This window comes from Pseudomonas sp. YQ_5 (assembly GCF_043103305.1).
Classification (GTDB): Bacteria; Pseudomonadota; Gammaproteobacteria; order Pseudomonadales; family Pseudomonadaceae; genus Aquipseudomonas; species Aquipseudomonas putida_Y.
The window spans coordinates 1-55,889 of sequence record NZ_JBICJS010000092.1 but is presented as its reverse complement, the minus strand read 5'-3'; the positions used below and the strand labels follow the sequence as shown (position 1 = coordinate 55,889).

General features: G+C 61.8%; 53 protein-coding genes and 1 tRNA gene (1 of these 54 running past the window's edge). 33 read left to right on the top strand and 21 right to left on the bottom strand.

All coding sequences use genetic code 11. From position 1 onward, the window contains the following. The 3 genes from ACF8EA_RS20125 to ACF8EA_RS20115 all read left to right on the top strand — a co-directional run. On the top strand, positions 1-1,218 hold the 3' portion of the coding sequence (locus tag ACF8EA_RS20125; RefSeq protein WP_392523069.1) for an efflux transporter outer membrane subunit. It extends 198 nt beyond the left edge of the window; the window shows 1,218 of its 1,416 coding nt (coding positions 199-1,416); its start codon lies beyond the left edge, outside the window; the stop codon is at positions 1,216-1,218. Positions 1,219-1,319: 101 nt separating this feature from the next. Next, positions 1,320-2,207 carry an RHS repeat-associated core domain-containing protein gene (locus ACF8EA_RS20120; protein WP_392523067.1) on the top strand — a complete coding sequence of 296 codons (888 nt, stop codon included), beginning with the start codon at positions 1,320-1,322 and terminating at the stop codon, positions 2,205-2,207. Positions 2,208-2,625: 418 nt separating this feature from the next. After that, positions 2,626-4,569, top strand: coding sequence for an FTR1 family protein (locus ACF8EA_RS20115; protein WP_392523065.1), 1,944 nt, complete (start codon positions 2,626-2,628; stop codon positions 4,567-4,569). Positions 4,570-4,631: 62 nt separating this feature from the next. Here ACF8EA_RS20115 and ACF8EA_RS20110 read toward each other — a convergent pair whose 3' ends face one another. Together ACF8EA_RS20110 and ACF8EA_RS20105 are read right to left on the bottom strand one after the other, a co-directional pair. Further along, the gene (locus ACF8EA_RS20110; protein WP_021782549.1) at positions 4,632-4,877 is read right to left on the bottom strand and encodes a TIGR02647 family protein; all 246 of its coding nucleotides are present in this window, start codon (positions 4,875-4,877) and stop codon (positions 4,632-4,634) included. 69 nt (positions 4,878-4,946) lie between these two features. Continuing rightward, positions 4,947-5,249: a hypothetical protein gene (locus ACF8EA_RS20105; protein ID WP_021782550.1), complete on the bottom strand. Its 303-nt coding sequence runs from the start codon at positions 5,247-5,249 to the stop codon at positions 4,947-4,949. Between the two features lie 148 nt (positions 5,250-5,397). Here ACF8EA_RS20105 and ACF8EA_RS20100 point away from each other — a divergent pair, with 148 nt between their 5' ends. Beyond that, positions 5,398-6,060, top strand: a complete 663-nt coding sequence (locus ACF8EA_RS20100) for a glutathione S-transferase (protein WP_392523063.1) — start codon at positions 5,398-5,400, stop codon at positions 6,058-6,060. Between the two features lie 124 nt (positions 6,061-6,184). On the opposite strand, the gene argH is transcribed toward ACF8EA_RS20100, so the two are convergent. After that, a complete protein-coding gene (gene argH / locus ACF8EA_RS20095; RefSeq protein WP_021782552.1) occupies positions 6,185-7,579 on the bottom strand; it encodes an argininosuccinate lyase in 1,395 nt (464 codons plus the stop codon). Positions 7,580-7,876: 297 nt separating this feature from the next. Here argH and ACF8EA_RS20090 point away from each other — a divergent pair, with 297 nt between their 5' ends. The 7 genes from ACF8EA_RS20090 (at position 7,877) to ACF8EA_RS20060 (ending at position 14,256) form a co-directional block, all read left to right on the top strand. Then, complete coding sequence (locus ACF8EA_RS20090; protein ID WP_021782553.1) at positions 7,877-8,620, top strand: LytTR family DNA-binding domain-containing protein; 744 nt, start codon at positions 7,877-7,879, stop codon at positions 8,618-8,620. 118 nt (positions 8,621-8,738) lie between these two features. Continuing rightward, positions 8,739-9,680: a hydroxymethylbilane synthase gene (gene hemC, locus ACF8EA_RS20085; protein ID WP_021782554.1), complete on the top strand. Its 942-nt coding sequence runs from the start codon at positions 8,739-8,741 to the stop codon at positions 9,678-9,680. Then, on the top strand, positions 9,677-10,444 hold the full coding sequence (locus ACF8EA_RS20080) for a uroporphyrinogen-III synthase (RefSeq protein WP_021782555.1): 768 nt from the start codon (positions 9,677-9,679) through the stop codon (positions 10,442-10,444). The genes hemC and ACF8EA_RS20080 overlap by 4 nt, the downstream gene beginning before the upstream one ends. A gap of 45 nt (positions 10,445-10,489) precedes the next feature. After that, on the top strand, positions 10,490-11,590 hold the full coding sequence (locus tag ACF8EA_RS20075) for a uroporphyrinogen-III C-methyltransferase (RefSeq protein ID WP_392523061.1): 1,101 nt from the start codon (positions 10,490-10,492) through the stop codon (positions 11,588-11,590). After that, the gene (locus tag ACF8EA_RS20070; RefSeq protein WP_021782557.1) at positions 11,587-12,825 is read left to right on the top strand and encodes a heme biosynthesis protein HemY; all 1,239 of its coding nucleotides are present in this window, start codon (positions 11,587-11,589) and stop codon (positions 12,823-12,825) included. Before ACF8EA_RS20075 ends, ACF8EA_RS20070 begins: the two co-directional genes overlap by 4 nt. A 222-nt stretch (positions 12,826-13,047) precedes the next feature. Next, positions 13,048-13,554, top strand: coding sequence for a disulfide bond formation protein B (locus tag ACF8EA_RS20065; protein WP_021782558.1), 507 nt, complete (start codon positions 13,048-13,050; stop codon positions 13,552-13,554). Positions 13,555-13,785: 231 nt separating this feature from the next. Continuing rightward, the gene (locus tag ACF8EA_RS20060; protein WP_021782559.1) at positions 13,786-14,256 is read left to right on the top strand and encodes an Rsd/AlgQ family anti-sigma factor; all 471 of its coding nucleotides are present in this window, start codon (positions 13,786-13,788) and stop codon (positions 14,254-14,256) included. 8 nt (positions 14,257-14,264) lie between these two features. Here the strand turns inward: ACF8EA_RS20060 and ACF8EA_RS20055 are convergent, their stop codons facing one another. Beyond that, positions 14,265-14,903, bottom strand: a complete 639-nt coding sequence (locus ACF8EA_RS20055; protein WP_392523059.1) for an FKBP-type peptidyl-prolyl cis-trans isomerase — start codon at positions 14,901-14,903, stop codon at positions 14,265-14,267. Positions 14,904-15,081: 178 nt separating this feature from the next. Between ACF8EA_RS20055 and ACF8EA_RS20050 the strand changes: the two genes are divergently transcribed. Further along, on the top strand, positions 15,082-16,095 hold the full coding sequence (locus ACF8EA_RS20050; protein WP_392523057.1) for an AlgP family protein: 1,014 nt from the start codon (positions 15,082-15,084) through the stop codon (positions 16,093-16,095). Here ACF8EA_RS20050 and ACF8EA_RS20045 read toward each other — a convergent pair. Next, entirely contained in the window at positions 16,074-16,553 is a 480-nt protein-coding gene (locus tag ACF8EA_RS20045; RefSeq protein ID WP_103470275.1) for a TIGR02444 family protein, read from the bottom strand. The two genes, ACF8EA_RS20050 and ACF8EA_RS20045, sit on opposite strands and share 22 nt — an antisense overlap. 50 nt (positions 16,554-16,603) lie before the next feature. On the opposite strand from ACF8EA_RS20045, the gene ACF8EA_RS20040 reads away from it, so the two are divergent. The 3 genes from ACF8EA_RS20040 (at position 16,604) to ACF8EA_RS20030 (ending at position 19,932) form a co-directional block, all read left to right on the top strand. Continuing rightward, positions 16,604-18,514, top strand: coding sequence for an ATP-binding cassette domain-containing protein (locus ACF8EA_RS20040; RefSeq protein WP_392523055.1), 1,911 nt, complete (start codon positions 16,604-16,606; stop codon positions 18,512-18,514). After that, a complete protein-coding gene (locus ACF8EA_RS20035) occupies positions 18,514-19,101 on the top strand; it encodes a mechanosensitive ion channel family protein (RefSeq protein WP_103443290.1) in 588 nt (195 codons plus the stop codon). The genes ACF8EA_RS20040 and ACF8EA_RS20035 overlap by 1 nt, the downstream gene beginning before the upstream one ends. A gap of 198 nt (positions 19,102-19,299) precedes the next feature. Then, positions 19,300-19,932, top strand: coding sequence for a LysE family transporter (locus tag ACF8EA_RS20030; RefSeq protein WP_103443291.1), 633 nt, complete (start codon positions 19,300-19,302; stop codon positions 19,930-19,932). A 48-nt stretch (positions 19,933-19,980) separates the two neighbouring features. On the opposite strand, the gene ACF8EA_RS20025 is transcribed toward ACF8EA_RS20030, so the two are convergent. Both ACF8EA_RS20025 and ACF8EA_RS20020 read right to left on the bottom strand, forming a co-directional pair. Continuing rightward, entirely contained in the window at positions 19,981-20,733 is a 753-nt protein-coding gene (locus tag ACF8EA_RS20025) for a slipin family protein (protein ID WP_021782566.1), read from the bottom strand. Between the two features lie 2 nt (positions 20,734-20,735). After that, positions 20,736-22,082, bottom strand: a complete 1,347-nt coding sequence (locus ACF8EA_RS20020) for a nodulation protein NfeD (RefSeq protein ID WP_392523053.1) — start codon at positions 22,080-22,082, stop codon at positions 20,736-20,738. Positions 22,083-22,181: 99 nt separating this feature from the next. Here ACF8EA_RS20020 and ACF8EA_RS20015 point away from each other — a divergent pair, with 99 nt between their 5' ends. The 3 genes from ACF8EA_RS20015 to ACF8EA_RS20005 all read left to right on the top strand — a co-directional run bounded on the left by ACF8EA_RS20015 (position 22,182) and on the right by ACF8EA_RS20005 (position 23,652). Then, on the top strand, positions 22,182-22,640 hold the full coding sequence (locus ACF8EA_RS20015) for an aminoacyl-tRNA deacylase (RefSeq protein WP_252461685.1): 459 nt from the start codon (positions 22,182-22,184) through the stop codon (positions 22,638-22,640). 61 nt (positions 22,641-22,701) lie between these two features. Further along, a complete protein-coding gene (locus ACF8EA_RS20010) occupies positions 22,702-22,944 on the top strand; it encodes a DUF2789 domain-containing protein (RefSeq protein ID WP_392523052.1) in 243 nt (80 codons plus the stop codon). A gap of 69 nt (positions 22,945-23,013) precedes the next feature. Further along, on the top strand, positions 23,014-23,652 hold the full coding sequence (locus tag ACF8EA_RS20005) for a hypothetical protein (protein WP_021782570.1): 639 nt from the start codon (positions 23,014-23,016) through the stop codon (positions 23,650-23,652). A 6-nt stretch (positions 23,653-23,658) separates the two neighbouring features. Here ACF8EA_RS20005 and ACF8EA_RS20000 read toward each other — a convergent pair whose 3' ends face one another. The 3 genes from ACF8EA_RS20000 to ACF8EA_RS19990 form a co-directional block, all read right to left on the bottom strand. Further along, on the bottom strand, positions 23,659-24,096 hold the full coding sequence (locus ACF8EA_RS20000) for a CBS domain-containing protein (protein ID WP_392523051.1): 438 nt from the start codon (positions 24,094-24,096) through the stop codon (positions 23,659-23,661). A 169-nt stretch (positions 24,097-24,265) separates the two neighbouring features. After that, positions 24,266-25,996 carry a dipeptidase gene (locus ACF8EA_RS19995; RefSeq protein ID WP_392523050.1) on the bottom strand — a complete coding sequence of 577 codons (1,731 nt, stop codon included), beginning with the start codon at positions 25,994-25,996 and terminating at the stop codon, positions 24,266-24,268. Between the two features lie 162 nt (positions 25,997-26,158). Then, a tRNA-Arg gene (locus ACF8EA_RS19990) sits at positions 26,159-26,235 on the bottom strand. Positions 26,236-26,259: 24 nt separating this feature from the next. Here ACF8EA_RS19990 and ACF8EA_RS19985 point away from each other — a divergent pair. The 4 genes from ACF8EA_RS19985 (at position 26,260) to ACF8EA_RS19970 (ending at position 31,003) form a co-directional block, all read left to right on the top strand. Then, a complete protein-coding gene (locus ACF8EA_RS19985; RefSeq protein ID WP_392523049.1) occupies positions 26,260-26,535 on the top strand; it encodes an aryl-sulfate sulfotransferase in 276 nt (91 codons plus the stop codon). 167 nt (positions 26,536-26,702) lie between these two features. Continuing rightward, a complete protein-coding gene (gene gabD, locus ACF8EA_RS19980; protein WP_176685274.1) occupies positions 26,703-28,145 on the top strand; it encodes an NADP-dependent succinate-semialdehyde dehydrogenase in 1,443 nt (480 codons plus the stop codon). Between the two features lie 182 nt (positions 28,146-28,327). Further along, positions 28,328-29,605 (top strand): 4-aminobutyrate--2-oxoglutarate transaminase, encoded by a 1,278-nt coding sequence (gene gabT, locus ACF8EA_RS19975; RefSeq protein ID WP_003255866.1) that lies wholly within the window; start codon positions 28,328-28,330, stop codon positions 29,603-29,605. Positions 29,606-29,743: 138 nt separating this feature from the next. Next, positions 29,744-31,003: an HDOD domain-containing protein gene (locus ACF8EA_RS19970; RefSeq protein WP_392523048.1), complete on the top strand. Its 1,260-nt coding sequence runs from the start codon at positions 29,744-29,746 to the stop codon at positions 31,001-31,003. A 102-nt stretch (positions 31,004-31,105) separates the two neighbouring features. Here ACF8EA_RS19970 and ACF8EA_RS19965 read toward each other — a convergent pair whose 3' ends face one another. Further along, complete coding sequence (locus tag ACF8EA_RS19965) at positions 31,106-32,134, bottom strand: GGDEF domain-containing protein (protein WP_392523047.1); 1,029 nt, start codon at positions 32,132-32,134, stop codon at positions 31,106-31,108. A 99-nt stretch (positions 32,135-32,233) separates the two neighbouring features. Beyond that, the gene (gene desA, locus ACF8EA_RS19960) at positions 32,234-33,418 is read right to left on the bottom strand and encodes a delta-9 fatty acid desaturase DesA (protein WP_010951599.1); all 1,185 of its coding nucleotides are present in this window, start codon (positions 33,416-33,418) and stop codon (positions 32,234-32,236) included. A gap of 146 nt (positions 33,419-33,564) precedes the next feature. On the opposite strand from desA, the gene dibA reads away from it, so the two are divergent. Then, positions 33,565-35,460 (top strand): phosphodiesterase DibA, encoded by a 1,896-nt coding sequence (gene dibA / locus ACF8EA_RS19955; RefSeq protein ID WP_021782576.1) that lies wholly within the window; start codon positions 33,565-33,567, stop codon positions 35,458-35,460. Positions 35,461-35,742: 282 nt separating this feature from the next. On the opposite strand, the gene ACF8EA_RS19950 is transcribed toward dibA, so the two are convergent. The 9 genes from ACF8EA_RS19950 to tcyJ form a co-directional block, all read right to left on the bottom strand. Then, positions 35,743-36,393, bottom strand: coding sequence for a methionine ABC transporter permease (locus ACF8EA_RS19950; RefSeq protein ID WP_392523046.1), 651 nt, complete (start codon positions 36,391-36,393; stop codon positions 35,743-35,745). Next, positions 36,383-37,492 carry a methionine ABC transporter ATP-binding protein gene (locus tag ACF8EA_RS19945; protein WP_392523045.1) on the bottom strand — a complete coding sequence of 370 codons (1,110 nt, stop codon included), beginning with the start codon at positions 37,490-37,492 and terminating at the stop codon, positions 36,383-36,385. Before ACF8EA_RS19945 ends, ACF8EA_RS19950 begins: the two co-directional genes overlap by 11 nt. A gap of 1 nt (position 37,493) precedes the next feature. Further along, positions 37,494-38,294 carry a MetQ/NlpA family ABC transporter substrate-binding protein gene (locus tag ACF8EA_RS19940; protein ID WP_103443297.1) on the bottom strand — a complete coding sequence of 267 codons (801 nt, stop codon included), beginning with the start codon at positions 38,292-38,294 and terminating at the stop codon, positions 37,494-37,496. After that, entirely contained in the window at positions 38,287-39,672 is a 1,386-nt protein-coding gene (locus ACF8EA_RS19935; protein ID WP_392523043.1) for an LLM class flavin-dependent oxidoreductase, read from the bottom strand. The genes ACF8EA_RS19940 and ACF8EA_RS19935 overlap by 8 nt, the downstream gene beginning before the upstream one ends. Then, entirely contained in the window at positions 39,672-40,853 is a 1,182-nt protein-coding gene (locus ACF8EA_RS19930) for an SfnB family sulfur acquisition oxidoreductase (protein ID WP_021782581.1), read from the bottom strand. The genes ACF8EA_RS19935 and ACF8EA_RS19930 overlap by 1 nt, the downstream gene beginning before the upstream one ends. A gap of 141 nt (positions 40,854-40,994) precedes the next feature. Then, positions 40,995-42,236, bottom strand: coding sequence for an SfnB family sulfur acquisition oxidoreductase (locus tag ACF8EA_RS19925; RefSeq protein WP_392523042.1), 1,242 nt, complete (start codon positions 42,234-42,236; stop codon positions 40,995-40,997). Between the two features lie 317 nt (positions 42,237-42,553). Further along, positions 42,554-43,312, bottom strand: a complete 759-nt coding sequence (gene tcyN / locus ACF8EA_RS19920) for an L-cystine ABC transporter ATP-binding protein TcyN (protein ID WP_021782583.1) — start codon at positions 43,310-43,312, stop codon at positions 42,554-42,556. A gap of 2 nt (positions 43,313-43,314) precedes the next feature. Then, positions 43,315-43,983 carry a cystine ABC transporter permease gene (gene tcyL, locus ACF8EA_RS19915; RefSeq protein WP_176685264.1) on the bottom strand — a complete coding sequence of 223 codons (669 nt, stop codon included), beginning with the start codon at positions 43,981-43,983 and terminating at the stop codon, positions 43,315-43,317. Continuing rightward, positions 43,980-44,774 (bottom strand): cystine ABC transporter substrate-binding protein, encoded by a 795-nt coding sequence (gene tcyJ / locus ACF8EA_RS19910; protein ID WP_176685263.1) that lies wholly within the window; start codon positions 44,772-44,774, stop codon positions 43,980-43,982. The genes tcyL and tcyJ overlap by 4 nt, the downstream gene beginning before the upstream one ends. Positions 44,775-45,081: 307 nt before the next feature. On the opposite strand from tcyJ, the gene epsC reads away from it, so the two are divergent. The 10 genes from epsC (at position 45,082) to ACF8EA_RS19860 (ending at position 55,844) form a co-directional block, all read left to right on the top strand. Next, a complete protein-coding gene (epsC, locus tag ACF8EA_RS19905) occupies positions 45,082-46,014 on the top strand; it encodes a serine O-acetyltransferase EpsC (RefSeq protein ID WP_021782585.1) in 933 nt (310 codons plus the stop codon). A 312-nt stretch (positions 46,015-46,326) separates the two neighbouring features. Continuing rightward, complete coding sequence (gene betT / locus ACF8EA_RS19900) at positions 46,327-48,288, top strand: choline transporter BetT (protein ID WP_172402802.1); 1,962 nt, start codon at positions 46,327-46,329, stop codon at positions 48,286-48,288. Between the two features lie 484 nt (positions 48,289-48,772). Beyond that, positions 48,773-50,110: an OprD family porin gene (locus ACF8EA_RS19895; RefSeq protein WP_104960592.1), complete on the top strand. Its 1,338-nt coding sequence runs from the start codon at positions 48,773-48,775 to the stop codon at positions 50,108-50,110. Between the two features lie 165 nt (positions 50,111-50,275). Continuing rightward, positions 50,276-50,914: a peroxiredoxin gene (locus ACF8EA_RS19890; RefSeq protein WP_275966499.1), complete on the top strand. Its 639-nt coding sequence runs from the start codon at positions 50,276-50,278 to the stop codon at positions 50,912-50,914. Between the two features lie 219 nt (positions 50,915-51,133). After that, entirely contained in the window at positions 51,134-51,727 is a 594-nt protein-coding gene (ssuE, locus tag ACF8EA_RS19885; protein WP_392523040.1) for an NADPH-dependent FMN reductase, read from the top strand. An 83-nt stretch (positions 51,728-51,810) separates the two neighbouring features. After that, entirely contained in the window at positions 51,811-52,776 is a 966-nt protein-coding gene (locus ACF8EA_RS19880) for a sulfonate ABC transporter substrate-binding protein (RefSeq protein WP_084850418.1), read from the top strand. Between the two features lie 59 nt (positions 52,777-52,835). Beyond that, a complete protein-coding gene (gene ssuD / locus ACF8EA_RS19875; protein WP_392523037.1) occupies positions 52,836-53,984 on the top strand; it encodes an FMNH2-dependent alkanesulfonate monooxygenase in 1,149 nt (382 codons plus the stop codon). 10 nt (positions 53,985-53,994) lie between these two features. Then, positions 53,995-54,792, top strand: a complete 798-nt coding sequence (ssuC, locus tag ACF8EA_RS19870) for an aliphatic sulfonate ABC transporter permease SsuC (RefSeq protein ID WP_392523036.1) — start codon at positions 53,995-53,997, stop codon at positions 54,790-54,792. Beyond that, a complete protein-coding gene (ssuB, locus tag ACF8EA_RS19865; protein WP_392523034.1) occupies positions 54,789-55,601 on the top strand; it encodes an aliphatic sulfonates ABC transporter ATP-binding protein in 813 nt (270 codons plus the stop codon). The genes ssuC and ssuB overlap by 4 nt, the downstream gene beginning before the upstream one ends. Before the next feature lie 27 nt (positions 55,602-55,628). Then, positions 55,629-55,844, top strand: a complete 216-nt coding sequence (locus tag ACF8EA_RS19860; RefSeq protein WP_003255829.1) for a molybdopterin-binding protein — start codon at positions 55,629-55,631, stop codon at positions 55,842-55,844. Positions 55,845-55,889 lie beyond the last annotated feature (45 nt).

Sequence of the window (55,889 nt, the reverse complement as noted above, 5' to 3'; positions counted from 1 at the left end):
GAGCTGGTGCGTCAGGCGCTGAGTGCCAACACCGAACTGCGCGTGGCGGCGGCCAACATCGCCAAAGCTCGCGCCCAGGTGGAGGTGGCTGAATCGCAAGGCGGCTTCAACGGTGGCGTCAAACTCGGCGCTCAGCGGTTGCAAGAGTCGGGCGAAGCCTTCCTGCAGCCTGAGAAGGTGCCGGTAGCCAACATCGGTGAGGCCATCATCAGTGCCTCGTACCAGTTCGACCTGTGGGGCACCTTCAAGCGTGGTACCGAGGCTGCCAAGGCAAATGCCGACGCAGTGCAGGCCGCTGCCGACACTGCCCGCATCACGCTTGTGGCGGACGTGGTCAAGGCTTATACCCAGGTGTGCTCGGCCAACGAGGAATACCACATTGCCCGTGAGTCCCTCGATTTGCAGGAGCAAAGCGTGAAACTCAACCAGCGCCTGCGCGATGCTGGGCGTGGCGATGAAACCCAGGTCACCCGCTCGCAGACCCAGTTCAAATCCTTGCGTGCCGAACTGCCACGCTTCAAGGCCGAACGCGAGACGGGCATGTACACCCTGGCCGCGCTGCTGGCCAAGCCGGTCGACCAGTTGCCTGCCGGTACCGCCGATTGCGCCGAGCTGCCGCACCTGAACCAGCTGGTCCCGGTGGGCGATGGCGCGGCCCTGCTCAAGCGCCGCCCCGACGTGCGCCAGGCCGAACGCCAGCTGGCTGCCGCCACCGCCTATATTGGCGTAGCCACTGGCGCTTTGTACCCGGACATCAGCATTGGCGCCCAGGTTGGCACCATCGGTATCCTGGAGAACCTTGGCGAGCCTTCGACCAACCGCTGGGGTTTTGGCCCGCAGATCAGCTGGACCATCCCCACCAACGGCACCCGTGCCCGCATTCGCATGGCCGAGGCCTCGACCCAGGCGGCCCTGGCGAACTTCGATGGGGTTGTGCTGAACGCCATCCGCGAGACCCAGACCCGCCTGGCGCAATACAGCGCCTTGCTCGATCGGCGCGATGCGCTGGCCGAGGCGGAGAAGTCGGCGAAAGAAGCGGCGGATCAGACGCACCGGTATTACCAGGCGGGGCGTGAGTCGTTCCTGGCGGATTTGCAGGCCACGCGGACCTATACCGATATGCGTGCTCAGTTGGCGGCGGCGAACAGCCAAGTGGCAATGGGGCAGATTGGGGTGTTTCTGGCGTTGGGTGGTGGGTGGAAGGAGACGGACAGGTAATCACTGGGACTTAATTAATACTATCAATATTGCTAGTGGCGGATACCCCTGTGTTTGAGCAAGATGTGGAGTCTGAACTTATGTAGATGGAGGATACAGGGGTGAAAAGCCATGTGAATTACTCGCCTTATGGGTATCCGGGGCCAGGTGCTTTGAACTGTGTGCTTGGGTTCAATGGAGAGTATCGAAGTGATCTCTCAGGCTTCTACGTTCTCGGTAGAGGCGCCCGTTCATTTTCCTCCACCCTCATGCGCTTTTTGAGCCCGGATCCATATAGTCCATTTTCACTAGGTGGTTTGAATATCTATGCTTACTGTGCCGGCGATCCGGTTAATCGAGTCGACCGAAGCGGCTATTTTTTTTCAGCCGCCATGACACAAAAAATTCATCGTTGGCGGATTAGCGCGCAGCTCACTGTAACGTATCGTTATGCGCCTACCTCTAAGCAGTTCATTGATAGCCAGGCAGCCGGAATTGCGAAAAATTATGGTGGTTCCTTAATATCTACGTCATTTAAACAGAATCGTTTAAGAGTCATCGATAATGTGCAGAGGCTCGGCGTTCAGCATCCCAGAGAGCTAGGCGACATTGTTCGAAATATGGTGATTTTGCCTCAAGAACAGATGTCCAGTGCCGCAAAGGACCTTGGACGAATTTTCAAGTCAAAACCTCGAAATTTCAGCGGTACGGCAGCGGGTTATCGAGGAATTCATGTCCGTTATAGTCCCCGTGGAGGAGTTCATGGCGAGACGCAGTTTCATACCAAGCAGCAAGCTTTCGCGATACTTCCTGAGAATGTAGCGCGTCCCGTGATAGGCGCAGACCTATACGATGCTTGGTCCTCCAAAGCTCAAGCTCAGGGATTTCATCCGGGGCAGGCCCACGAGCTTTATGAGATCTTCAGGGTGAGCGGTGACTCAAATAATATTAGGGAAATTTCCTTGGCGAACAGTAGGGCATATTGGTCATTTATTGAGTCCTTAAATTAGGAAGTGTGTGAGCACAGTCATCATCTCCGATCTGTTCTGCCAGCAGCCAAGTATGCTGCTCGGCTGTACTGGTTATCTGCCCGTCGAATCTGAAATGGGAGATGGCCAAAATTGCTGATAGTGCCGCGCGGATACTAAGCGAGATGGTCAAGGCGCTGATCGATGATATGGAGCAAGTGGTGAACAAGGTGCGTCAATAGCCTTTAAGAACCTGAGCCCGTTGTGCGGCCCATCGCTGGTAAGCCAGCTCCCACATGATCAGAACAGGTTTTGAGGGCGCTGCAATACCTGTGGGAGCAGCTTGCCTGCGATCCAAAGGCAAAGCGCTCGGCCAACCCTCCCGCTTCACCTAATTTGCAGCAAGATTTTTCATGAAATCCGCCCTGCGGCCTTGAGCGAAGCAAAATGTAAGTGAACAATGTTCTCTTTCGCATTCCCTCCGAGACTGGCCATGAATTCCCGTTTCCGTCTACTTGCCTGGCTACCGGCTGTGTTGCTTGGCCCGGTGCTGGCGCTGTGCAGTAACCTGGCGCTGGCAGAAGCCCCCGCCGAGGCCACCAAGGCCTTGCATTTGCTCGATTACATCGGTGCCGACTACCCGCCGACCGTACAAGACGGCAAGGTGATCGACGATGGCGAGTATCGCGAACAACAGGAGTTCAGCGCGGTATTGGCCGATCTGCTCAAAGGCCTGCCGGCAAATGCTGAGCAAAATGGTCTGGAGCAAGGTGTTCAAGCGCTACGCCAAGCCATCGACCAACGCCAGGAGGGCGCCGCAGTCGCCAAACAGGCCCGGCAGCTGGGTGCGCGACTGGCTGTGGCCTACGAGGTCAGCCAGGCACCGGTGATTACCCCGGACCCAGCCCGCGGTGCTGCGCTGTACGCGCAAAACTGCTCGATTTGCCACGGCGAAACCGGCGCCGGCGATGGCCCGGCTGGCGTGGGCCTGGAGCCTGCACCCGCCAACCTGCGCGATGTTTCGCGCCTGGACCAGTTGAGCCTGTTCGACCTCTACAACACCCTGGCCCTGGGTATCGACGGCACCGAAATGCCGTCGTTTGCCGACCAACTGGACGACCGCCAGCGCTGGGACGTGGCCGCGTACATCGCCAGCTTCACCGCCAAGCCGGAAGCGGGCAAGGGTGACAAGACCTGGAACCTCGCCGACCTGTCTCGCCAGACGCCGGCCGAAGTCGCCGCCAACGAAGGCACTGCGGCCGTCGAGGCATTCCGTGCCCAGCGTGCCCAACCGCCGCAAGTAAAGCGCGGCCCGGCGCAATTGCTCGAATACACGGCCAGCACACTGGACAAGAGCCTGGCGGCCTACCGCGCAGGCGACCACGATCAGGCCTACGACCTGTCGGTGGCGGCCTACCTGGAAGGTTTCGAGCTGGTGGAAAGTTCGCTGGACAACATCGACACCCAGGCGCGCAAGGACACCGAAAAAACGTTGATGGCCTACCGCCAGTCCTTGCAGGACGGCTTGCCCGTGGCCCAGGCCGAACAGCGTCTGGCCGACGCCAAAACCAAGCTCGAGCAGGCGGCCAAGCTGCTGGGCAGCGATGGCCTGAGCTGGACGCTGAGCTATATCTCCGGTTTGCTGATCCTGCTGCGTGAAGGCCTCGAGGCGATTCTGGTGCTGGCGGCGATCCTGGCCTTCCTGCGCAATACCGGGCAGCAGTCGGCAGTGCGCAGCGTAAACATCGGCTGGGGCCTGGCGCTGGTTGCCGGCTTCGCCACCTGGGCGCTGGCGGCCTATGTGATCGATGTGGGGGGCGCTCAGCGCGAGCTGCTGGAAGGCTGCACGGCGCTGTTCGCCGCGGTAATGGTGCTGTGGCTTGGCGTGTGGATGCATGATCGCCGCCACGCTGCCGCCTGGAAGGACTACATCAAGAGCAGCCTGGTCAGCGGCGGCGGGCGCTTCGGTTTTGCTGTGCTGGCCTTTTTCTCGGTATACCGCGAATTGTTCGAAGTAATCCTGTTCTACGAGACCCTGTGGCTGCAGGCAGGCCCTGCCGGGCATCAAGCGGTGCTGGCGGGTGGTGCGACGGCACTGATGCTGCTGGTGGGCCTTGCCTGGGTGATTTTGCGGGGTTCGGCCAAGCTGCCGCTTTCGCTGTTCTTCAGCATCAACGCCGCGCTGCTGTGCGCGCTGTCGGTAGTATTCGCCGGGCATGGCGTGAAGGCGCTGCAAGAGGCCGGCGTGCTGGGCACACGGCCGGTGGCGTTCTTCGAGTTCGATTGGCTGGGGATTCATGCCGATGCCTACTCGCTGTCGGCGCAGGCGGTGGCGTTGCTGGCCATCGTGCTCCTCTACGGCCGCTCGTGGCTGGCGGAAAGGCGCAGTGCTGCGGCCAACTGAGTGGAGCGTGCGCGGTCCCACAGGGACCGCGCAAGGCCTCAGATCTTGCGCAAGCCTGATGCTCAGGCCGGCTGTGGCGCCTTGAGAATGTTCTGCAGCAGTTGGACACTTTCAACGGCGTCATGACCCAGACTGGTCAGGTAGCCGCCATCCGGTTGATCGGTCAGCCCCTTCTCATGCAGGCGTTGTGCCGCCGCGATCAGGGCGGGGGATGCGGTGCTGGTTATCTTGATGCCTTCCTGGCTGCTGTCGTGTTTGAACAGCGCGAGTACTTCCAGTTCGTCGATCAGATCGGGGGTAAAAGGCATGGCAGCTCCTGACTTCCAGACAAGGATGGCGGCACCGTCAGCGGTGCCTGATCTTCGAGTGTAGCCGGGTTATTCGTCGTCGCCTTGATCCATCTCAGGCGGCAGCTCCGGCAGTGCCCGCAGAGCGTTCTCATACCACTCGCCGTTGAACGCACGGTCCTCTACCAGCATGTTGTCGATTTCGAAGGCCAGCACATGGGCCATCAGGTTCAGAATGTCTTCACGCTCATAGCCGACCAGCGTCAGCTTGTTGAAAGTGGCCTTGGCCGCAGGCGGCTCGCCGCTCTCGATCTGGTTTTCGATGGCTTGGGTCAGCGTGGCCTCGGCGAAGGCTTCGTCGTCGTCATTGCCGATGTCGGTGGGCTCGCTCATGGCGGTACTCCTAGGATGGGATGCAACAGTGTGCCATGCCTATGGCGGCAATGCCCGAGCATTGACGCGGTGCATGACGCTGGTCAGCGGCAGGCGTTCAGTCTATAAAAGCCAGGCCAACCCCTTACGGCCTGGAGGCTGTTACCTCATGCTCAAGCTTCATGGATTCTCGGTCAGCAACTACTACAACATGGTCAAGTTGGCCCTACTTGAAAAAGGTCTGCCCTTCGAGGAAGTCACCTTCTATGGCGGCCAGGCGCCACAGGCGTTGGAAGTGAGCCCGCGGGGCAAGGTTCCGGTGCTGCAGACCGAGCAGGGCTTCCTCAGCGAAACCAGTGTGATCCTCGACTACATCGAACAGACCCAAAGCGGCAAGGCACTGCTGCCGGTCGACCCGTTCGAGCAGGCCAAGGTGCGTGAACTGCTCAAGGAAATCGAGCTGTACATCGAGCTGCCGGCGCGTACCTGCTACGCCGAGTCGTTCTTTGGCATGTCGGTCGAACCACTGATCAAAGAGAAAGCGCGTGCTGACCTGCTGGCCGGGTTTGCCACGCTCAAGCGCAACGGGCGCTTTGCACCCTATGTGGCGGGCGAGCAACTGACGCTGGCAGACCTGATGTTCTGCTTCTCGGTCGACCTGGCCAACGCGGTGGGCAAGAAGGTGCTGAGCATCGACTTCCTGGCGGACTTCCCGCAGGCCAAGGCATTGCTGCAGTTGATGGGCGAGAACCCGCACATGGCGCGGATCTTGGCGGACAAGGAAGCGTCGATGCCGGCCTTCATGGAGATGATCCGCAGCGGTAAACGCTGAGTCTGGTGTTGTGCCCTTCGCGGGCATGCCCGCTCCCACAGGTCTGCACCGCTATTGAAACTTGTGCAATATCTGTGGGAGCGGGCGTGCCCGCGAACGAGGGCGAAGCCCTCGCCTTGGGGGGTTAGCGAGACGCCAACAGGGCCTTGCCACGAACAACGGCAGCGCGCACCTGCGCCGGCGCCGTACCACCAATGTGGTTACGGGCATTCACCGAACCTTCCAGAGTCAGCACGGCAAACACGTCCTGTTCGATCTGGTCGCTGAACTGGCGCAGTTCGTCCAGGCTCATCTCGGCCAGGTCCTTGCCAGTGTCCACACCATACTTCACCGCGTGGCCGACGATCTCGTGGCAGTCACGGAATGGCAGGCCACGGCGAACCAGGTAGTCGGCCAGGTCGGTAGCGGTGGAGAAGCCGCGCAGGGCCGCTTCACGCATGATGGCGTGCTTGGGCTTGATTGCCGGGATCATGTCAGCAAAGGCTCGCAGCGAGTCGCGCAGGGTGTCGGCGGCGTCGAACAGCGGTTCCTTGTCTTCCTGGTTGTCCTTGTTGTAGGCCAGCGGTTGGCCTTTCATCAGGGTCAGCAGGCCGGTCAGGGCGCCGAACACGCGGCCGCTCTTGCCGCGTACCAGCTCTGGCACGTCCGGGTTCTTTTTCTGCGGCATGATCGAGCTGCCGGTGCAGAAGCGGTCCGGAAGGTCGATGAACTGGAACTGCGCGCTGGTCCACAGCACCAGCTCTTCGGAGAAGCGCGAAAGGTGCATCATCGCCACGCTGGCTGCGGCGCAGAATTCGATGGCGAAATCACGGTCCGACACGCCATCCAGCGAGTTGCCGGCCACGGCTTCAAAGCCCAGCAGCTTGCAGGTCAGTTCACGGTCGATCGGGTAGGTGGTGCCGGCCAGTGCGGCGCTGCCCAGTGGCATGCGGTTGGTGCGCTTGCGGCAGTCGACCAGGCGCTCATAGTCGCGGCTGAGCATTTCGAACCACGCCAGCAGGTGGTGACCAAAGGTGACCGGCTGCGCCGTCTGCAGGTGGGTGAAACCAGGCATGATGGTTTCGGCTTCACGCTCTGCCTGCTCCAGCAGGCCCTGCTGCAGGCGGGTGATTTCGCCCAGGATCAGGTCGATTTCGTCGCGCAGCCAAAGGCGGATGTCGGTGGCCACCTGGTCGTTGCGGCTACGGCCGGTGTGCAGCTTCTTGCCGGTGATACCGATGCGGTCGGTCAGGCGTGCTTCGATGTTCATGTGCACGTCTTCGAGGTCGACACGCCAGTCGAAGTTGCCGGCTTCAATCTCGCCCTGGATGGTTTTCAGGCCATCGATGATGGTGTCGCGCTCGTCATCACTGAGCACGCCGACCTGCGCCAGCATGGTGGCATGGGCAATCGAACCCATGATGTCGTGACGGTACAGGCGCTTGTCGAAATCTACCGAGGCGGTGAAGCGGGCGACGAAGGCGTCGACGGGCTCACTGAAGCGGCCGCCCCAGGACTGATTGGTCTTGTCGGTGCTCATGGATTCACTCATTGCAGGCGTGAACGAAAAAGTGGCGTCGATGATAGCAGGGTTGGGCTGGCTGCCGCAGGGCGCCGGTCGAGAGAAATGCCCGGAAAATCGCAGAGAAGGATTTCAAGGAATGAACGGCAGTGTTCCACGGACCGTCTACAGTTGGACAAAGGACTGGCAGTGAATCTGCCGGGCCGAGTGAATCTTTGGCCATCGCACCGGTCTAGAGCGTGACCGCAGTGTCGCTCGAACCACACCTGTCTACGCTATACCTGTGCGAGACTCATTCAGGAATCCAGCGCAATTATGAATGTCCTGATCGTTGATGACGAACCCCAAGGCCGTGAACGCCTCAGCCGGCTGCTCGGCGAACTGGAGGGGTACACCGTGCTGGAGCCCAGCGCCACCAACGGCGATGAAGCCTTGGCGCTGATTGAAAGCCTCAAGCCCGATGTGGTCCTGCTGGACATCGGCATGCCAGGCCTGGATGGCCTGCAGGTCGCCGCTCGCCTGTGCGAACGGGAGGCGCCGCCCGCGGTGGTGTTTTGCTCCGGGGATGATGAATACGGTGCAGAGGCATTCAAGGACAGTACCCTCAGCCATGTGACCAAGCCCTTCCAGGCGCAGGCCTTGCGCGATGCCTTGCGCAAGGCCGAAAAACCCAACCGTGCCCAATTGGCGGCGCTTACCCGGCCAGCCAATGAAGGCGGCGGCCCTCGCAGCCATATAAGCGCCCGCACGCGTAAAGGCATCGAACTGATCCCTTTACCCCAGGTGATCTATTTCATTGCCGATCACAAGTATGTGACCTTGCGTCACGAAGCCGGGGAGGTGCTGCTTGACGAGCCACTCAAAGCCCTGGAGGACGAATTTGGCGAACGCTTCGTGCGCATCCACCGCAATGCGTTGGTCGCCCGTGAGCGCATAGAACGCTTGCAGCGCACCCCGCTGGGGCACTTTCAGCTGTATCTGAAAGGCCTGGACGGCGATGCCTTGACAGTCAGCCGTCGCCATGTGGCCGGTGTGCGCAAGATGATGCAGACCCTCTGAGGCCCTCGGGTCCGGGCCGCTCCTGCTCCTGGCTGCGTATGACCTGTTGATCCGTATCTGCAAGCGATACCGGCGATGCTGTTATCATCGGCGGTATTTCTCTGGATCGGGGCGTTTCATGTCCACTCGCGAAATCCGCATTGCCACCCGTAAAAGTGCTTTGGCCCTGTGGCAGGCCGAATACGTCAAGGCCCGCCTCGAGCAGGCCCACACCGGTCTGAAGGTGACCCTCGTACCCATGGTCAGCCGTGGTGACAAGTTGCTCGACGCGCCGCTGGCAAAAATCGGCGGGAAGGGCCTGTTCGTCAAGGAACTGGAAACCGCGCTGTTGGACAACGAAGCCGACATCGCCGTGCACTCGATGAAAGACGTGCCCATGGACTTCCCCGAGGGCCTGGGCCTGTACTGCATCTGCGAGCGTGAAGACCCGCGTGATGCCTTTGTTTCCAATACCTTTGACAGCCTTGAAGCGCTGCCCGCCGGCAGTATCGTCGGGACCTCAAGCCTACGCCGTCAGGCCCAGTTACTGGCGCGCCGCCCGGACCTGCAAATCCGTTTTCTGCGCGGCAACGTCAATACCCGCCTGGCGAAGCTGGATGCCGGCGAGTACGACGCCATCATCCTCGCCGCAGCGGGCCTGATCCGTCTGGGCTTCGAAGACCGCATCACCTCCACCATCAGCGTCGATGACAGCCTGCCGGCAGGTGGTCAGGGCGCGGTGGGCATCGAGTGCCGCAGTGCCGACGTTGAGATCCATGCACTGCTGGCGCCACTGCACCATGTCGACACCGCTGACCGGGTGATGGCCGAGCGCGCGCTGAACAAACGCCTGAATGGTGGCTGCCAAGTGCCGATCGCCTGCTACGCGGTACTTGAAGGTGACCAGTTGTGGCTACGTGGCCTGGTCGGCCAGCCTAGCGGCGGGACCTTGCTGGTGGCCGATGCCCGTGCCCCGCGTGCTGCTGCCGAGACCTTGGGCGTACAGGTGGCCGAAGACCTGCTGGGGCAGGGCGCCGAGGCCATTCTCAAGGAAGTCTACGGCGAGGCCGGTCACCCGTGAGCCAATGGCGCCTGTTGCTGACCCGGCCTGCCGAGGACTGTGCGGCGCTGGCGCAAAGCCTGGCGGCAGCGGGCGTGGGTAGCAGTTGCCTGCCTCTGCTGGAAATTGAACCTATTACCGTGCAGGCCCCACAGCGACTGTCGCTGGAGGGCTTGCATGACTTCCAGGCGATCCTTGTGGTCAGCAAGCCGGCCGCCCGGCTGTTGCTAGAGCATCTGGCCCAGGCCAGCATCCAGCCTCCGCAGCGAGGCTGGTTCACCGTGGGTGAGGCAACCGCTGGGGTGCTGCAGGGTGCAGGGCTGGAGGTAAGCTTTCCGCCGCGTGGCGATGACAGCGAAGCCTTGCTGGCACTGCCGGCCCTGCGCCAGGCACTTACCGAGCCGGCACCGCGTGTCTTGATCGTTCGCGGCGTCGGAGGTCGCGAACTGCTGGCAGAGCGTCTTGCAGAGCAAGGTGCTAGTGTCGAATATCTGGAACTGTATCGTCGCTGCCTGCCGGCCTACCCGGCGGGTACGCTGATGCGCCGCATTGAAGCGGAACGCCTCAATGGCCTGGTGGTCAGCAGTGGGCAGGGTTTTGAACATTTGCAGCAGATGGCCGGTGCCGATTGGCTGCGGCTGGCCCAGTTGCCGCTGTTCGTGCCCAGCCCGCGGGTTGCCGAGCAGGCCAAGGCCGCCGGGGCCCAACAGGTTGTGGATTGCCGTGGCGCCAGTGCCACGGCCTTGCTGGCAGCCGTGCAGCGTAGCGCTGCACCTGCCTCTTAAGGCGCTAAGCTGAATGCGGTGCGCCCCCATGCAAAGGATGGATACGTGAGCGAGACTGTCTTGTCCAATAACGATCAACCGTCGGCACAGGCGCCTGCGGAACCCGTTACCACCCCACCTGCCAAGCGCTCCGGCAGTGGCCTGGCAGCGCTGGCCTTGCTGCTTGGTGCGGCCGGGGTGGCGGTAGGTGGCTGGGGTGTCTGGCAGGTGCGGCAACTGCAGGGCAGTGAGTTCAACCAGGGCCAGCACATCGAGGCGCTGAACCAGCGCGCCGAGGCGCTGCAGCAACGTGAGCAGCAGATCAGTGCGCAACTGGCCAGTCTGCCAGCTGCCAGCGAGCTGGAAGACCGCCGGCGTTTGGTAGCCCAGCTACAGGGCGACCAGCAACGTCTCAGTCAGCGCCTGGAAACCGTGCTGGGAGAAAGCCGCAAAGAGTGGCGCCTGGCCGAAGCCGAGCACCTCCTGCGCCTGGCTACCCTGCGCCTTTCGGCGTTGCAGGACATCACCAGTGCCAAAGCCTTGGTCGAAGGCGCCGACGAGATCCTGCGCGAGCAGAGCGACCCGGGTGCCTTCGCTGCCCGCGAGCAACTGGCACGCAGCCTGGCCATGCTCAACAGCACTGAGCAACCCGACCGAACCGGCCTGTTCTTGAAACTGGCTGCACAGCGTGAGTTGGTACAGCAGCTGAGCGCCCAGTCACCCGAGTTCGACAGCAACGCCGATGCGCTTGGTGCCCTGACCGCCGACGGTGATGGTGCCAGCAGGCTGTCGCAGTGGTGGGCAGAAATATCCAAGTACTTCCAGATCGACTTCAACGCCGATGAAAACGTGCGTCCGTTGCTGGCCGGGCAGCAACTGAACCAGCTGCGCCTGGCCTTGAGCCTCACTATCGAGCAGGCCCAGTGGGCGGCGCTCAATGGCGATGCCAAGGTTTACACGCAGGCGCTGGACGACGCCCGCAGCGTACTGCTGGCCAACTTCAACGCAGACAACCCGCAAAGCAAGGCCATGCTCGACAGCCTCAATGCCTTGGCCGATCAGCCGGTGTCGGTGGTTACCCCTGACCTCAGTGAAAGCCTGGCGGCTGTGCAGGCCTATATTCAGCGCCGTCACCTGCCGGCCGAGGCTGAAGGGGGCAAGCCATGAAGCGTGTCTACCTGTTGGCCGTGCTTGCAATCGTGGTTGCTGCGGCACTGGGCATCGCGGTCGCCAAGCACAGCGGCTATGTACTGATTTCCTATGGTGGCTTCCGTTATCAGTCGGGGCTGTGGGCAGCCTTGGCGGGTATTTTGGCGGTCGTCCTGCTGCTGTGGTTGCTGCGCTATCTGGTCGGCCTGGTGCTGACCTCCAGTGGTGTGGTCAACCCTTGGTCACGGCGCAACCGCAGCCGACGTATCCGCCTGGCGATCGAACAGGGCCAGCTCGATCTCGCCGAAGGCCGCTGGGCCAGTGCCCAGCGACACTTGCACCGTGCCGCCGAGGCTGAGCGCCAGCCGTTGTTGTACTACCTTGGTGCCGCGCGCGCGGCCAACGAGCAGGGCCGCACCGAAGACAGCGACAACCTGCTGGAGCGTGCCCTGGAGCGCCAGCCACAAGCGGAGCTGGCCATTGCCCTGACCCATGCCCAATTGCAGATGGACCGCGGTGAAAGCGATGGAGCCCTGGAAACCCTGCTGGCCATGCAGGAACGTCACCCGCACAACAGCCAGGTGCTGCGCTTGCTGCAACGCCTGCACCTGGAGCGCGGCGACTGGTCTGCACTGATCCGCCTGCTGCCCGACCTGCGCAAGGGCAAGGTGCTGCCGGCTGCCGAGCTGGCGGCTCTGGAACAACGTGCCTGGGGCCAGAACCTGAGCCTGGCCGCCACCCGTGGCGAAGACACGCAAAGTGCACGTCAATCCTTGGAGCGCGCTTGGCAGCAACTGACCGCAGCCCAGCGCCAAGAGCCACAACTGGTGCTGGCGTACGCCGAGCAATTGCGCCAGGTAGGTGCCCAGAACGAGGCTGAACAAGTGCTGCGCACTGCCCTCAAGCGCGACTACGAAAGCCATCTGGCCCGCCTTTATGGCCTGGTGCGTGGGGATGACCCGGCACGTCAGTTGCAAACCGCTGAAGGTTGGCTCAAGGCTCACCCGCAAGACGCAAGCCTGCTGCTGACCCTGGGTCGTCTGAGCCTGCAGAACCGCCTGTGGGGTAAGGCGCGTGACTACCTGGAAAGCAGCCTGCGCATGGAGCGCAACCCCGAGGCCTGTGCTGAACTGGCCCGCCTGCTTGCGGGGCTGGGCGAGACCGAGCGCAGCAACCAACTATTCCAGGAGGGCCTTGGCCTTCTGGACGAGCGCCTGCTGGCGCTGCCTTTGCCAGAAGGCGTACGCGCCTGACCCACCCCAAGGCCCGCGCCAAGGTGCGGGCTTTGGGGGCAGGTAATTTATCTTTTCCTGTCAGTTAGATCTGAAGTCCGTTTCTTCCGTCGTCTCCTACCTCATATCTGGAAATTTCCTACGCGATTCAGCGACTTGTCGTTGTTGTCGTGCCTTGAAACAAAGCGTGTCTTTCCTCTACCGTTTCAAGCCACTACTTTTTCCCCGGGACCTTCACCGCCCATGCTGCCGGCCCGTTTGCGCACCTTTTTTCTTCCTGCCTGCCTGGTTGCACTGGCGGTACTGGTTGCGTCTTTTCGTCTGGAAAACACAGTGGGGCTGAGGCCGTGCCCACTGTGCCTCAGCCAACGGTTGCTGCTTGGCGTTTACGCGCTGCTGTGTTTCGCAGCCGTGCTGCAGGCGCCGGGCACGCAGGGCATCCTTCGTTACGCTCGGCTGGCGCTGGGCTGCTCGCTGGCCGGCGCATTGCTGGCCGCACGGCATGTCTGGTTGCAGGGTGTTGAGGTGGGCAATGATGTATGCCCGGTGCCGATAGGGCGAGTGTTCGAGCAATCCTGGGGTGAGGCGGCACGGCAACTGTTGCTGGGTGGCCCGGATTGCCGTTCGCTTGCCTGGAGCTTTCTCGATCTGACACTGCCGGAATGGAGCCTGTTGGCGTTCCTGCTGCTGGCGGCTCTGCCCTTGAGTTGCCTGCTGGCGTATCGTTTCCGCACCCTGGCTAGAACATGACCTGGCGCAAGGTTAAGCCATTAGCGCGACCAATGGCGATGTAACAGGTTATTAAACACTTGTATGAACTTTGTGTGCTGCGTACCTTGAAGGGCAGCACGCGCGGGAATAATCTCCCAGCACGCATACCGGAAAAACAACTGCTCGATGCCGTCCTGCTGATGTCACCTTTGTGCTGCGCGGTCGTGGTGCGAGGTGCAGCGGCATCTACCCAGAAGGGAAGAGATCGCCATGCTCGATAGTTGTCAGAACGCCCAGGAACGCTGGGGTGGGGTTCACAAGCTGATCGACCGTTGGCTGGAGGAGCGCCAGGAACTGGTGCAGGCTTTTCGCGCCCTGCGCGATGTGAAGCCAGCCTTCGCCGACAAGGACACCAACGGGGACTTTTGCTCACTTCTGGTCGACTACGTTTCGGCGTGGCACTTCGAAGTCTGCGAGCAACTGGTCAGCGAGGCCAAGGCGTTCGGAGACGAGAAGGCGCTGAAGCTGGCCGAAGAGATCAACCCTCGGATCAACGACAGTACTCAGATTGCACTGGCCTTCAATGACCATTGCGCCAAGGGGGAGTGCAAGGACACCGAACGCTTTGCCGAGAAGCTGGCCAAATTGGGCGGGTTGTTGCATGAGCGCTTCGAGCTTGAGGACTGCCTGATCGAAGTGCTGCACAACGCACACAAAGAAGAGGGTGCAGTGCAGGCCTGAGGTTGGCGTCAGTCGCCAACCGCCAGCAGTTCGATCTCGAATACCAAGGGGGTGTAGGGTGCAATCAAATCTCCCGCCCCCTCGGCGCCATAGGCTTGCGCTGAAGGAATTACCAGGCGCCATTTGGCGCCAACGTGCATTTTCGGCAAGGCGACCTGCCAGCCTTCGATAACCGAATCCAGGTTGAACCATTGTGGTGTCTGGTTTTGGTCGAATACCGAGCCATCCGGCAGTCTGCCCACATAGCGTACCTGCACTTTGCCGCCTGCTTTCGGCTGAGCCCCCGTGCCCGCCTGCAGTTCACTGTACAGCACACCTTCCGTTAGTTCGTGTACCCCGTAACGCCCACGCTCATTAGCCATGAAACGTGTTTCGGCAGCCTGCAGCTTTTGCGTGGCGGCGTCACTTTCCTGGGTTTCATGCTGCTGGAGCACCGCCTGCATGCGTGCCTTGTCGAGCTTGAGGGGTTGCCCCTGATAGGACTGCTTCAGGCCTTCGACCAGCGCATCCAGTTGCAAGCCCGGCATCTCCTGGCGCAGGCGTTCACCCAGGCTGGCACCCAGGCTGTAGGCCAAATCGTGGTCTTCGCTCTCGGCCAAGGCGAGGGGTGCCATCAGGCATAAACCTAAAACAAGATATCGAGGCAACGCCTGACTCCCAAATACCAGCAATGATTAATTCAGCAACTACACTTTCACGCAGCTGCAAGATAACAACTTTGCCCAGGCATGCAACGCGGCGTAAATATTACGGTCAACATGCCCTAGCGGCGGTAGCAGCAGAAGCATAGTATGAGCCGCAATCTCGTCAGCCAGGAGGTAAACCATGTCGGCCAAAAAGAAGCCAGTAAGTACGCCGTTACACCTGCTCCAGCAACTTTCGGGCAGCTTGCTCGAGCACTTGGAAGAGGCCTGCTCGCAAGCGCTGGCTGATGCGGAAAAACTGCTGGCGAAGTTGGAAAAGCAGCGTGGCAAGGCACAGGAAAAACTGCACAACGGTCGCCTGAAACTGCAAGACGCGGCCAAGGCAGGTAAAGCCAAGGCGCAGACCAAGGCGCAAAAAGCCATCGGTGAACTTGAGGAACTGCTCGATTCTCTCAAGGAACGTCAAACCCAGACCCGCTCTTACATTCAGCAACTCAAACGCGATGCTCAGGACAGCCTCAAGCTGGCCCAGGGTGTAGGCAAGGTACGCGAAGCTGCAGCCAAGGCACTTGATCAGCGTGCAGCGAAACCCACCAAGTCGGCTGCCGCCAAGCCTGCGGCCAAACCAGCTGCGAGGTCGACCGCTGCCGCCAAGCCTGCGGCCAAACCAGCTGCGAGGTCGGCCGCTGCCGCCAAGCCTGCGGCCAAACCAGCTGCGAGGTCGACCGCTGCTGCGAAGCCTGCGGCCAAACCGGCTGCCAAGGCGACTGCTGCCGCGAAGCCTGCGGCTAAACCGGCTGCCAAGGCGACCGCTGCCGCGAAGCCTGCGGCCAAACCGGCTGCCAAGGCGACCGCTGCCGCCAAGCCTGCGGCCAAACCGGCTGCCAAGGCGCCCGCTGCCGCGAAGCCTGCGGCCAAACCGGCTGCCAAGGCGCCCGCTGCCGCGAAGCCTGCGGCTAAACCAGCAGCCAAGGCGCCCGCAGCAGCCAAACCTGCGGCCAAGCCAGCTGCCAAAGCCCCTGCTGCCAAGCCAGCCACAAAACCAGCTGCCGCCAAGGCACCTGCACGCACGGCCGCTAAGCCTGCCGAGGCCAAACCCGCTACACCGGCCGCCGCAACCAACTCGGTGAGCCCGGCTGCAGCAGCACCGTCGGCACCTGTGAGCACGCCTGCTCAGGCACCTTCGGCGTCCTGAAGCGCAGCCGCTGCGACGCGCAACTGAACTAGCGCGTCGTGATGCAGAGCCTGGTCCGGTGCCAGCCGGGCCAACCAGTCGTCCGCGGGCTCATGGGAGCCCACGGGCCACTGTTGCGAGCGTTCCTGCAAGCGCTCAAGCAAGGCTTTTTCAGCCCGCAACTCCAACCCTTTCACCTGTTCACGTAATGCCGCCAGTTGTGTATCACCCGATGCTGTGGCTCGCCATTGCTGGCGCAGGCTGCGTAGCGGGGTAACCACGTCACGCTGCCAGGGCTCGGCGAGTTCTTGCAGTGCTTGTGCGCGTTCGCCCAGCACGGTTACTCCGCGTGCTTGTAGCCAGGTTGCGCACAGCAGCAGGCAGACATCACCGCCCAGTGCCTGCAGTTCAAGGCAGGCGGCTTCCACGCCGGGCCTGGCATACAGGGTCAGGGCGTAATTCCAAAGGTCGGTGTGCATGGTTCCACTCGCGCTATGGGCCGAGGAAGCTGGTAGACTCCGCGACCATCATGATCAGACTATCCAACCTCACTTTACAGCGTGGTCCGCAGCGCTTGCTAGAAGGCGCCGAGATGACCCTGCACGCCGGTCACAAGGCCGGCCTGATCGGCGCCAACGGCGCCGGAAAATCCAGCCTGTTCGCCTTGCTGCGCGGTGAGCTGTCACCCGATGCCGGTGACTGCCAACTGCCCGGCGACTGGCGCATCGCCCACATGCGCCAAGAGGTCGACACCCTCGACCGCCTGGCTGTGGACTATGTGCTTGACGGCGACGTGCGCCTGCGCAAGGTCCAGGCCGAACTGGCCGCGGCCGAGCAGGCCCACGACGGCACCGCCCTGGCGCGCCTGCACAGTGAGCTGGAAAGCGCCGACGGCTATACCGCCGACGCCCGTGCGCGCAAATTGCTGGCTGGGCTGGGCTTCACCAACGAGCAGATGGACCGCCGTGTCGGCGATTTCTCTGGTGGCTGGCGGATGCGCCTGAACCTAGCCCAGGCCCTGATGTGCCCGTCCGACCTGTTGCTGCTCGACGAGCCTACCAACCACCTCGACCTCGACGCGATCCTGTGGCTGGAAGACTGGCTCAAGGGCTACCCCGGCACGTTGTTGCTGATCTCCCACGACCGTGACTTCCTTGATGCCGTGGTCGACCATGTGCTGCACGTCGAGCAGCGCAAGCTCAACTTGTACAAAGGCGGCTATACCGCCTTTGAGCGCACCCGTGCCGAGCGCCTGGCGCAGCAGCAGCAGGCCTACGAGAAGCAGCAGGCGCAGCGCGCGCACATGGAAAAGTACATTGCCCGCTTCAAGGCTCAGGCTACCAAGGCCCGTCAGGCGCAAAGCCGGATCAAGGCCCTTGAGCGCATGGAAGAGCTGTCGGCGGCGCATGTCGATTCGCCGTTCGACTTTGTCTTCCGTGAATCGCAGAAAATTTCCAGCCCGTTGCTGAGCCTTTCCGAAGGTCGCCTGGGTTATGGCGACAAGGCCATCCTCGACAAGGTCAAACTGCAGCTCACCCCAGGCGCTCGTATTGGTTTGCTTGGGCCCAACGGCGCCGGCAAGTCGACCCTGATCAAGAACCTTGCAGGTGAGCTGGAGCCGTTGTCGGGCCGTCTGGTTCGTGGCGAGAACCTGGCTGTAGGCTACTTTGCCCAGCATCAGCTGGACTCGCTGGACGACAAGGCCAGCCCGCTGCTGCACCTGCAGCGCATCGCCCCTACCGAGCGTGAGCAGACGCTGCGCGACTTCCTCGGCGGCTTCGACTTCCACGGTGCCCGCTGCGACGAGCCAGTGGTTAACTTCTCCGGTGGCGAAAAGGCTCGCCTGGCACTTGCGCTGATTGCCTGGGAGCGGCCAAACCTGCTGCTGCTTGACGAACCGACCAACCACCTGGACCTGGAAATGCGTCTGGCACTGACCATGGCCTTGCAGGAGTTTGCCGGTGCAGTGGTGGTGGTGTCCCACGACCGTCATTTGCTCAAGAGCACCACGGACGACTTCCTGCTGGTGGCCGACGGCAAGGTCGACACCTTCGACGGTGACCTGGAGGACTACAGCCGCTGGCTGGTCGAGTACCGCCAGCGCAGTGCGCCGGCCAGTACTGCACCGGCCAACCCGGACAAGACCGACAAGAAAGCCCAGCGCCAGGCTGCCGCAGCCTTGCGTCAGCAGTTGGCACCGCACAAGAAGGCTGCCGACAAGCTGGAAACCGAGCTCAACCAGGTGCACGCGCAGTTGGCCGAGATCGAGACCGCGCTGGGTGATGGTGGCCTTTACGAGGCGGCGCGCAAGGACGAGTTGCGCGACCTGCTGGCGCGCCAGACCAAGCTCAAGCAACGCGAAGGCGAGCTGGAAGAGGCCTGGATGGAAGCGCTGGAAACCCTTGAAAGCATGCAGGCCGAACTCGAGGCGCTGTCCTGATGGAGGAACTGCGTTCGCTGCTGCCAGGGCAATGGATGGATACCTTCTGGCTAGGCTTGCAGATACTCTTGATCCTGGTCGCGGCGTTCATCCTGCAGCGTATCGTCGCCCGTGGGCTTGGCCGACTCGGCCAGCGTTACCCGTTGCCGCCGGAGTTGCTGGTGCCCGTTCGCGGTGGCCTGCGCTGGCTGATCATGGGCAGCGCGCTGCTGTTCGTGCTGGAGCGCCTGGGTGTTTCGGCGACTGTGTTGTGGACAGCACTTTCCGGCTTCGTAGCGGTAGCGGCGGTGGCCTTCTTCGCCATGTGGAGCGTGTTGTCCAACCTGTTGTGCGCGGTGTTGATATTCACGGTTGGGCCGTTTCGCATCGGCGATGTGGTCGAGCTGGTCGACACCCTCGACAAGCCCGGTGTGAAAGGCCGGGTGATCGCCATCAACCTGCTGTTCACCACGCTGCTGGAAATGCCCGAGGCGGGTGGGGCGCTTGTGCAGGTGCCTAATAGCCAGTTCTTCCAGAAGTCAGTACGACGCTGGCGCGGGGCCGAGGTACAGGCCCTGCACAAAGAAACAGCTGCCGAAGCTGACTGAACCTGTACTGGCCCCTTCGCGGGCGCGCCCGCTCCCACAGGTATCCCACAGCGTCTGAAAATGCACTGTAGGCGTGGGAGCGGGCGTGCCCGCGAAGAGGTCAGGTCAGGCACCACAAATCCATCAGAAATCACTGGTTATTTTTTCGCCAAAACCTTAGCTTAACGTTTTGCAACAAATGTTCGAGCGAGGTGTGTGATGTCGATGGAAGTATGGTTGGGCTTCTTTGCTGCCTGCTGGGTGATCAGCCTTTCACCTGGTGCCGGGGCGATTGCCTCGATGTCCAGCGGCCTGCAATACGGCTTCTGGCGTGGTTACTGGAACGCCTTGGGCCTGCAGCTGGGCCTGATCATGCAGATCGCCATCATCGCCGCCGGCGTCGGTGCCATCCTGGCCGCCTCGGCCACGGCGTTCCAGGTCATCAAGTGGTTTGGCGTCGCCTACCTGGTGTACCTGGCCTACAAGCAATGGCGTGCACTGCCGATGGACATGAGCGATGAATCAGGCGTGCGCCCGATCGGCAAGCCGCTGAGCCTGGTTTTCCGTGGTTTCCTGGTCAACATCAGCAACCCCAAGGCGCTGGTGTTCATGCTGGCGGTGCTGCCGCAGTTCCTCAACCCGCATGCGCCGCTGCTGCCGCAATATGTGGCGATCACCGTGACCATGGTCACTGTCGACCTGCTGGTGATGGCGGGGTACACCGGGTTGGCTTCGCATGTGTTGCGCATGTTGCGCACACCCAAACAGCAGAAGCGTTTGAACCGGACCTTTGCCGGGTTGTTCATTGGTGCAGCCACCTTCCTCGCGACCTTGCGCCGCGCGCCGGTCTGACAGACCGAATACAGGCCATTCGCGGGCAAGCCCGCGATTGGTCCATCACTATTTCTCCTTGCCAGCCAGCCCCTTCAGCAAATCTATCGGCAGCGGGAAGACGATGGTCGAGCTCTTGTCCCCGGCAATCGCCCCCAGTGTCTGCATATAGCGCAACTGCATCGCCCCCGGCTCTTTGCTCAGCATTTGCGCGGCTTGCATCAGTTTCTCCGACGCTTGCAGTTCACCTTCGGCATGAATCACCTTGGCCCGACGTTCGCGCTCGGCCTCGGCCTGGCGGGCGATGGCGCGTATCATCGACTCGTTCAGGTCAACGTGCTTGATCTCGACGTTGGCCACCTTGATGCCCCAGGCATCCGTCTGCGCGTCCAGCACCTGGCGGATGTCCAGGTTCAATTGCTCGCGCTCTGCCAGCAGCTCATCCAGTTCGTGCTTGCCCAGCACCGCACGCAGGGTAGTCTGGGCCAGCTGGCTGGTCGCCACCAGAAAATCCTCGACCTGAATGATCGCTTTCTGCGGGTCGAGCACGCGAAAGTACAACACTGCGTTGACCTTGACCGAAACGTTGTCGCGGGTGATCACATCCTGCGGCGGCACATCCAGTACCACTGTACGCAGGTCGACCCGTACCATTTGCTGAATCACCGGGATCAACAGGATCAGCCCCGGCCCTTTGACCTGCCAGAAGCGCCCCAGTTGAAACACCACGCCGCGCTCGTATTCGCGCAGGATGCGAAACGCCGACAGCACCAGCATGGCCAGCACGATCAGCACAGCGCCGAAACCGAATTGCATGAACATGCTCATTCTCCTTGCGTCGCAGGGGCGGCGGCGCTCACTTCCAGCATCACGCCATGGCGCGCGGTCACCCGTACGTTCTGGCCAGTTTGCAGCGGTGTTGCGCACCGCGCTTGCCATGGCTCGCCCTGAGCCAGCACGACGCCACAGAATGGGTCACTTGCCATCACCTGGGTGACGGTGACCAGGCTGCCGACCAGGCCGGCGTCGCCACTGACCAGTGCCCGTTGGCGGGCCTTGAGAGCCATGCCCAGCACGCCACCGATCAGTAATGCCGAGAGCAGCGCCAGGGTGCCGATCAAGGCCAGAGGGATGCCGAAACCGGGAGCGTCGGTGTCGATCAGGATCAACGCGCCGACCACAAAGGCAACGATGCCGCCGAAGCCGACCACGCCGAAACTGGGCAAGAAGGCTTCGGCGATCATGAAGGTAATGCCAAGCAGGATCAGCGCCACCCCGGCGAAACTCACCGGCAATAGCTGCAGCGCATACAGCGCCAGCAGCAGGCAGATACCACCGACCACACCACCCACCGCAGAACCGGGGTTCATGAATTCGAACAACAGGCCGTAAACGCCGATCATGATCAGGATCAGCGCTACGCTGGGGTTGGTGATGACCGCCAGAACCCTAGTGCGCCAGTCCGGCAGGTGCTCGACCACGCTGGCGCCTGCGGTTTGCAACTGGCGTGGCTGGCCGGCCACCTGGAGCGTTTTGCCGTCGAGCTTGCGCAGCAGGTCAGGCAGGTCATCGGCTACCTGATCGATCACGTTCAGCCGCAAGGCCTCGCTGGCGGACAGGCTGACCGCCTCGCGCACGGCCTTCTCCGCCCAGTCGGCGTTGCGGCCGCGCATTTGCGCCAGGCCACGGATGTAAGCGGCGGCGTCGTTGACCTGTTTGCGTGCGAGGGCTTCATCGTCGCCGCCTTTGGCCTTGTCCTCATCGGGCGTGCCAGGCGGGCCGCCGATCCGCACCGGTGTGGCAGCACCCAGATTGGTCCCGGGCGCCATCGCCGCAATATGGCTGGCGTAGAGAATATAGGTGCCGGCGCTGGCGGCGCGGGCTCCGCTGGGGGCAACGTAGCTGGCGACCGGTACAGGGCTGGCGAGAATTGCCTTGATCATCTGGCGCATGGCGCTGTCCAGCCCGCCCGGGGTATCCATGCGGATAACCACCAGTTGCGCGCCTTGTGCCTGGGCCTGGCCGAGGCTGCGTACCAGGTAGTCGGCGCTGGCCGGGCCGATGGCGTCGTCGATGCCCAGCACCCACACCGCGCCGGGCGCGGCCTGGCCACTTGGCGTGATGCCAAGCAACAACAGCAGCAACAGCCAGCGCCAGCAGTGGGCGATCACCTGTCGTCACCTCATTTGCGCGTATTTACACAAGTTTAGCCCCGACCACTCGTACCCGGCCTAAAATTGAAAATTGGGGGGCGAAACCGGAGGTGCATCATGCGTATGGCAAAGACCCTGCAGGCCAGCCTGGACAAGGCCAACTGCGACTACGACATCATTCCCCACCCACATTCGGCCACCAGCCTGGAGTCAGCCCGTATGGCCGGCGTGCCCGCAGAGCGGGTCGCCAAGGCGGTGATGGTCGATGATCGTCACGGCAACTACATCATGGCCGTGCTACCGGCCAACCGGCATCTGGACATGGACAAGGTGCGTATGTCCGGGGCCTGGCATCTGACCCGTGAAAGCGGTCTGCCGAGCCTGTTCAATGACTGCGAGCGCGGTGCCGTGCCGGCCCTTGGCGATGCTTACCAGATAAAAATGCTGCTCGACCCGAGTCTCACCCGCCAAGGCGATGTCTACCTGGAGGCGGGTGACCACGATCACCTGATTCACATGAGCATGGAGCAGTACATGAAACTGGTGCCGCACGCTGAAGTGTGCGAGCTGTGCTGATGTTTTCAAACCAATGCCAGGCGGGCGTCGTGGACGGCTTGCCTGGCGCTCAGGAGGAACCATGGAAGCGCCGATCCATCCCTTTGCCGAGCTGTTCAAGCAGTTGGGCTTGCCCGACGATCCCAAGAGTATCGATCAGTTCATTACCTGCCATTCCCCGCTGAAAAACGAAATCAAGCTGGTGGATGCGCCGTTCTGGAGCGACGCTCAGCGTGCATTTCTCAAGGAAAGCATCATTGACGATTCCGATTGGGCTGTGCCCTTCGATCAACTCAACGAAGCATTGCGCCGCCCCCGAAAATAAAGCGCCGAGCGGCACCTGACGAGTGATCGGCCGTTGCTATGCTCAGGAAAACAATAAGGGGATAGCGCGATGAAAGATCCCTACGCACCAGGCTTCTGGTGTTCCGTGACGATCCTGGGCACCCTGACGGCCAGTTACTTCTATGGCATCAGGCAGACGCAACAGATGACCCAGGCGGTGCATTTCCTGTATGCCGCTGCAGCAGTCACTGTGGCGGTTGCTCTGGTGGCGCTGACATGGATCGCCTGGCAGCAGTTGCGCCTGAACAAGCGCGAAGTGGTGCAGGGGCGAACGTTGCTGACCATCTGGAACACCAAGGTTGCACTACGCCGCGTCGAGACGGTTTTCGACCGCTATTTCTGGGGCAGCTACTGGCATTCGGGGCGTACCTTCGAAGAGGTCATGGGCGAGCTCAGGGGCACACCGCTGGAGCAGAGCCTGGATGCGCTGAAGCGCCAGTGCCGGGTGCTCGACCGCGAAATCCATGACCGCCATCACCACTGGCTGGCCAATGCTCGCGACCTGTCCAGCGTGGCACAGGCGATGGCCCGTGAACGCTACCAGCTGGACCTCGGCGAGCCCACGCACAGCGGCCACGGCAATACGGCAGTGCTCAACCGCGACCTGGAAGTGTTGGTGTACACCTGGTCGGCGCGCTTGCGTAGCTTCGACCATCAACTGGACGAGCTGGAGCGCGCCTACCATTGAGGCGCGTCATTCGCCGCGGATGTACTGCTCCATTTGCTTGATCAGGTTGGCCTGTTCGGCGATGGTTTCCTTGACCAGGTCACCGATCGACAGCAGGCCGAGCAATCTGCCGTTGTCGACCACCGGCAGGTGACGCAGGTGGCGGTCGGTCATCAGGTTCATGCAGAAATCGAGCTTTTGCTTGGGTTCCACGGTGACCACCGGTGCACTCATGATTTCGCGTACCGGGGTGGCGGCGGAAGAGCGGCCCTTGAGGACCAGTTTGCGCGCATAGTCCCGTTCACTGACGATACCCACTACCTGGCTGCCCTCGACTACAGGCAGCGCACCGATGTTTTTCTCCGCCAGCAGTTTCAGGGCGTCGAGCACCGAGTCATCCGGGCCGATGGTGTAGACGGTCTGGTGCTGGGACTTGGTCTTGAGGATTTGTTCGACGGTCTTCATACGGGCCTCTGCGGGTGAAAAAAGCACTGTCTCGGAGTAACTAAAGCATCCGGTACGGCGCTCTGCACGGCAATGCAGGAAACGGCATGGAGGCGATTGAAAAACGTCATTGCTGTTCGCTTGCAGCGGTCTTTTTGCGGCTAAAGCCGCGAAGAGGCCGTAATGCCCATCAAAGCTTCGGCATCTGCCCGATCCGCGCCACCATTTCGCTCACTATCTGCAGGTCCAGCATGAACTGTTCCACGGTCTTGAACTCGTTGTCGTTGTGCCCGGTGTACTTCACGTCCGGCATCGCCAGGCCAAATTGCACACCGTTGGGAAGATCGTGCACCGAAGTCGCGCCGGCCGAGGTACCGAACTCATGCTTCATACCCAGGTTCTCGGTGGCCACGGCGAGCAGAGCCTGGACCCATTCGCCTTCAGGGTTACGGTACATCGGCTCGTCCAGGCTGTAATCGAACGCCACCGAGGTGTTGCTTTGCCGGGTCCATTTGCCCAGTTTGTCGGCCAGTTCGTCCTTGATCGTGGCGATCGGCTTCCCCTTGGGAATGCGCAGGTTTACCGCCAGCTTCAAGCCTTTGTCATCCACCCCGACAAAGGTCAGTGAAGTGGTCAGCGGGCCCATGAACGGGTCCTTGAAGGCCACGCCGAGCTTGTTGCCCAAGTAGTCCAGGCCCCAGTTGTCGGCGGCATAGCGGGCAGCGTCGGTAAAGTGGTTGTGCTTGAGCGACACCTGCTGGCCGAGGCCATTGATGAAGTCGAGCATACGCGCCACCGGGTTGATGCCGGATTCCGGCTCCGAAGAGTGTGCGGAAACACCGGTCACGGTGAGCAAGACTTGCTTGCCGTCGGCCTTGGCGTCGATGCTGAAGTCGCTTCCATGCTGCTTCACATATCTGGCGCCGGCTTGCTGCAGGTGCTTGGCCAGCTGTGCCGGGTTGTCAGAAATCAGGGTCGCAACCGAAGTTGTCGGGATCTGGTTGGTCGCCAGGCCACCGGTCAGGTTGACGATCTCGGCACCCTTGCCGCTGGCCGGGCGCTTGTTGAAGCTGGCCATGACCGTGCCGTAGCCCTTCTCGGCAATCACTACCGGGTAGCCGCCGTCGAGGGCCAGGTTGTAGTCGGGCGTAGGGTTGCGCTCGAAGTAGTAGGGAATGGCATCACCGCTGGTTTCTTCGGTGGTGTCGATCAGCAGCTTGAACTGCCGGGCGAGCGGCAGGTTTTCGTCCTTGGCCACTTTCAGTGCGTACATCGCCACCACGATGCCGTTCTTGTCGTCTTCGGTGCCGCGGCCGTACATGCGGTCACCCACCAGGGTGACCTTGAACGGGTCCAGGCGCGTACCATCGGCCAGCTTCCAGTTGTCCGGGTTGACCGGCACTACGTCAGCGTGGGCATGGATGCCGATCACTTCCTTCCCGCTGCCAAGCGAGATCTCGTACACCCGGTTGTCGATGTTGCGGAAGGCCAGGCCGAAGCGGTCGGCCAAGGCCTTGATCCTGTCGGCGATCTTGAGGAATTCAGGGTTTTCGTACTGCGGCGTACCCTCGACATTGAAGGTGGGGATGGCTACCAGTTCACGCAGGGTTTCGGTAGCGGCCTTGCCATACTTGATGCGGGTATACAGGCCGAGCAGGCGGTTGATCTCGTCTTGTTGCCCGGCGGCCAATGGCTTGTTGGCCAGGTAGGCGTCGACGGTTGCCTCGAGGTTGTCGGCCTTGCCCAGGTTGCTGCCTTTGAGCTTGCCGAGGAATTGCTTGAAGTCGCTTGGGTCGCTGCCGTCGAAGGCTTTGACAATAGCTCCGGACTGCTGCTGGGTGAGGTTGGCCTGGGCAGACTGGGTGAACAGGCCGATGCTGGCCAGCAACAGGGTGGTGGCGGTGAGTTTTTTCAACTGCATGGTTGTGCGCATTCCTTCGCCAATCATTGTTATGGGGTACCCGTCCAGAGAACGGGAAGACGCCCACGCTAACATCAATGACCCGTGGCACGGGAGTACCAGAAAGGTGACATGGCGCACAAACGAAAAAGCCCCGGGCTCAGGCCCAGGGCTTTCTTGATATGGCGCACTCGGCGGGATTCGAACCCACGACCCCTGCCTTCGGAGGGCAGTACTCTATCCAGCTGAGCTACGAGTGCAACGCGCACGCATGATACCCATCTGTGTCGTTGACGTCCATCGCCTTGATCTGTAGCTGTTTTTACCGTGTTGGCTGTGCAGATACCTGGGGCCGGATACACGACAGTACCGATCGAACTGTCGGCCGGGGTAATACCGGCCGTAACTGGATCCACGTCAATGCCGTCGATTACTCTGCCGATGACGACAGCATCATCGTTTCAGCCCGACGTCAGGGCGTGTGGAAACTGACCGTGACCAGCAGTGAAACGAATTTTGGCTTCGCCCCGAGTCCGGCCGCAGCATCGTCTACCCTTTAGCGGCCATTCTGCGGGTGATTTCAGATGGGCTGTTCAACCATTCGTTCTTTTTTTCGAACAGCCTATTGTCCAACACCCCAGCAGCCGCTTAGCATTCGTTTGAGATTTCAAACGCTCGATGCCCTGCCTTGGGCGCTTTTCAACAATCAACAATTCGGGAAGCCGACATGCAGCTCAAAGACGCTCAGTTGTTCCGCCAGCAAGCCTATATCAATGGTGAGTGGCTGGATGCGGACAACGGCCAGACCATCAAGGTGACCAACCCGGCCACCGGCGAAGTCATCGGTACCGTGCCGAAGATGGGCACCGCGGAAACCCGCCGCGCCATCGAAGCCGCTGACAAGGCCCTGCCGGCCTGGCGTGCCCTGACTGCGAAAGAGCGTTCGGCCAAGCTGCGTCGCTGGTTCGAACTGATGATCGAGAACCAGGACGACCTGGCTCGCCTGATGACCACCGAGCAGGGCAAGCCGCTGGCCGAAGCCAAGGGCGAAATCGCCTACGCTGCCTCGTTCATCGAGTGGTTCGCCGAAGAAGCCAAGCGCATCTACGGTGACACCATCCCGGGCCACCAGCCAGACAAGCGCCTGATTGTCATCAAGCAGCCAATCGGCGTTACCGCGGCCATTACCCCGTGGAACTTCCCGGCCGCCATGATCACCCGTAAAGCCGGCCCGGCCCTGGCCGCTGGCTGCACCATGGTGCTCAAGCCTGCTTCGCAAACCCCATACTCCGCTCTGGCCCTGGTTGAGCTGGCCCACCGTGCCGGCATCCCGGCAGGCGTGCTGAGCGTGGTTACCGGCAGCGCCGGCGAAGTTGGCGGCGAACTGACCGGCAACTCCCTGGTACGCAAGCTGTCCTTCACCGGCTCGACCGAAATCGGTCGCCAGCTGATGGAAGAATGCGCCAAGGACATCAAGAAGGTTTCCCTGGAGCTGGGTGGCAACGCCCCGTTCATCGTGTTCGACGACGCCGACCTGGACAAGGCGGTCGAGGGCGCGATCATCTCCAAGTACCGCAACAACGGCCAGACTTGCGTTTGCGCCAACCGTATCTACGTGCAGGACGGCGTCTACGACGCGTTCGCCGAGAAGCTGGCCGCTGCAGTTGCCAAGCTGAAGATCGGTAACGGCCTGGAAGACGGCACCACCACTGGCCCGCTGATCGACGGCAAGGCTGTCGCCAAGGTCCAGGAGCACATCGAGGACGCCGTCAGCAAAGGCGCCAAAGTGCTGTCCGGTGGCAAGCTGATCGAAGGCAACTTCTTCGAACCGACCATCCTGGTAGACGTACCGAAGACCGCTGCTGTCGCCAAGGAAGAGACTTTCGGCCCACTGGCGCCGCTGTTCCGCTTCAAAGACGAAGCCGAAGTCATCGCCATGTCCAACGACACCGAGTTCGGCCTGGCCTCGTACTTCTACGCCCGTGACATGAGCCGTGTGTTCCGTGTTGCCGAAGCCCTGGAATACGGCATGGTGGGTATCAACACCGGCCTGATCTCCAACGAAGTGGCGCCGTTCGGTGGTATCAAGGCCTCGGGCCTGGGCCGCGAAGGTTCCAAGTACGGTATCGAGGACTACCTCGAAATCAAATACCTGTGCATCAGCGTCTGATCGCACGGTAAAGGCTTTACCTCTGCCAGCGGGGCGCGAGAGCGACGTCTCGCTGGCCTTTTTTACATTGCAGTACCTGGTGGCCAGGGCGCTCACGACAGTCGATCAACGAATACTGTTCGCGAGCACTCCCAGCCACCCCCGAATAAAAGCGCCATTCCTGTCGGCGCAATGAGGGCATTATGAGCAAAACCAACGAATCCTTGATGCAACGTCGTGTAGCTGCCGTTCCACGTGGCGTCGGCCAGATCCACCCGATCTTCGTCGACACCGCGAAGAACTCGACCGTGATCGACGTTGAAGGCCGCGAACTGATCGACTTCGCCGGCGGCATCGCAGTGCTGAACACCGGCCACCTGCACCCGAAAGTGGTTGCAGCCGTGCAAGAGCAGCTGACCAAGGTCAGCCACACCTGCTTCCAGGTGCTGGCTTACGAACCCTACGTAGAGCTGTGCGAAAAGATCAACAAGCTGGTCCCAGGCGACTTCGACAAGAAGACCCTGCTGGTCACCACCGGCTCCGAGGCCGTTGAAAACGCCGTCAAGATCGCCCGTGCTGCCACTGGCCGCGCTGGCGTCATCGCCTTCACCGGCGGTTATCACGGCCGTACCATGATGACCCTCGGCCTGACTGGCAAGGTCGTGCCGTACTCCGCTGGCATGGGCCTGATGCCAGGCGGTATCTTCCGCGCCCTGTTCCCGAGCGAACTGCACGGTATCAGCGTTGACGACGCCATTGCCTCGGTCGAGCGCATCTTCAAGAACGACGCCGAGCCGCGCGACATCGCCGCGATCATCCTCGAGCCAGTACAAGGCGAAGGCGGTTTCCTGCCAGCGCCGAAAGAGCTGATGAAACGCCTGCGCGCCCTGTGCGACCAGCACGGCATCCTGCTGATCGCCGACGAAGTACAAACTGGCGCTGGCCGTACCGGCACCTTCTTCGCCATGGAACAGATGGGCGTTGCGCCTGATCTGACCACCTTTGCCAAGTCCATCGCTGGCGGCTTCCCGCTGGCCGGTGTGTGCGGCAAGGCCGAGTACATGGATGCCATCGCTCCAGGCGGCCTGGGCGGCACCTACGCCGGCTCGCCGATCGCTTGCGCCGCGGCCCTGGCCGTGATCGAAGTGTTCGAAGAAGAAAAACTGCTGGACCGCAGCAAGGCTGTGGGTGAGCGCCTGACCGCCGGCCTGCGCGAAATCCAGAAGAAGTACCCGATCATCGGCGACGTCCGTGGTCTGGGCTCGATGATCGCCGTCGAAGTCTTCGAGAAAGGCACTCACACCCCGAACGCTGCTGCTGTTGGCCAGGTTGTCGCCAAGGCCCGCGAAAAGGGTCTGATCCTGCTGTCTTGCGGTACCTACGGCAACGTCCTGCGTATCCTTGTTCCGCTGACCGCCGAAGACGCGCTGCTGGACAAAGGCCTGGCCATCATCGAAGAGTGCTTCGCTGAAATCGCCTGATGTGACGTGCTCCAGAAAAAACCCGCCCAGGCGGGTTTTTTTTATGCCCAGAAAAGCCATGTAGCGCTATGGTTGTCGGAGGACTCGCTTTGGAAGCTGCGACGGACTGTGTGTCAGGGTATTCAGGAGTAGTTGGCGATGAGTGCTGCAGCCCCCACCCCACCAAGCGTACTGATTGTCGAAGGCGATCCTTGGGTACGGGATTTACTCAGCGAGATGCTGCTCAGCGTACGTTGTGATGCCCGCCTGCAGGTATGCACTGACGGCTCGCAGGCACTCAGTGCCTTGTCCAACAAGCCTGACCTGATCATCGCCGCCCGTGAGCTGGCCGGTGTCGATGGCCTCGACCTGCTGCGCAAGGTGCGCGCCAAAGGGCCAGGGGTACCGTTCATTCTCATGAGTAACCGCAATGACAGCGCCAGTGTGCGTGAAGCGCTGCCCCTGCACCCCACGGCTTACCTGAGCAAGCCGTTGAATCTGGATAACCTGCGCAAACGCCTGGAAGAGTTGCTGCTGGCCGTTGGCGAGGAGATTGCCTGCCCGGTACCGGCATTGCAGGCGGGTGCCAGCCTGCCTGCCTACCTTGAGCAGCGCCGCGCTAGCGCCGATGGCGGGCCGCTGCTGGCCGATGTGCAGCTGGCGATCAAGCGCGCGCTCAACCCCCAAGGCCTGAACCTCAGGGCGCTCGAAGAGGAGGTGTGTAACGACCCGCAAGTCACGGCGGTACTGATTGCTGCCGCCAATAGTGCGGCATTGCACCGTGAAGCCCCGGTGCAGACGTTGCTGCAGGCCCTGAACAAGCTTGGCAGTACCCAAAGCATGAACCTGATCCTGGGCATGACCCTCAAGCGCAGCGCACGCCTCAGCGACCCACTGTTGGCAGAGCACGCAACCCGTTACTGGGACCTGTCACTGCACACTGCCGAATATGGCCGCACCTTGGCGCGCATGCTCGAACTGGACGAGGGGCGTTGTTATTGCGCGGGCTTGCTGCATTGCCTGGGCGACCTGGCGGTGTTGCGCTGCCTGCAGGAGTGGCGGCTGGCCGGGGGAGACCTGAACGAGCGCAATGTGCAGCAATCGCTGGAGGAGTTTGGTGCGGCGTTCGGCTCGGCGCTGCGTACTCGCTGGCGTCTGCCGCTGGCACTGCGCGAGTTGATCGCTGCGATCTACCAGTTGGGTGGCGGCGTTTACTCGCTGGAGATCCTGGCCATGAACCTGGCTGGGCAGTTGTCGCGGCTGCCGGCTGAGCAGGGGCTGGAGAAGGTGGCCAGCGGCAAGACGGCGCGCCTGCTCAAGCTTGGCCTGCCGGAGCTTAGGCGGTTGCGCAAAGTGGAGAGCCCGGAAGTAAAGCCACAGGAAGAACCGCCGGTGGCTGGGGCCGAGGTTTCCAGCTGAGATTCGGGGGCCGCATTGCGACCCTTCGCGGGCTTGCCCGCTCCCACAGGTGTGGCGCCGGGCCCGCGAATACCGGCCAAAGCCGGTGCCCCTGCCGCCTGATCAGCCGCGGACTATCTGATTCTTGCCCTGCCGCTTGGCCCTGTACATTGCCGCATCTGCCCGCGCATAGAGGCTGTCCAGCGTCACATCCTCATCGGTCAGCCCGGTCAGCCCCTGACTCACAGTCACCCCGTACGTCTGCTGCCCATGGCTAAAGCTCAAGTGCTGAATCTGCCGCTGCAAGCGCTCGGCAATCTGCTCCGCGACCTGAGCGTTGCAGCCCGGAAACACCGCAGCAAATTCTTCGCCGCCAATGCGCCCGAACAGGTCGCCCCGGCGTAGCACGGCCTTGCCGCTGTCGGCGATGTGTTGCAGCACCTGGTCGCCTTCCTGGTGGCCATAGCTGTCGTTGATGCGTTTGAAGTCGTCGATATCCAGCAGCAGGAAAGCCAGCGGTGTACCGTCCTCGCGAGCACTGTCGAAGGCTTGCTGAGCACATTCGAAGAAGTGCCTGCGGTTACTGCTCTGGGTCAGCACGTCGGTGGTGGCCAGGCGCTGCAGTTCGCCTTCAAGCTGCTTCTTCTCGGTGATGTCTTCGGCGATACCGACAATGATTACCCGGTCGCCATCGTGCTGCTGGTTGATGTAGCACTTGTCGCTCAGCCAGCGTATTTGCCCGTCGGCATTGAGGATGCGGTACTCGCGGTCTTCCACCGCACCCTTGAGCAGGACCTGGGCCAGGCTACGTTCGGCGAATTCGAGGTCGTCGGGGTAGATGCTGTCACGCCATTCGTTGTAGTCAGCCAGCACCAGGCTGACCGGGCGGCCGAAGATGCGCTCGTAGGCTGGGCTGACGTACAGCACCTGACGGGTTCCCCAGTCGAAGGCCCAAAGCACTGCATTGACGCTGTCGAGCAACGAGCTGAACAGCTGATCGCGCTCACTCAGGCGGGCAACCTCGCCTTGGGCGTGGAGTAACGCCAGCAAGGTCTGGGCGGCTTCGGGAGGTGGGGTACCCGGAAATATCGTTGGAATGTTCTTGGCCATGTGCACGGAGCAGGTCTCAACGTGAAAGCGTGCGGCCAGCATCCGGCCCGCCACGCAGGCGATATTCCAGATTCGAGTGGAGAGGTGGGGGCTAAGTTCCGAACGGCACGCCCCGCTGAGAGGCGTGCCGATCAACGGCGGTCAGGCGCCGGTCGGGCGTAGCGAGTAAGTCTTGAGTTGTGCTGCGAAGTCGCGCAGTGCCTGGATGCCGCTGGTTTCGGCCTCGTGTACCCAGTCTTTCATGGCAGCCAGCATGTCGTGGCCGTTGGCGCTGGTGCGCGCCCAGATCTGCTGCAGGGCCAGGCGCTTTTCGTAGATGGTTTTCAGTGCCTGGCTGTGCGCGAGCATGGACTCGATGCGCACGTGGTGGCGGTCTTCCAGCAGGCTGGTTTCGCGCGAGAGCAGCCGTTTGGCACGGCGGAAGCGGTGGCGCACCGAGGCATCGACGCGGGCCAGTTCCTGTTTCACCAGCGGGCCGATCACCAGCTTGCGGTACTGGGCCATGATCTGGAAGCGGTTGTTGAGGATGGCCATGGCGGTGTCCATGTCCAGGCTGGCCTTGCCGGCCACCCGATGGGCGATGGGCGCTACGCGCTGCACCTTGGCCAGACGCAGCAGGCAGAACAGGCGGATCCACGCCCAGCCCATGTCGAACTCCCAGCGTTTGACCGAGAGCTTGGCCGAGTTGGGGTAGGTGTGATGGTTATTGTGCAGTTCTTCACCGCCGATGACGATGCCCCATGGCACCAGGTTGGTGGCCGCGTCGCGGCATTCGAAGTTGCGATAGCCCAGGGCATGGCCCAGGCCGTTGACCACACCGGCGGCCCAGAACGGAATCCACATCATCTGCACCGCCCAGATGGTGATGCCTATGGTGCCGAACAGCAGCAGGTCGATCACCGCCATCAGTGCGATACCGCCCAGTTTGTAACGCGAGTACAGGTTGCGCTCGATCCAGTCATCCGGGCAGTTCTTGCCATAGATGCGCAGGGTTTCGGGGTTGCGCGCCTCTTCACGGTACAGCTCGGCACCTTTGCGCAGCACTGTGCCCAGGCCCTTGTACACCGGGCTGTGCGGGTCGTCGGGGGTTTCGCACTTGGCGTGGTGCTTGCGGTGGACGGCGGTCCACTCGCGGGTGTTCTGCGCCGTGGTCAGCCACAGCCAGAAGCGGAAGAAGTGCTTGAGCGCGCCGTTGAGCTCCAGGGCCCGGTGCGCGGAGTAGCGATGCAGGTAGACCGTGACGCTGACAATGGTCACGTGGGTCATCAACAGAGTGATGCCGACCAGTTGCCAGGCCGACAGGTCGAGCAGGCCGTTATACCACATAGGTGCAAATACCCTCGAAATGCAGGGGGAAGGGCTGATTATCCCTTGGCGGGGAAATAAAACCAGTCAACCGTTGAGATAGGAGGTCACGACATGTTTCAGCCTTTATAATGCCCACTCCTTTTTGATGGCCTTTCCCACCCGACATGTCTGTTTCCGTTCGCGACGCCTTGCGCATGGCTGCGCTGTATGTGGTGCTCTCGATCCTCTGGCTTGCGCTGGCGGAGATGATGCTGCACAGCATGACTGACGACCCCTTGGCACTGACCGTGGGGCGGCAGATCAATGTGGTGGTCTGGGTGCTGCTCAGTGCCGTGCTGATCTATGTGTCGCGCGTGCGCCTGCTCAACTTCATCGGCCATGGCGCACGTCTGCGTTGTGAAGACCGTGAACGGCTGCGCATGGCTGCCGCGGTGTTCGACAGTACCCTCGAAGGTGTGCTGGTGACCGACCGCCAGGGCCTTATCGTGCACGTCAATCGTGCCTTCATGCGCATCACCGGCTACCAGCAGGATGAGGTTATCGGCCAGCGCCCGAACAAGTTCAAGTCCGGCCACCATGGCCTGGCCTTCTACCAGGAGGTTTTTGCCACCCTGGCCGAGAAGGGCGAGTGGAGCGGTGAAATCTGGAACCGGCGCAAAAGCGGTGAAATCTACCCGCAGTGGCAGACTATTTGCGCCATTCGCGATGACGAAGGTGAACTCAGTCATTACGTGGCGGTGTTCAGTGATATCAGCGCCATCAAGCATTCGGAACAGGAACTTGCCTACCTGGCCCACCACGACCCGTTGACCGGCCTGCCCAACCGCCTGCTGTTTACCGACCGGGTAGAGCAGGCATTGGCGGCGGCGCAGGCCAACAAGCGCGGTTGCGCCTTGTTGCTGCTGGACCTGGATCATTTCCAGAGCATAAACGACGGCCTGGGCCATACCATTGGCGACCAGTTGTTGAAGCTGGTGGGCGAGCGTCTGGGCGAGGTGTTGGGTAACGGTATGACCCTGGCGCGCCTGGGCGGCGACGAGTTCGGCGTGCTGGCCGAGAACTGCCAACAGGTCGGCCAGGCGGGCAAGCTGGCGCAGTGCATCATCGAGCGCATGCGTGAGCCGTTTCAGTTCGAGGGCAATCGCCTGTTCATCAGCGCCAGCGTCGGAATCAGCCTGTACCCCAGCGATGCCTTGGGTGCCGAGCAGTTACTGCGCAATGCCGACTCGGCGTTGTACAAGGCCAAAAGCAACGGGCGGGCCTGCTATGCCCTGTACACCGAAGAGCTGACCGCCCATGCACAGCATCGGGTCGAGACCGCCGCTGAATTGCGTCGGGCCCTGGAGCAGGATGAACTGAGGGTGTACTTCCAGCCGGTACACGACCTGGCATCAGGCCGACAGGTCGGGGTCGAGACACTGGTGCGCTGGCAGCACCCCAGGCGCGGCCTGGTACCGCCGGGTGAGTTCATCCCGATTGCCGAACGCACCGGCCTGATTGCCGAGATCGATACCTGGGTGCTGCGCCAGGCCTGCCGGCAAATGGTGCAGTGGCAGGCTGAAGGCCGGCAGCTGGCATTTGTGGGGGTAAACATCTCCAGCCGCCTGTTTGGCCAGCACGAACTGTATCAACAGGTAGCCGAAGTGCTGCACGACACCGGCCTGGCTCCGGCCTTGCTGGAGCTGGAAGTGACCGAAAGCGCGGTGATGGAAGACCCTGAGGTGGCGCTTGAGCAACTGCACCGTTTGCGCGAGCTGGGGGTGACCTTGGCCATCGACGACTTTGGCACCGGGTATTCATCACTGCTGCGGCTCAAGCGTTTGCCGGTGCAGAAGTTGAAAATCGACCAAGGGTTTGTAGCTGGGTTGCCAGTGGATGAGGATGACATCGCAATTGTGCGGGTGATCATCGCCTTGGCCCGTAGCATGGGTATGCAGGTGCATGCCGAGGGCATCGAGCAGGCGGAACAGGCCACCTTCCTGTTGCAGGAGGAGTGCCAGCTGGGGCAAGGGTACTGGTTCGGGCGGCCGGTGCCGGCTGAGGATCTGCGCTGGGATTGAGGGTATGTATGGCGCGAGTCGTGCAGCGCCTTTGAGACCGAGCGCCGCCCGCGCGGCGCATCGCGAGCTGCGCTCGCTCCTACGTTTGTTTCGGGCCAATCATTCCTGCGGGATTTGCGCGCGCCCCCCCTTGGCGCATGCCGCGATATCGTGTCGTACAAACAAGGCGGTCGCGCGCGCCTGTCACAGGCATAACTGGCCCGAAACAAGCGTAGGAGCGAGCGCAGCTCGCGATGCGCCGCGCGGGCGGCGCTGGATTTACGCCCCAACAAATTCCCCAAGTCATGCGCATCGCTTGTTCAAACCCTTCGCCAGGCGGTCCCCGCCCAGCTGGATCAACGCCACTAACGCTACCAGCATGGCGATCACGGTCAGCATGATCTGGCTGTCGAAACGCTGGTAGCCATACCGATAGGCGATATCCCCAAGCCCGCCGGCACCAATCGCCCCGGCCATCGCCGACGAGTTGATCAAGGTCACCAAGGTAATGGTGAAGCCCCCGACGATCCCCGGCAGCGCCTCGGGCAACAGTACATGCCAGACGATGTGCCAGCGCCGGCAGCCCATGGCCTGTGCGGCTTCCACCAGGCCATGGTCGACTTCACGCAGGCTCACCTCGGCAATCCGCGCAAAGAACGGTGTGGCGGCGATGGTCAGCGGCACCACTGCCGCCCACACACCATAAGTGGTACCCACCACCAAGCGGGTGAACGGAATCAGCGCAACCATCAGGATCAGAAACGGAATCGAGCGGAACAGGTTGACGAAGGCGCCCAGCACCCGGTTCAGCAGCCGCGCCTCGAAGATCCCACCCTTGTCGCTGGTGACCAGCAGTACCGCCATGGGTACACCCACCAGCAGGGCGATCAGTGACGAAACCCCAACCATCAGCAGCGTATCGAGCAAGCCTTCCAGCAGGCGATCAAACCACATGGCCCAATACCTCCACGTTTTCGGCCCAACGGCGGGCACGTTCCAGCAATTGATGGGTGTCGTACGGCGAGTGTTGCACCGAGAGGATGAGTTGCCCCAAGGCATGTTCGCCGATGGTTTCCACGCCGCCCTGCAGCAGACGCACACGCCCGCCCAGGTCGTTGAACAGGGCAGACAGCTCTGGCTCGCCAAGCACCGTCAGTTTCAGCACTACGGCGCTGTTGCCGCTCGCCGGGCGGGTCTGGAGGCTGGCTTGCAGTGCGGCGGGTAGCTTGGCCTGCAAAGGGGCGAGCAGGGTGCGAGTAACCTCGTGACGAGGTGAACCAAACACCCGCCAGACCTCGCCCTGCTCGACCACTGCGCCGCGTTCCAGCACCACAACCCGGTGGCAGATGTCGCGAATCACTGCCATTTCGTGGGTGATCAGCACGATGGTCAGGCCCAGGCGCTGGTTGATATCGCGCAGCAGCTCCAGGATCGAGGCGGTGGTTTCCGGGTCCAGCGCCGAGGTGGCCTCGTCGCACAGCAGGATCTCGGGGGTGTGCACCAGTGCCCGGGCAATGCCCACGCGCTGTTTCTGCCCGCCGGACAGTTGCGCCGGGTACACGTGATGTTTTTCCTGCAGGCCGACCAGTTCCAGCAACTCGCGCACCTTGTGCTGGCGTTCGGCTTTTGCCACGCCGGCGACTTTCAACGGCAATTCGACGTTCTGCCACACGGTCTTGGCCGACATCAGGTTGAAGTGCTGGAAGATCATGCCGATGCGCCGGCGCAGGGCCACAAGCTGGTCCTCATCGAAAGGCGCGATATCCACCTGGTCGATCAATACGCGGCCCTGGCTGGGTTGCTCCAGGCGATTGATGGTGCGCAGCAGTGATGACTTACCGGCGCCGCTGCGGCCGATGATGCCGAAGATCTCGCCATGGCGGATGTTCAAGTCGATGCCTTGCAAGGCCGGTTGCGCCTGGCCCGGGTAGGTCTTGCCCAGGCCGATGAAGCGCACGTGGGCTTCATTGATCTCGGGGCGCAGGGCCTGTTCCCTGGCCAATGGCGGCAGTGCTTGGGGTGTGGGCGCTCTGAGCGCGCTGGCCTGGCTCATGTCAGCCTTCCCAGCCGGCTTGGTAGAGCTTGCCGTGAGCTTTGTTCAACGCAGCGCGCACCACTGGCGAATGCTGGTAGATGTCGACGAACTTGGCCAGGCGTGGGTCGTCCTTGCTTTGCGGGCGAATGACGAACTGGATCACGTATTCCTTGTTTTCCAGCCCGTCGAACAGCAATGCCGAGGTGGCATCGAAAGTGTTGGCCAAGCGGATGTAGGCCGGGTAACCCTGCACCAGGTCGGCGTCGTCGTAGGCACGTACCAGTTGCACCGCTTCGACCTGAAGGATCTTCAGCCTTTTCGGGTTGGCGACGATGTCGTCCTCGGTGGCCTTGTAGCCAACGCCTGGCTTCAGGGTGATCAACCCGGCCTTGGCCAGCAGCAGCAGACCACGGCCGCTGTTGATCGGGTCGTTGGCGATGGCCACGCTGGCGCCTTCGGGCAGCTCGGCAAAGCTTTTGTACTTTTTCGAGTACAGGCCAACGTTGTTGATGATGCCCGGGGCGTAAGGCACGAGGTTGAAGCCTGCAGCAGCCTTGGCGTTTTCCAGGAACGGGATGTGCTGGAAGTAGTTCACGTCGATGTCGCCGCTGTTGAGGCTGACATTGGGCGCAATCCAGTCGCTGAACTCGACCAGCTTCACTTCCAGGCCTCGCTTGTGGGCTTCTTCCACCGCGGCTTCCAGCGGAATGGCAAAGGCCGAGGTGGTGCCGATCTTCAACGGCTCGGCAGCAAGGGCACCGGCGCACAGGCCGAGGGAGATGGCAATGGCCGCGACGGGCCGGAACAGTTTCTCAAGCATGGTGCAGCGCTCCAGTCGAGGCAGGGATAAAGCGGTAAGCCGAGCCAGGGTGGTCGGCGGGTAAGTGCGGGTGGTCGGTATGGAACAGTTTTTCGCGCAGGGTGCCTTCGGTGTAGGCCGTCTTGTAGCGGCCACGCTGCTGAAGTTGCGGGATGACCAGCTCGATGAAGTCCTCGAAGCTCTCCGGGGTGACGGTGCGGGTCAGGTTGAAACCGTCCAGGCCGGTTTCATCGATCCACGCGATCAACTGCTTGGCCACCTGTTCAGGCGCGCCGACCAGGGTTACGTAGCGGCCGCCCAGGGCGTGCTGCTGCAACAGGCGCCGGCGGGTCCAGGCGCTGTCTTGCAACTGGCGCGTGGCTGACTGGATGGCGTTGCCCTGGTTGAAGGCAATGGGCTCGTCCAGCTCATAGGCGGCGAAGTCGATGCCCGTGGACGCGGCGAAGTGCGCTACCCCCGCTTCGGCGCTGGCGTGACGCAGGTACTCGGCGTGTTTGGCCTGGGCCTGCTGCTCGGTGGCCGCAACGACCACCGTGATGCCCATGAACACCTTGATCGCCTGCGGGTCGCGGCCGGCGGCCTGGGCGGCCGCGCGAACCTTGTCGACCTGGGCGCGGGTGGCTGCCTTGTCCTGGCCACTGATGAACACGCATTCGGCATGGTTGCCGGCGAAGGCCAGGCCACGCGGCGAGCTGCCGGCCTGGAACAGCACCGGGGTGCGCTGCGGTGAGGGCTCGCACAGGTGGTAGCCTTCGACCTTGTAGAACTCGCCCTGGTGCTGAACCTTGCGCACCTTGTCGGGCGTGGCATAGACGCGATGCTGGCGGTCGGCGACCACTGCGTCATCGGCCCAGCTGCCTTCCAGCAGCTTGTACAACACCTGCAGGTATTCATCGGCCTGGTCGTAGCGGCGATCATGCGCCGGTTGCTGCGCCAGCCCCATGGCCCGGGCGGCGCTGTCGAGGTAGCCGGTGACGATGTTCCAGCCCACCCGGCCATTGCTCAGGTGGTCGAGTGTGGAAAGTCGTCGGGCGAACAGGTACGGCGCCTCGTAGGTGAGGTTGGCGGTAAGGCCAAAACCCAGGTGACGAGTGACCGCAGCCATGGCGGAGACCAGCAGCAGCGGGTCGTTGACCGGCAACTGGATCGACTCCTTGAGGGTGACGTCCAGTGACTGGCCATAGATGTCGTAGGTACCGACGATGTCGGCAATGAAAAGCCCGTCGAACAGACCGCGCTCCAGCAGGCGTGCCAGGTTGGTCCAGTAGTCCAGGGTCTTGTACTGGGTTGAAGTGTCCCGTGGGTGGGTCCACAGACCGTGGTTGATGTGCCCGATGCAGTTCATGTTGAAGGCATTGAGCAGAATCTGCTTGGCCATCAGATGGTCCCCCGGCGCGGCGGGTTGGCATCGTTGAGGTAGTAGTTGCCGATGGCGTGGTACTTCCAGCGCACCGGGTCGTGCAGGGTGTGCACGCGAGCGTTGCGCCAGTGGCGGTCGAGGTTGTGTTCGGCCAATGTTGCCTGGCTGCCGCCCAGTTCGAACAGGGTGGTACCGGCTGCGAGGGAAATTTCGGTGCTGATGGCACGTGCTTCGGCCACGGCAATGGAGGCGGCGGCCACGTTGTCGGCAGTGCTGTCGTCGCGGGCGCGGTCGAGGTATTCGCCGGCGCGCTCCAGCAGGGCTTCGGCCGCATGCAAGCGGATCGCCAGATGGCCGAAGCTTTTCAGCGTCAGCGGGTCATCCGTGGCGTTGTCCAGGCCGGAGTCGACCCACGGACGGCTGCGGGTGCGCACGAAGTGCAGGGCATCTTCATAGGCGGCGCGGGCAATGCCAGTATCGATGGCGGCATGGAGGATCTGCGCCAGCGGGCCGACCGGGGTGGGGCGCTCGAAGGCGCTCTGGAACGGCACCACGTCGGCTGCGCTGACGTACACGTTGTCGAACACCACCGAACCGCTGCCGGTGGTGCGCTGGCCGAAGCCGCTCCAGTCGTCGATCACCTGCAGGCCCTGGCTGTCGGCCGGGACGAAGGCCAACTGTTGTATGCCTTGTTCATCCACGACCGAGGTTGGAATGCGCTGGGCATAGATGGCGCCTGTGGAATAGAACTTGCGCCCGTTGATGCGGAAACCGTCGCCGTCACGGCTCAGGCGGGTGGTGCGCTCGTGGGCGGTCTTGGTGCCCAGCTCGGCCAGGGCATTGCCGAAACGGCGGCCGGCCAGTACCTCGGCGTACAGGCGCTGCTTCTGTTCGGGGCTGCCGTTTATCCGCAGCACTTCCAGACCGTAGAAATGATTCTGCGGAATCTGCCCGAGCGAACCGTCGGCCTGCGCGATACGGGCGATGACCTTGACCAGGGTGACGTTGGACACGCCGGCACCGCCGAAGGCTTTGGGCACGCTGATGGCCCACAGGCCGGAGCGGGTGAACAGCTCGAGTTCGGCGAGCGGCAAGCGGCGCTCGCGGTCGCGCAAGGCGCTGTCGCGGCGCAGTTGCTGGGCGATGTCTTCGGCGACGGCCAGAGCTTGGGCGTCGCTAGTGATGATAGCGATTGTCATGGGGTTCTCCGGGGGCCACTTTGCGGCCCTTCGCGGGCTTGCCCGCTCCCACAGGTGTAGTGATGCCAGTTCAGGCGGTGGCAATCCTGTGGGAGCGGGCAAGCCCGCGAAGGGCTGCGCAGCAGCCCCAAAGGCAGCAAATCAGATCCAGGAATGCCGTGCAGGCAGGGTGCCGTTAAGGTGGTAAGCGCCGACCGCGTGGTACTTCCAGCGCACCGGGTCGTGCAGGGTGTGCACCCGGGCATTTCGCCAGTGGCGGTCGAGGTTGAACTCGGCAAGGGTGGCGCGGCTGCCGGCCAGCTCGAACAGCTTCTCGCTGGCCTGCAGGGCAATTTCGGTGGTCAGCACCTTGGCCTCGGCCACTGCAATCGAGGCCCGTGCCGCGCTGGCTGCGTCGATAGGCGCAGCATTGACTTCGTCGAGTACCCGAGCAGCTTTGCGCAGCAGCGCTTCGGCGGCGTGCAGCTCGAGTTTCAGGCGGCCGATGTCGGCAATTACATAAGGGTCGTCACTGGCACGGTCGACGTTGGCTTCAATCCACGGGCGGGACTTTTCGCGCACGAACGTGATCGCATCATCGATAGCCGCTTCGGCGATGCCGGCGTCGATCGCCGCCTGGATCAGCTGCGAAGCGGCGCCCTGAATGTTGGGGATATCGCGCTGGCGCCAGTTGTCGATCACCAGTTCCGCGTCCACCGGCACCTGGTCCAGCAGCACGGTACCGCTGGCGGTGGTGCGCTGGCCGAACCCGGACCAGTCATCGACAATGCGCAACCCCGGGCTGCCCCGGCGCACGAATGCCAAGCGCTGACGGCCTTCGTCGTCGAGGGCCTTTACCGTCACCCAATGGGCGAACAAGGCACCGGTGGAGTAGAACTTCTCGCCACTTATGCGGTAGCTGTCGCCGGCGCGCGTGATTCGGGCCTTGAGGGTGAGGGTATCCCTGGTGCCGCGCTCAGGCCCGGCATTGCCGATGCGCCAGCCGTCGAGCACGCTGCGGAAGATCCGCGCTTGCTGCGCCTCGCTGGCCGTCAGGCGCAGCAGTTGCAGCATGCCGAACTGGTTCTGCGGGATCTGCCCCAGGGCGGGGTCGGCGGCGCTGATCAGGCGGAACACTTCGGCGACGGTTGCGAACGACACGTCGGGGCCACCGTAGGCCTTGGGTACGCTGATGCTGCCCAGACCGCTGCGGGTAAACAGTTCGATTTCGGCCCAGGGCAGTTTGCGTTGCTGGTCGCGCCGGGCCGCTTGCTCACGGGCGACATCGGCCAGTTCGCGGGCGGCTTGCAGGGCTTCGGCGTCGTTGCGCAGTACCTTGGCCGGCAGCAGCGGGGGAGAGCTGTCCAGATCGCTATGGAATTGGGTATTGGCTTGACTGGGCATCAGTACCGCTCCTTGGCTGCACTCAATGCCCTGGCGTTACGCACTGGGGTGATTGTGATCCTGACCATTCCTGACCTCACAAAATAGTTATGTCGCTACAGCTGATCGCGACAGATGTGTGCTGGTCCGGTGGTCCGGTGTATATACCCTAATGGCTTATAAAAATTTTATGAACTAACTCTTTGGAATATGTATAGACGGAGGGATTTGTTACGGGCGTGCCGGCCTCTTCGCGGGTAAACCCGCTCCTACAGATGCCTCAAGATCTGTGCATTCACTGTAGGAGCGGGTTTACCCGCGAAAGGGCCGGAACAGGTTTACTCGGAGGCCGCAGTCCCGAGGAACTTGCGCAAGAACTGCCGGGTACGTTCTTCCTTCGGCGCCGCGAACAGCGCCTTGGCCTCGCCCTGTTCCACGATCACGCCCTTGTCGAAGAAGATCACCCGGTTCGCCACGTCCCGGGCAAAGCTCATCTCGTGGGTGACGATGATCATGGTGCGCTTTTCTTCGGCCAGGCCGCGGATGGTCGCCAATACTTCACCGACCAGCTCCGGGTCCAGCGCGGAGGTCGGCTCGTCGAACAGGATTACCTCCGGTTCCATGGCCAGGGCACGGGCGATGGCCACCCGTTGCTGTTGGCCGCCGGACAGGCGCCGTGGGTAGGCGTCTTCCTTGCCCGCCAGGCCGACTTTGGCCAGCAGGCGCCGGCCAAGCTCGATGGCCTGCTCGCGAGGCGTTTTCTTGACGACCACCGGCCCCTCGATCACGTTCTCCAGGGCGGTGCGGTGGGGGAACAGGTTGAAGTTCTGGAACACGAACCCGGCCTGCTGGCGCAAACGGCGAATCGCACTCTGCTGCCCGCCCAAAGGGCGGTTGGCATCGATGCTGATGGCGCCGATCTGGATCTGCCCGGCATCGGGGGTTTCCAGCAGGTTCAGGCAGCGCAGGAAGGTGGTTTTGCCCGAGCCACTGGGGCCGATGATGGCCACGACTTCACCGGGCTGCACGGTCAGGTCGATACCGTTGAGCACGGTCTGGCCCTTGAACCGCTTGGTCAGGCCTTTCACTTCAATCATGCTCAATGCTCCTGGTCATGCTGGTTGACCCGCGCTTCCATGCGGTTCTGGAAGTGCGCAAGGATGCTGCACAGCACCCAGTAGATGACCGCGACCGCCACGTACATGGTGAACACTTCGAACGTGCGCGCGGTAATCAGCTGGGCTTGGCGGAACAGCTCGGGCACCTGGATGGTGGCCGCCAGGGCGGTGTCCTTTACCAGCGAGATGAAGCTGTTGCCCAGCGGTGGTAACGCGGTGCGCAAGGCCTGCGGCAGGATCGCCCGGCGCATGGCCTGCACGCGAGTCATGCCGATGCTGGCGGCTGCTTCCCACTGGCCGCGGTCGATCGAGGAAATCGCTGCGCGCAGGATCTCGCAGATGTAGGCCGCCATGTTCAGCGACAGGCCGATCAGCGAAGCGGGGATCGGGTCGAGCTCGATGCCGATTTGCGGCATGCCGAAATAGATGACGAACAGCTGCACCAGCAGCGGCGTGCCGCGGAAGAACGACACGTAGACCCGCGCCAGCCAGTTCAGCGGCAGAATCTTCGACAGCCGCATCAGCGCCAGGGCAAAGCCCAGCACCAGACCGAAGAACATGCCGCCGACACTGAGCAGCACCGTATAACCCGCGCCCTTCAGCAGGAAGGGGGCGGAGTCGATAACGAGTTGCAGGCTTTCAGCGATCATTTGGTGACATCGGCACCGAAGTACTTCTCGGACAGCTTGGCCAGCGTGCCATCAGCTTTGAGCTTGTCGATGGCCTTGTTGATGGCTGCCAACAGTTCCGGCTCACCCTTGCGCATGGCCACGCCGCTTTCCAGGCGCGAGAAGGCATCGCCGGCAAGTTCGGTGTCCTTGGCTTTTTGCGCGTACTCCAGCGCGGCCAGGCGGTCGATCAGAATGGCGTCGATACGGCCGTTGCGCAGGTCGGCGAACTTGCTTGGGTCGTCTTCATAGGTGCGCACATCGGCTTGCGGTACGTCCTTTTTCACCCACTGCTCGTAGTTGGTACCAAGGCCTACGCCGACCTTTTTGCCGGCCAGATCCTGCGCGCCCTTGATGTTCAACTGCTCGGCTTTCTTCTTCAGGATCAGTGCCTGGATGCCGGAGATAGTGTAGGGCTCTGAGAAGTCGTACTTTTTCTTGCGTTCTTCAGAAATGGTCACCTGATTGACCACTACATCCAGGCGCTTGGATTCCAGCGCGGCGAGGATGCCGTCCCACTTGGTCGGCTGGATCTTGGCCTTGACCCCCAGCTCCTTGGCCAGCAGCTCGGACAGTTCCACTTCGAAGCCGGTCAGTTTGCCGTTTTCGTCCTGGAAGCTGAATGGTGGGTAGGTGCCCTCGAGGCCGACGTTGATGACGCCTTTTTCCTGGATGGTCTTCAATTGCTCGCCGGCGAACGCCTGGCTGAGCAGGCCGGCACCCAGCAGGAGGGCCAGGCTGGCGTTGAGTAGCGGTTTGGCGAATTTCGACATTTCAGAGCCCCGCGCTTGTTGTCTAGGTAGTGAGGTGGCGACTATAGGGTTGGCTGATTAGGCCGGGAAATACTAAAAAATAACTTTAATATTCCTTTTTTGATTTGCGCCAGGTGCTGGCTGCTTTGAGGGTAGGCGACGATACCCACTCCGTCATCGCGGCTTATGCCTGACTTAGTGCAGGATGGAATAAAGCGTTGTTTTTTCCAAGCCTCGGATTTGCCGTAAAGTGGATTGCAGCAGGCAGGTTCGGCCTTTTCGCGGGCCTGGCAACAAAATCAGATGGCCTATATGGCAGGAGAACCCCGTGAGCGAACAACCTTCATCCGCGCATTGGCAGTTGCAGAGCATTGTCACTGGCCTGCGCGGCGCCCGTGAGCAATGGCGCACCCGTAATGGCCGCAGCATCGGTGAGCAGGGCGGGCGCGAGCTGCCATCGCGCGAAGCGATGCGACAGATTCTGGAACAACTTTGCGGCGCGCTGTTCCCCATGCGGCTGGGACCAGTCGACCTGCGCGAAGAAAGTGAAGACTTCTACGTCGGCCATACCCTGGATGCCGCGCTGACCGCCTTGCTGGCCCAGGCTCGTCTTGAACTTCGCTATGCGGCACGACAGAGCAAGGCTGAGCTGGCTGGCGTCGACGCCCGTGCGCTGAGCCTGATCCAGGGCTTTGCCGCTGCGCTGCCGGAACTGCGCGTACTGCTCGACACCGATGTGCTGGCCGCCTACCACGGCGACCCGGCTGCGCGCAGCGTCGATGAAGTGCTGCTGTGCTACCCGGGCATCCTGGCGATCATCCACCACCGGCTGGCGCACCACCTGTATCAGGCAGGACTGCCGCTGCTGGCGCGGATCAGTTCAGAGCTGGCGCATTCGGCCACCGGCATCGACATCCACCCGGGGGCGCAGATCGGCCCGAGCTTCTTCATTGATCACGGCACCGGTGTGGTCATTGGTGAAACCGCGATCATCGGCGAGCGCGTGCGCATCTACCAGGCGGTGACTCTGGGTGCCAAGCGTTTCCCCAGCGATGAGTCGGGGACTCTGCACAAAGGCCTGCCGCGTCACCCGATCGTCGAGGACGATGTGGTGATCTATGCAGGGGCCACGGTGCTGGGGCGTATCACCATCGGCAAGGGTTCGACCATTGGCGGTAATGTGTGGCTGACTCGCAGTGTGCCGGCTGAAAGCAACATTACTCAGGCCAACCTGCAGCTGGATTGCCAGGACAAGAACTGATCCCGCATTGAAATTGCCTGTGCCGGCCTCTTCGCGGGCAAGCCCGCGCCTACACGGAACGTACCAAATGTAGATGCGGGTTTACCCCGCGAAGAGACCGGAACAGGACGACCCAATCAGCGCACCAATTCGCATTGAAATCCGATCCATGTTTAACTTGAACGCTTGTTCAATGAAAAACGCTGGTCCGCTGCCGGTGTTCAACAGGAGGATTCCTTTGCTGAACCCGTTCATTCCGAACCTCACGTCATTCGACGAGGTGCACGCCCGATGAGTGCACCGAACCCTTCCCTTGCCAATGGCAAGATCCGCATGAACCCCCCGGTGTTCTACTTTGCGGCAAGTTTCATCCTCATCTTTGGCCTGGTAGTCATCTCCAATCCGCAAGCCGCAGGTGACTGGTTGCTGGCGGCGCAGAACTGGGCGGCCAACACGGTCGGCTGGTATTACATGCTGGCGATGACGCTGTACCTGGTCTTCGTGGTGGTCACCGCCTTGTCTGGCTACGGCAAGATCAAACTCGGTGCCGACCACGACGAACCCGAGTTCAGCTACCTGTCGTGGGCCGGCATGCTGTTCGCCGCCGGCATCAGCATCACGCTGTTCTTCTTCTGTGTCTCCGAACCGCTCACCCACATGCTGCAACCGCCCCAAGGCGAAGCAGGCACGGTCGAGGCCGGGCGCCAGGCGATGCAGATCCTGTTCCTGCACTGGGGCCTGCATGGCTGGGGCGTGTTCGCCTTCGTCGGCATGGCATTGGCCTATTTCGCCTACCGGCACAACCTGCCACTGGCCCTGCGTTCGGCGCTGTACCCGTTGATTGGCAAGCGCATCAACGGCCCGATCGGCTATGCGGTGGACGGCTTCGGCATCATCGCCACGGTGTTCGGCCTGGGTGCCGACATGGGCTTTGGGGTGCTGCATCTGAACGCCGGTCTGGACTACCTGTTCGGCATCAGCCACAGCCAGTGGGTGCAGGTGATCCTCATCACCCTGATGATGGGCGCGGCTGTGGCCGTCGCCGTGGCCGGGGTGGAGAAGGGCGTGCGGGTGATGAGCGATATCAACCTGTTCCTGGCCTGTGCGCTGCTGCTGTTCGTGCTGTTTGCCGGGCCTACCCAGCACCTGTTCAACACGCTGATCCAGAACCTGGGCGACTACCTGGGGGCGTTGCCGCGCAAAAGCTTCGACGTGTATGCCTATGGTGAAAACCGTGGCTGGCTGGGCGGCTGGACCGTGTTCTACTGGGCCTGGTGGATTGCCTGGGCGCCGTTCGTGGGCCTGTTCATCGCCCGCATTTCCCGGGGCCGCACCATTCGCGAGTTCGTCTTTGGCGTGTTGCTGATCCCGCTGGGCTTCACCCTGGCGTGGATGTCTATCTTCGGCAACAGCGCCCTGGACCAGGTGATCAACCACGGCATGACCGCGCTGGGCCAATCGGCGTTGGATAACCCGTCGATGAGCCTGTACCTGCTGCTGGAAACCTACCCCTGGAGCAAGGCGGTAATCGCCACCACGGTGTTCATCAGCTTCGTATTCTTCGTCACCTCGGCCGACTCGGGTACCGTGGTGCTGTCGACCTTGTCGGCCAAGGGTGGGGGAGCTGATGAGGATGGGCCGAACTGGCTGCGTATCTTCTGGGGGGCGATGACTGCGCTGATCACCAGTGCGCTGTTGTTCGCTGGCAGCATCGATTCGCTGAAGTCGGCAGTGGTACTGACTTCGCTGCCGTTCTCGCTGATTCTGCTGTGCATGATGTGGGGGCTGCACAAGGCGTTCTACCTGGAGTCGCAACGGCAAATCGCGCAGATGCACTCGCTGGCCCCGTTCGCCCAGTCACGCCGGGGGCGTGGCGGCTGGCGCCATCGCCTGAGCCAGGCGGTGCACTTCCCGTCGCGTGATGAGGTGTACCGCTTCATGGATGATGTGGTGCGCCCTGCGATTGCCGATGTGCGTGAAGTGTTCGAGCAGAAAGGCCTGGTACTGATCACCCAGGACGACCCTAGCCATGACAACGTCAGCCTGAAGATTGGCCATGGCGAGGAACAGCCGTTCATTTATCAGGTGCAGATGCGTGGCTATTTCACGCCATCATTCGCCTTGGGGGGGCTGGGTACGCAGGAGTTGAAGAACCGTCGCTATTACCGGGCGGAGGTGCACCTGAGCGAAGGCAGCCAGAACTATGACCTGGTGGGCTATAGCAAAGAGCAGATCATCAACGACATCCTCGACCAGTACGAGCGGCACATGCAGTACCTGCATTTGGTCCGCTAGACCGACGGGGCCGCTCTGCGGCCCATTCACAGCACAAGGCTGCACATGCAGGTTCATGCTGCAGGGCTGTCGTGCGTCGCGGTCAACCCATCCCGCATTCCACGTCGCAATGCCGCTGGCCTACAGGGGATCGCCTCCGTAGGTCAGCCACTCCCGCGCTAATCAAGAACGAAACTCATTAGGATATAAGCAAACGTTTGCTTATAGCTAAAAGCTATTATTCATTGCGATTCTATAGTGACCGGAAGTAAAAATTTCTAACATATTCCTTAAAAATCTTACAAATTCATAAAACGGTCATTTTGGTTTTATAGGATTGTCATTATCCTGTAGCGCAGGTGGCGTCTTAGACCAAAGTCGCGAAACGTTTAGAAACGATTGACTTAATGGTCACGCTTTGGGACTAAATCGCCCATCCCGGTGAGCGGGGCATCAGACCCCTCCGCCAGAGATACACAAAAATTAGAACGTAGAGGAGCAAAACATGTACAAATCCAGCCTGGCTCTGGCCGTGGCACTGGGGGTTCTCGCCCAACAAGCAGGCGCTGCCGGTTTCGTTGAGGACAGCAAGCTGTCGCTCAGCTCGCGCACCATGTACTACGACAACAACAACCGTGAAGCCCACGGTACTGTTCGTCCGGATCAGCGCGAAACTGGCCAAGGTTTCAAACTTGACTATATTTCGGGTTTCACCGAGGGGACTGTTGGCTTTGGTGTTGATGCCCAGGCATTGTGGGGTATCCACCTGGATGGTGGCCGTGGCTACCACAAAAGCGGCTTCATGCCAGACGACAGCAATGGTTCTTCTGTAAACCAGTGGGCTCGTTTCGGCGCTAACGCAAAAGCGCGCTTCTCCAAAACCGAAGTGCACTACGGTAGTGCGCTGGCGCCTAACCTGCCGATCCTGGTCGCCAACGACGGCCGTGTGCTGCCTCAAACCTTCGAGGGTGGCACCATCCAGTCGAAGGAAATCGACAATCTGACCATCAACGCTGGTCAGCTGACCCACGCCATGGGCCGTGCTTCGAGCAACCGTACCGGTCTGTCTGTTTCCGGCGCGTCTGCTGACAGCAACAAGTTCCGCTACGGTGGCTTGGACTACAAGCTCACGCCAGACCTGACGCTGCAGTACTACTATTCGAACCTGGAAGACTTCTACAAGCAGCATTTCCTGGGCGCGACTCACGTATTCAAAATCGCTGACGATCAGTCGTTCAAAACCGACCTGCGTTACTTCGACAGCAGCAGCGACGGCAAGAACGGTAGCGGCGGTGGTTACAACTTCGATAACAACAAGGGTTACGCCAAAACCAATGGCGAGGTCGACAACAAGACCTGGTCCGCAATGTTCACGTACACCTTGGGTGGTCACTCGCTGCTGTTGGGCCATCAGCAAATTAGTGACGACGGTGGTTTCGTCTGGCTGAACCAGGGCGGCGTGGTTGACGGCAACGGTCGTAACGAAGGCGCCGGTGGCTCCAGCTTCTACCTGTTCACCGACAGCATGATCAACCAGTTCGCCAAGGCCGGTGAAAACACCACCTTCGGTCAGTACGCCTACGACTTCGCTCGCCTGGGCGTGCCGGGCCTGAAAGCGTCGGTTTCCTACCTGAAAGGTGAAGATGGCAAGAATGCCAATGGCAACGGCCACTTCAGCGAATGGGAACGTGACGCCCGTGTCGACTACGTTATCCAGGACGGCACCTTCAAGGGCCTGGGCGCCAGCCTACGTCACGGCGTCTACCGTGGCACCGGCACCAGCTCGCTGGCTGACCAGGACCAGACCCGCCTGATCTTCAACTACACTTACAACTTCCTGTAAGCCGTAGCTGAACAAGAAGCCTCGCCTGATGCGAGGCTTTTTTATGTCTGCAGATTTTTATGAATTTTGGTTATAAATAAATTGTTATTTATTCCTTTGGTTCTTGGTCGATTGCAGGCACATTGAATCCCTAAGGTACAGAACCCAGCCCAGGAGCCGCAGCCCATGAGCCTCAAACTCGGCGATATCGCCCCCGATTTCGAACAGGATTCCAGCGAAGGCAAGATCCGCTTCCACGAGTGGCTGGGCAACAGCTGGGGGGTGTTGTTCTCCCACCCGGCAGACTTCACCCCGGTGTGCACCACCGAGTTGGGCCTGACCGCCAAGCTCAAGGACGAATTTGCCAAGCGCGGGGTCAAGGCCATCGCCCTGTCGGTGGACCCGGTCGACTCGCATCACAAGTGGATTGATGACATCAACGAAACACAGAATACCGTGGTCAACTTCCCGATCATCGCCGACGCCGACCGCAAAGTGTCCGACCTGTACGACCTGATCCACCCGAACGCCAGCGACACCCTGACCGTGCGCTCGCTGTTCATCATCGATCCGAACAAGAAGGTGCGCCTGACCATCACCTATCCGGCCAGTACCGGGCGCAACTTCAACGAAATTCTGCGGGTGATCGACTCGCTGCAGCTGACCGACAACCACAAGGTCGCCACACCTGGTAACTGGCAGGATGGCGATGACGTGGTGATCGTGCCTTCGCTCAAAGATGAGGAGGAGATCAAGCAGCGCTTCCCCAAAGGTTACCGGGCGGTCAAACCCTATCTGCGCCTGACCCCTCAGCCCAATCGTTAATGGATTCCTCGTTGCATTGCTCTTAGCCAAGCAGGGATTTTCGGGCCGTTTCGACGGCCCTTTTTTATGCTTGTAAAAAACCTGTGGGAGCGGGCGCGCCCGCGAATAAGCCCTCGTGGATAAAGACAATAATGGAATAAACAAATGAATAAATATGATTTCTAGATATATGAAGCGGCTGTTAATGTTACCTCCAACAGAACACAAGGAAGCGCAGCAATGCTGGTCGTCTCAATCGGTGGTAGCCCAAGTCTCCGTTCACGCTCCGGCGTGCTGCTCGAGCGTTCGCGCCAGTGGCTGCAGGACCGTGGCGTTGAAGTGGTGACCTTCCAGGTGCGTGACTTCCCCGCCGAAGACCTGTTGCATGCCCGTTTCGATAGCCCCCAAGTGCAACACTTCCAGCAGTTGGTGGCCCAGGCGGATGGCCTGATCGTTTCTACCCCTGTCTACAAAGCATCGTTTGCCGGTGCGCTGAAGACATTGCTCGACCTGCTGCCCGAACGCGCACTGACCCACAAGATCGTGTTGCCAATCGCCACTGGCGGCAGCATCGCCCACATGCTGGCGGTGGATTACGCATTGAAGCCGGTGCTGTCGGCACTCAAGGCACAAGAGACCCTGCAAGGGATCTTTGCCGACGATAGCCAGGTGGCTTACGCAGAAAGTACAAAGCCCGCCCAGTTGGCACAGGCGCTGGAAGAGCGCCTGCAGGACTCGCTGGAAACCTTCCACGCGGCCTTGGCCCGTCGGCCGAACCCCGTGGCGCCCGGCGTACTGAATGAACGTCTGATCAGCGCTCGCTGGAGCATCTAACGGCATTACCCGCTTCACCACCTTACTCGCCCGTTAACGAGGCAAGCAGGTGCAACCCGAACCCATTCGCACAGGAGAGCGCCATGCGCACAGTCTTCTTGCGTCGTGGTCTGGTCGCCCTGTTCGCGGCGGCTGTGTCCTTCGGCGCCATTACCCAAGCCCAGGCCGAGAGCCTGCGTATCGGTTACCAGAAATACGGCACCTTGGTGCTGCTCAAGGCCAAGGGCACGCTGGAGAAGCGCCTGGCCGAGCAGGGAGTACAGGTGCAATGGACCGAATTTCCCGGCGGCCCGCAGTTGCTTGAAGGGCTGAACGTCGGCTCCATCGATTTCGGCGTAACCGGTGAGACCCCGCCTGTGTTCGCTCAGGCCGCTGGCGCCGACCTGCTCTATGTCGCCTACGAGCCGCCAGCGCCGCACAGCGAAGCAATCCTGCTGCCCAAGGGCTCGTCGATCCAGTCGGTGAAGGATCTCAAGGGCAAAAAGGTCGTCCTCAACAAAGGCTCCAACGTGCACTACCTGCTGGTCCGCGCCCTGGAAGACGCCGGCCTCAAGTACAGCGACATCCAGCCTGTCTACCTTCCTCCTGCCGACGCCCGCGCCGCCTTCGAGCGCGGCAGCGTGGATGCCTGGGTGATCTGGGACCCGTACCAGGCCGCCGCCGAGCAGCAGCTGCAAGCGCGCACCCTGCGTGACGGCAAGGGCCTGGTCGACAACCACCAGTTCTACCTCGCCACCCGCAACTATGCGACACAGCATCCAGCGGTGATCAACACCGTGATCGAGGAAGTGCGCGCTGTGGGTGAATGGTCCCAGGCCAACCCGCAGGAGGTGACCGACCAGGTTGCCCCGCTGCTCGGCCTGCCTGCCGACATCACCCTCACCTCAGTCAAACGCCAAGGCTACGGCGCTGCGCCGCTGACCCCAGAGGTGGTGGCCGCGCAACAGAGGATCGCTGACACCTTCCAGGCGCTCAAGCTGATACCCAAGCCGCTGAGCATCAAGGACGTGATCTGGACACCCCCGGCCAAGGTCGCTAGCGCGCCTTGATTGACTGCCTGTGCCGGGGCGTCGCTCCGGCTAGAGCCACCCTTGAGGAGACGACTCCAATGAGCCTTAACATTTTCTGGTTCCTCCCAACCCACGGTGACGGCAAGTACCTGGGCACTTCCGAAGGCGCACGTGCGGTCGACCACGGTTACCTGCAGCAGATCGCGCGGGCCGCCGATCGCCTTGGTTTTGGTGGGGTGCTGATCCCGACCGGGCGCTCCTGCGAGGACTCCTGGCTGGTGGCCGCGTCGCTGATCCCCGTGACCCAGCGCCTGAAGTTTCTGGTAGCCCTGCGCCCGGGCATCATTTCGCCGACCGTGGCAGCACGCCAGGCAGCCACCCTTGATCGCTTGTCCAATGGCCGTGCGCTATTCAACCTGGTGACCGGTGGTGACCCGGACGAGCTGGCGGGTGACGGCCTGCACCTGAACCACCAGGCGCGCTACGAAGCTTCGGTCGAGTTCACCCGTATCTGGCGCAAGGTGCTGGAAGGCGAAAACGTCGATTACGACGGTAAGCACATCCAGGTAAAGGGCGCCAAGCTGCTCTACCCGCCGATTCAGCAACCACGCCCACCGCTGTATTTCGGCGGCTCGTCCGAGGCCGCTCAGGAATTGGCGGCCGAACAGGTCGAGCTGTACCTGACCTGGGGCGAGCCACCGGCAGCCGTTGCCGAGAAGATTGCTCAGGTGCGCGAAAAAGCAGCGGCTCAGGGGCGCGAAGTCCGCTTCGGTATTCGCCTGCATGTGATCGTGCGCGAAACCAACGAAGCGGCTTGGGCCGCCGCCGACCGCCTGATCTCGCACCTGGACGATGACACCATCTCTCGTGCCCAGGCTTCGCTGGCGCGCTTCGACTCGGTGGGCCAGCAACGCATGGCTGCCCTGCACGGCGGCAAGCGCGACAACCTGGAGGTCAGCCCCAACCTGTGGGCTGGCGTTGGTCTGGTACGTGGCGGGGCTGGCACCGCACTGGTGGGCGATGGTCCGACGGTGGCGGCGCGGGTGAAGGAATATGCCGACTTGGGGATCGATACATTCATCTTCTCGGGTTATCCACACCTGGAAGAGTCTTATCGCGTGGCTGAACTGCTGTTCCCGCACCTCGATGTGCAACGCCCTGAGCAACCGCAGGCCGGCGGCTACGTAAGCCCGTTCGGCGAGATGGTGGCAAACGACATCCTGCCCAAATCTGTGTCGCAGAGCTGAGGGCCTGGCCATGAGTCGTGCAACTTCCTCCAACCTGACCCAGCGCCTGGCGCCGTGGGCGCTGCCGGTGCTGCTGTTGGCAATATGGCAGTTGGCCGTCAGCGCTGGCTGGCTGTCGACGCGTATCCTGCCGGCACCTAGCGCAGTGGTAAGCGCTGGCGTCGAGCTGGTGCGCAGCGGCGAAATCTGGACCCACCTGGCCGTCAGCGGTTGGCGTGCAGGCCTGGGCTTTGTCATCGGCGGCAGCATCGGCCTGGTACTGGGCTTCATCACCGGCTTGTCGAATTGGGGTGAACGCCTGCTCGACAGCTCGGTACAGATGATCCGCAACGTGCCGCACCTTGCGCTCATACCGCTGGTGATTCTGTGGTTCGGTATCGACGAGTCGGCAAAGATCTTTCTGGTCGCGCTGGGCACGTTGTTCCCGATCTACCTGAACACCTACCACGGCATTCGCAACGTTGACCCAGCGTTGGTGGAAATGGCGCGCAGTTACGGCTTGTCCGGCTTCGGCCTGTTCCGCCAGGTGATCCTGCCGGGGGCGCTGCCTTCGATCCTGGTGGGCGTGCGTTTCGCCTTGGGCTTCATGTGGCTGACGCTGATTGTTGCCGAAACCATTTCGGCCAACGCTGGCATCGGTTACCTGGCAATGAATGCTCGCGAATTTCTTCAAACCGACGTGGTAGTGCTGGCCATCGTCCTGTACGCCGTGCTCGGCAAGCTTGCCGACCTTGCGGCCCGAGGCCTGGAGCGTGCCTGGCTGCGCTGGCACCCGGCCTATCAAGTTGCCAGGAAGGAGGGCGCATGAGCGTGTTCAAGGAACAGCCGCCACGCATGCTGCGTGGCACCCCGCTGGCCTCCAAGGGCCTGCGCAAGACTTTTGGTCAACGCGAAGTTCTGAAGGGTATCGACCTGCACATTCCGGCCGGCCAGTTCGTGGCCATTGTCGGCCGCAGCGGCTGCGGCAAGAGCACTTTGCTGCGGCTGCTGGCCGGGCTGGACCAGCCCACCGCCGGGCAACTACTGGCTGGTGCCGCGCCGCTGGAAGAGGCCCGTGAAGAAACCCGCCTGATGTTCCAGGACGCGCGGCTGCTGCCGTGGAAGAAGGTGATCGACAACGTTGGCCTTGGGCTGTCTGGTGACTGGCGACAGCGTGCGCTGGAGGCCTTGGATGCGGTTGGCCTGGCCGACCGCGCCAACGAATGGCCGGCAGCGCTCTCGGGAGGCCAGAAGCAGCGCGTGGCTTTGGCCCGAGCCTTGATTCACCAGCCCCGTCTGCTGCTGCTGGACGAGCCACTGGGGGCGCTGGATGCATTGACCCGCATCGAGATGCAGCAACTGATCGAACGCCTGTGGCGTCAGCACGGCTTCACTGTGCTGCTGGTCACCCACGACGTCAGCGAGGCGGTTGCCGTGGCTGACCGGGTGATCCTGATTGAGGACGGCGAGGTCGGGCTCGACCTCACTGTTGACCTGGCACGGCCCCGGGCGCGTGGTTCGCACCGTCTGGCCGCGCTGGAAAGCGAAGTGCTCAACCGTGTTCTGTCCACCCCGGGCACTGCGCCCGAGCCGGATCCTGTAGCCCCTCTGCCCACGCAACTGCGCTGGGCGCACTGAATCCCAAAAGCCAAAAGGAAGCAAACCATGACTATCAAAGCCATCAATGTTCGCAACCAGTTCAAAGGTACTGTGAAAGAAATCCTCGAAGGCCCGGTACTGTCGGAAATCGACGTGCAGACGGCTTCGGGTATCGTCACTTCGGTGATTACCACCCGTTCCGTGCGTGAGCTGGAGCTGCAGGTGGGCAGCGAAGTGATTGCCTTCGTAAAGTCGACTGAAGTGTCTATTGCCAAGCTGTGATGCTGCTGCTCGATAATGGGGCTGCTTTGCAGCCTTCGCGGGCAC

What these genes read in the sequence shown, in the direction of transcription:
- ACF8EA_RS20115 (WP_392523065.1), top strand. Translation starts at nt 2,626, where the DNA reads ATGTTCTCTTTCGCATTCCCTCCGAGACTGGCCATGAATTCCCGTTTC.
- ACF8EA_RS20110 (WP_021782549.1), bottom strand. Translation starts at nt 4,877, where the DNA reads ATGCCTTTTACCCCCGATCTGATCGACGAACTGGAAGTACTCGCGCTG.
- ACF8EA_RS20105 (WP_021782550.1), bottom strand. Translation starts at nt 5,249, where the DNA reads ATGAGCGAGCCCACCGACATCGGCAATGACGACGACGAAGCCTTCGCC.
- ACF8EA_RS20100 (WP_392523063.1), top strand. Translation starts at nt 5,398, where the DNA reads ATGCTCAAGCTTCATGGATTCTCGGTCAGCAACTACTACAACATGGTC.
- argH (WP_021782552.1), bottom strand. Translation starts at nt 7,579, where the DNA reads ATGAGCACCGACAAGACCAATCAGTCCTGGGGCGGCCGCTTCAGTGAG.
- ACF8EA_RS20090 (WP_021782553.1), top strand. Translation starts at nt 7,877, where the DNA reads ATGAATGTCCTGATCGTTGATGACGAACCCCAAGGCCGTGAACGCCTC.
- hemC (WP_021782554.1), top strand. Translation starts at nt 8,739, where the DNA reads ATGTCCACTCGCGAAATCCGCATTGCCACCCGTAAAAGTGCTTTGGCC.
- ACF8EA_RS20070 (WP_021782557.1), top strand. Translation starts at nt 11,587, where the DNA reads ATGAAGCGTGTCTACCTGTTGGCCGTGCTTGCAATCGTGGTTGCTGCG.
- ACF8EA_RS20065 (WP_021782558.1), top strand. Translation starts at nt 13,048, where the DNA reads ATGCTGCCGGCCCGTTTGCGCACCTTTTTTCTTCCTGCCTGCCTGGTT.
- ACF8EA_RS20060 (WP_021782559.1), top strand. Translation starts at nt 13,786, where the DNA reads ATGCTCGATAGTTGTCAGAACGCCCAGGAACGCTGGGGTGGGGTTCAC.
- ACF8EA_RS20050 (WP_392523057.1), top strand. Translation starts at nt 15,082, where the DNA reads ATGTCGGCCAAAAAGAAGCCAGTAAGTACGCCGTTACACCTGCTCCAG.
- ACF8EA_RS20045 (WP_103470275.1), bottom strand. Translation starts at nt 16,553, where the DNA reads ATGCACACCGACCTTTGGAATTACGCCCTGACCCTGTATGCCAGGCCC.
- ACF8EA_RS20040 (WP_392523055.1), top strand. Translation starts at nt 16,604, where the DNA reads ATGATCAGACTATCCAACCTCACTTTACAGCGTGGTCCGCAGCGCTTG.
- ACF8EA_RS20035 (WP_103443290.1), top strand. Translation starts at nt 18,514, where the DNA reads ATGGAGGAACTGCGTTCGCTGCTGCCAGGGCAATGGATGGATACCTTC.
- ACF8EA_RS20030 (WP_103443291.1), top strand. Translation starts at nt 19,300, where the DNA reads ATGTCGATGGAAGTATGGTTGGGCTTCTTTGCTGCCTGCTGGGTGATC.
- ACF8EA_RS20025 (WP_021782566.1), bottom strand. Translation starts at nt 20,733, where the DNA reads ATGTTCATGCAATTCGGTTTCGGCGCTGTGCTGATCGTGCTGGCCATG.
- ACF8EA_RS20015 (WP_252461685.1), top strand. Translation starts at nt 22,182, where the DNA reads ATGCGTATGGCAAAGACCCTGCAGGCCAGCCTGGACAAGGCCAACTGC.
- ACF8EA_RS20010 (WP_392523052.1), top strand. Translation starts at nt 22,702, where the DNA reads ATGGAAGCGCCGATCCATCCCTTTGCCGAGCTGTTCAAGCAGTTGGGC.
- ACF8EA_RS20005 (WP_021782570.1), top strand. Translation starts at nt 23,014, where the DNA reads ATGAAAGATCCCTACGCACCAGGCTTCTGGTGTTCCGTGACGATCCTG.
- ACF8EA_RS20000 (WP_392523051.1), bottom strand. Translation starts at nt 24,096, where the DNA reads ATGAAGACCGTCGAACAAATCCTCAAGACCAAGTCCCAGCACCAGACC.
- ACF8EA_RS19995 (WP_392523050.1), bottom strand. Translation starts at nt 25,996, where the DNA reads ATGCAGTTGAAAAAACTCACCGCCACCACCCTGTTGCTGGCCAGCATC.
- gabD (WP_176685274.1), top strand. Translation starts at nt 26,703, where the DNA reads ATGCAGCTCAAAGACGCTCAGTTGTTCCGCCAGCAAGCCTATATCAAT.
- gabT (WP_003255866.1), top strand. Translation starts at nt 28,328, where the DNA reads ATGAGCAAAACCAACGAATCCTTGATGCAACGTCGTGTAGCTGCCGTT.
- ACF8EA_RS19970 (WP_392523048.1), top strand. Translation starts at nt 29,744, where the DNA reads ATGAGTGCTGCAGCCCCCACCCCACCAAGCGTACTGATTGTCGAAGGC.
- ACF8EA_RS19965 (WP_392523047.1), bottom strand. Translation starts at nt 32,134, where the DNA reads ATGCTGGCCGCACGCTTTCACGTTGAGACCTGCTCCGTGCACATGGCC.
- desA (WP_010951599.1), bottom strand. Translation starts at nt 33,418, where the DNA reads ATGTGGTATAACGGCCTGCTCGACCTGTCGGCCTGGCAACTGGTCGGC.
- dibA (WP_021782576.1), top strand. Translation starts at nt 33,565, where the DNA reads ATGTCTGTTTCCGTTCGCGACGCCTTGCGCATGGCTGCGCTGTATGTG.
- ACF8EA_RS19950 (WP_392523046.1), bottom strand. Translation starts at nt 36,393, where the DNA reads ATGTGGTTTGATCGCCTGCTGGAAGGCTTGCTCGATACGCTGCTGATG.
- ACF8EA_RS19945 (WP_392523045.1), bottom strand. Translation starts at nt 37,492, where the DNA reads ATGAGCCAGGCCAGCGCGCTCAGAGCGCCCACACCCCAAGCACTGCCG.
- ACF8EA_RS19940 (WP_103443297.1), bottom strand. Translation starts at nt 38,294, where the DNA reads ATGCTTGAGAAACTGTTCCGGCCCGTCGCGGCCATTGCCATCTCCCTC.
- ACF8EA_RS19935 (WP_392523043.1), bottom strand. Translation starts at nt 39,672, where the DNA reads ATGGCCAAGCAGATTCTGCTCAATGCCTTCAACATGAACTGCATCGGG.
- ACF8EA_RS19930 (WP_021782581.1), bottom strand. Translation starts at nt 40,853, where the DNA reads ATGACAATCGCTATCATCACTAGCGACGCCCAAGCTCTGGCCGTCGCC.
- ACF8EA_RS19925 (WP_392523042.1), bottom strand. Translation starts at nt 42,236, where the DNA reads ATGCCCAGTCAAGCCAATACCCAATTCCATAGCGATCTGGACAGCTCT.
- tcyN (WP_021782583.1), bottom strand. Translation starts at nt 43,312, where the DNA reads ATGATTGAAGTGAAAGGCCTGACCAAGCGGTTCAAGGGCCAGACCGTG.
- tcyL (WP_176685264.1), bottom strand. Translation starts at nt 43,983, where the DNA reads ATGATCGCTGAAAGCCTGCAACTCGTTATCGACTCCGCCCCCTTCCTG.
- tcyJ (WP_176685263.1), bottom strand. Translation starts at nt 44,774, where the DNA reads ATGTCGAAATTCGCCAAACCGCTACTCAACGCCAGCCTGGCCCTCCTG.
- betT (WP_172402802.1), top strand. Translation starts at nt 46,327, where the DNA reads ATGAACCCCCCGGTGTTCTACTTTGCGGCAAGTTTCATCCTCATCTTT.
- ACF8EA_RS19895 (WP_104960592.1), top strand. Translation starts at nt 48,773, where the DNA reads ATGTACAAATCCAGCCTGGCTCTGGCCGTGGCACTGGGGGTTCTCGCC.
- ACF8EA_RS19890 (WP_275966499.1), top strand. Translation starts at nt 50,276, where the DNA reads ATGAGCCTCAAACTCGGCGATATCGCCCCCGATTTCGAACAGGATTCC.
- ssuE (WP_392523040.1), top strand. Translation starts at nt 51,134, where the DNA reads ATGCTGGTCGTCTCAATCGGTGGTAGCCCAAGTCTCCGTTCACGCTCC.
- ACF8EA_RS19880 (WP_084850418.1), top strand. Translation starts at nt 51,811, where the DNA reads ATGCGCACAGTCTTCTTGCGTCGTGGTCTGGTCGCCCTGTTCGCGGCG.
- ssuD (WP_392523037.1), top strand. Translation starts at nt 52,836, where the DNA reads ATGAGCCTTAACATTTTCTGGTTCCTCCCAACCCACGGTGACGGCAAG.
- ssuC (WP_392523036.1), top strand. Translation starts at nt 53,995, where the DNA reads ATGAGTCGTGCAACTTCCTCCAACCTGACCCAGCGCCTGGCGCCGTGG.
- ssuB (WP_392523034.1), top strand. Translation starts at nt 54,789, where the DNA reads ATGAGCGTGTTCAAGGAACAGCCGCCACGCATGCTGCGTGGCACCCCG.
- ACF8EA_RS19860 (WP_003255829.1), top strand. Translation starts at nt 55,629, where the DNA reads ATGACTATCAAAGCCATCAATGTTCGCAACCAGTTCAAAGGTACTGTG.